This is a genomic window from Planctomycetota bacterium (genome assembly GCA_016125255.1).
GTDB lineage: Bacteria > Planctomycetota > Phycisphaerae > Phycisphaerales > Zrk34 > RI-421.
Genome location: WGMD01000002.1, coordinates 288,358 through 345,304, shown reverse-complemented (window position 1 = coordinate 345,304; position 56,947 = coordinate 288,358). Strand labels below are relative to the sequence as shown.

Genomic DNA, 56,947 nt, shown 5'->3' with positions numbered 1-56,947 from the left:
AATCGCCTGATACTTGGGGCTTGACGGTGAATTGGTGTAGAAGTTCGCCGGTTCGCCGGGGTAGTCGTAGGGAATCTGCACGATCGCCGAGCGGGCCGCGGCGAACGCGGCGTAGTTGACGAACACGACGCCGCCCATGAGCAGCGTCGTCTGCGCCAGCGTGAGCACGACGAACAGCAGAATCGGCAGCACCAGCGCGAATTCGATCGTGGCGGTGCCCCCGGCGTCGGAGGCGACGCTCGTGATCGAAACGCGCACCCGCCGCATCCGCACCATCGCACGGACCAGCAAAAGCGCCGCGATCAACAGCAGCGATGCCACGAGGCCACAGGTGATGAACAGCGGGCTCGAAAAAACCTGCTGCCAGAAGTCGGACGTGGTGGGTGTCATGTCGTTGCCCTCTTGCCGGCCCCGAGAAATCCGACGCCGCCCGACGCTGCCCGCAGATCAGAGCCCGCGCCAAGGCGTATGCACGTTGAGCAGAATCTCCGAGGCCGCCAGTATCGACCCCAGCGCGATCGCCACGGCGAAGGGAATCCGCGGGCTGTCATCGGGCAGTTGCGGTTTGACCTTGGCGGCGGTCATCAGGGCGGCTCCGAAGATTCGGCTCAGCGTGCGCTTGATGAGTCCCCGGCGGATCATGACGAAGATCGCCATGAGCGCGCCGAAGAGGAAGGCGTAGAACGTGGTCGAGACGATGACCTGCCAACTGGCGGTGATCGCGCCGACCGCGGCCATCAGTTTCACATCCCCGCCGCCCATGCCCCCGCAGGCGTAGATCAGGGCGAAAGGGATCAGCCCGGCGCCCAGACCGGCCAGGGACGCGCCCAAGCCGGTTAAAGCACCGGGGCCACCGCCTTGGATCGCGCCAAAGACGGTGGCCCAGATCAGCCCCGCCAGGATCGCCGGCAGAGTGAGGTAGTTGGGGGTCAGTTGTGTGCGAATGTCGATGACCGCTGCGGGCAGGACCACTGCGCACAAGAGCCCCATCGCGACCAGTTCACCCATGACGTCGGCTCGGCGAGACTGCGCTTGGCGTGATCAGAACGAGTCCTGCATGTTGTCGGCGCTGCTCTTGACGTCGTTGGCTTCGGTGCCGACCCATTCCGAGATCCAGTCCCGGGCGAAGATCAAAAGGGCCAGGAGCGGCAGCACGATCGCCGCGATGATCAAGAGCTTTTCCAAACCCTCAGCCCCGCGCTCATCGCGATAGAGCCGCCCGACGAAGTTGGTGATGCGCTTCATAAGAAGCTCCTTGGTTGTCGTCCCTGATTTCATGATCCATGCGCCCGGTTGCAGCCGGACGTAATCATCACGGAGCAGGGAACTTTTTTTACGGGAACGGTAGGGAGTTTATCAAACTCATCATCTGATAATGTCCGACCAGAAGCGTCATCGACATTCGGATGATGTAGTAGCTCGGCAGCGCGATCGCCGCTAGAAGCAACGCCCACTCAAGCGTCGTCGCCCCGACCTGATCAGCGATCAGTCCCGGCGGGCAAGTCGGCGCATTGGCCTCGGGGTGTTGATTCATATCTTTATTCTACCGAACGTTACGGGACTATTCAAATATCGGCCGAGTCAGGTCCGTCATTAAATCTTCTTCGGCCGGCCTCAGATGCCCGGCCAAATAGGAACGCGTGCCGGTCCACCGCAATTGCAGTTCGCGACCCGCCTTTGGGTCTTCGACGCGTTCGAGCTTGAAAAGATCGCGCAACTGGTATTCCCCTTTGCTGCTGATCGTGTCAATCTCGCTGATCTGCGTCAACATACGCCTACCGCCCACGTGTCGCGTTTGTTGCACCACCACGTCAATCGCCGAGGCCACCTGCGAACGCAAAGCATGCAACGGCAGCTCCACTTTGCTCATAAGTGCCATTGTTTCCAGTCGGTTAAGCGCGTCGTAGGGGTTGTTGGCGTGCAGGGTGCCCATCGACCCGCCGTGGCCGGAGGTCATGGCCTGGATCATGTCCAGGGCCTCGCCCCCGCGGACTTCGCCGATGATGATCCGGTCGGGGCGGAGTCGCAGACTCGAACGGAACAATTCGCGGATGCCCACATGGCCCCGTCCGTATCGATCCGCCGGCTTGGTCTCCATGCTGATGACGTGCGGCTGCTGAAGCTGAAGCTCAGCCGAGTCCTCGATGACCACGATCCGCTGGCCCTCGGGGATGAAGCTGCTCATGGCATTGAGCAGACTCGTCTTGCCCGAGCTGGTCCCGCCCGCCACCAGCACGTTCGCCTCCGCCCGCACGACCAGCTTCAGGTACTGCTTGGCCTGCTCCGTGAGCGAGCCGATCTCCACGAGCCAGTCCATGTCGAGCATCGACTTGGAGAATTTGCGGATGGTCATCGCCATGCCGAAGCGCGAGCAGGGCTGCTTGGCCACGTGCACGCGCGACCCGTCCGGCAACCGCGCATCGATCAGCGACGCTTCATCGTTGTAGCTTCGCCCGGTGAACTGAAGGATGTTGTTGACCGCCGCCTCGTACGCTTCCTCATCCGCGAACTTCGCCCCCGTCAGCACCAGCTTCCCGTCCCGCTCGATGTAGATTTCATCCGAGCGATTGATCATCACTTCCGCCACGCCCACATCCTCAAGATAGTCGCGGATCGGCGCCAGGTAGTGCTGCACGGTGGCTTCGAAGATGTCGTTTCGACCCATGCGAGGATTCTAGCAACTTTTGGCGATCGAGCGCATCTGACTCCCCTCCCTTCGAGGGAGGGGCGGGGGGAGGGTGAGGCGTATCGGGTCGAATGATGTTGTGCGCGGTATTGAGCGCATCCTTCACGATGATGCGCTGGTCTAGTCATTTTCAATGCGGTTGCGAACTTGGGCGGATGTGATTCACCCCCACCCTGCCCTCCCCCTCGAAGGGGGAGGGTTTAAGAACCCATCACCTGACACACCCGCCGCTTGCCCACTTGCAGCACGACGGTTTGCGTCGGCACGGTGACGTGCGCCTTGGGGTCGGCGATTTTTTGGCCGGCGAATGAGACAGCCCCGCCTTGAATCAGTCGTCGGGCATCCGAGTTGCTCGACGCGAAACCGACCTGCACCATCAGCGCCGCCAGCGCCTGATCGCCCGCCGGGACTTTGTGTGTCTCCATGTCCGTGGGCAACTGGTTCTCGGCGAACCGCCGCTTGAACTCCGCCGCGGCGCGGTCAGCCGCATCAACATCATGAAACTGCCCGACGATGAGCCGCGCCAGCTTGTCTTTCGCATCGCGCGGATGCGTCTCCAGCACCTGCGCGATCTCGTCGACCGGCAGCGCGGTCAGCAGCTCGAAATAATTGCGCATGAGCGCATCGGGGATGCTCATGATCTTGCCGTACATGTTGTCCGGGTCATCGTTGACGGCAACGTAATTGCCCTTGGACTTGGACATCTTCTCGTGACCGTCGAGGCCGACAAGGATGGGCAAAGTCAGCACGACCTGTTTGTCCATGCCGTGCTTGGCCATCAGCTCCCGGCCCATCAGATTGTTGAACGTCTGATCCGTCCCGCCCAGTTCGACGTCCGCTTCGAGCACGACCGAGTCGTACGCCTGCATGAGCGGGTACATGAACTCACTGAGCATGATCTCCGCTTCCTTGGCCATGCGCAGCTTGAAGTTTTCGCGATGAAGCATCTGCTGCACGGTGACGTAGCCGGTCAACCGCAGCACATCCGCGAAACTCAGTTGGGCCAGCCATTCGCTGTTGTGAACGACGCGCAGCTTCTCGGGGTCGGTGTCGAGAATCTTCCCGGCCTGCGCGAGATAGGTCCGTGCGTTGGCGGCGATGGCGCTTTCGTCGAGGACGGGTCGGGTCGTGTCGCGCCCGGTCGGGTCGCCGATGCGGGCGGTGTAGTCGCCGATGAGCAGGACGGCGATGTGGCCCAGGTCCTGAAACTGCCGCATTTTTCGCAGGACGACCGTGTGTCCCAGATGAATGTCCGGGGCCGTCGGGTCCATGCCCAGCTTGATCCGCAGCCGCCGCCCGCACGCAAGTTTGTTGCGCAATTCCGGCTCCGAATAAATCCGGTCCGCCCCACGCTTGAGCAGCGCCATCTGCGCATCGAGGTTCATCGTCGTCGTCATGGGCCCATCATATCACAGCCCCTCCCCGTCGTCCGCCGCTTGACCCGCGCCTAGCATTCCCCCATGTCAAAAATCCATCTCCGCAACGTGCCGACCCGACTGAGCATCCTCCTTGTCGCCGGCTTCATCTCCTTTGCCATCTTCGCCTGCGCCACTCAGTCCGTCGCCGACGGCAGCGCCGCCGGGAAGTCCCATACGCTGCGCCTCGCCCTGGCCGCGCACAACATGGAGAACTTCTTCGACATCTACGACGACGCCTACACGCCCGATGAAAAGGCCTGGCCCAAACGCCGCGCGCAGATCGATGAGCTTTCCGAAACCGACCGATCCATCAACGCCGACTTCTACAGCTTCGAGGAAATCGAAAACGTCGGCATCCTCGCGCGCTACCGCGACTGGACCTTCAAAGAGGGGGGCTACGACTACGTGTGGACCAACTACATGGTGAGCGCCCGCGGCATCAACGTCGGGTTCATCAGCCGCGTTCCCATCGGTCCGATCTGCGTCCGCAAGTTCGACCGCCTCAGGGCCCCCGGCGACGACCGCGTCTGGCAATACGCCCGCGACCTGGTCAGCGTGACGCTCGAACCGGCGTCGGATCTGCGCATCGAAGCGTTTCTCGTGCATCTCAAATCCAAGCACGACGGCGAGAACGACCCCAAGTCCAATCACTGGCGGCTCGCGGAGGCGATGGGCATTCACAAGATCATCGCCGACAAACTGCACGCCGACCCGGATGCGATGATCGCCGTCATGGGCGACTTCAACGACACGCCCGACAGCGCCACGATTCAGGCGCTGCTCGAAGGATCGCTGTTGATCGACCCGCACGCGTCGATTCCCGCCGATCAGCGCATCAGCTATCTGAAGAATCCCTATCGCTCGAACATCGACTACATTCTCTGCTCGCCGGCGCTGGCCAAGTGCGTCGTCGCCGGGTCGGCGAAGCTGGTGGAGCGCGGCGAGAAGACCGGCTCCGACCACGCCGCCGTCACCGTCCAGTTCGACCTGCCCACCGCCGATGAAAACCCCAAAGCGAACTGGCCCAGCCCGCATCCCGTCGAAGAGATTCACACAATGATGAAGGAACCGGAGGCGGCGGGGTCGAAGTAGCACGAGACGAGGTCGGTTGCATGCATTTCAAAGTCATCCCGCCGATCACGGATGTGCAGACAATCGCCGTCGGCGCGGCGATCAGGGAGATCGAGCGGCTCCGCAAAACGTATGGCTCGGCTCGATGGCGAAAGTGCAAGGGCAATGCAAGGGTGCAATTCGCCGATGGTATAATTGTCAAGGCGGAGCTTCATTGGTATGAGGCCCACGGCATCGGTCGCAAGGAAATCAAGATCAAACGACTGATCGAGGATGCATGATGGCAAAAGCACGACCCAGAAAGCGATACGTCGTCTGCATCGACAATGGCGAATATCCGGCGTCGCTTGAAAGGCGGAAAATCTATCCGGTGCTCGATGACGCGGCGGCGAAGCGGCGCGGGCTGTTGCGCGTCGTGGATGAATCGGGCGAGGATTATCTGTATCCGTCTAAATTCTTTGCGCGCGTGGCGCTTTATCAGCGGGCGCGCAAGGCGCTGGCCAAATAGCCCGACGGCGTGAGCAATGCGGTCAACTTGCTCTCGCCCCCGACTTCGCTACCATATTCCCCATGACGCTTCCTCTGACGCTTGCGACCGGCCTTGAGCAGTACGCCCCGATTGGGATTCTGCTGTTGATCGCCATTGCGTTCGCGTTGGTGAACCTGATCGGGTCGACGATTTTAGGTCCCTCGCGGACCGGGCCGGTCAAGGAGTCGGTGTACGAGACGGGCATGAACCCGATCGGCACCGCCCGCAAGCGCTTCAACATCCGTTTCTACATTCTGGCGATGACGTTCCTGGTGTTCGACGTGGAAATCGTGTTCCTGTATCCGTGGGCTCAGGTGTTCGCGAACCTGGATATGCACACGTTCCTCGCCCCGCAGTTCCTGTTCCGCATGCTGTTCTTCATCGCCACGAGCATCGTCGCATTTCTGTACGCATGGCGCAAGGGCGTCTTCGCGTTCGATTGAGCGACTTCATGCATTAACGAGCCGCGACCGTCAGGGAGCGGTCAAGGACTCGCATTTCATGTGGGCTGGACCGCTCCCTGACGGTCGCGGCTCGTTAAAACCTCTCAGACCGCGACTTTTTCCAGGAGCAGCTCCGCGATCTGCACTGCGTTGAGGGCGGCACCTTTGCGGATCTGGTCGCCGGAGACGAACAGGTCGAGCCCGTAGCCCTCGGGCTGGGACCAGTCGCGTCGGATGCGGCCCACGAACACATCGTCCTGATGCGAGGCCGTGAGCGGCTCGGGGTGCTTGTTGGCCTCGCGATCGTCGATGACCGTCACGCCCGGCGCGGCGGCGAGAATCTCGCGGGCCTGCTGTTCGGTGAGCGGGCTTTCAAACTGAAGGTTGATTGATTCGCAGTGCGCCCGGAGCACCGGGACGCGGACGCAGGTGGCGGTGATGCCGATCGACGTTTCGCCGAAGATCTTGTGCGTCTCCTTGAGCATCTTGGTCTCTTCTTCGTTGTACCCGGTGGCCGGGTCGATCTTCGAGTTGTGCGAGAAGAGGTTCCAGATGTACTGTCGCTTGAAGATGTCGCTGGTGATCGACTCGCCGCGCGACCACTGATGCGCCTGATTCTCCAGTTCCGCCATCGCCGCCGCTCCGGCGCCCGAAGCCGCCTGATACGTCGAGATGACGATGCGCTTGACGCCCGCCGCCTGATGCAGCGGCCAGACGGGGACGTTCATGATGATCGTCGAGCAATTCGGGTTCGCGATGATGCCCTTGTGCCTGTCGATCGCGTCGGGGTTCACCTCCGGCACGACGAGCGGGACATTGGGGTCCATGCGGAACGCGGAGGAATTATCGACGACGACGCAGCCCTTGGCGGCGGCGATCGGGGCGAACTTCTTGCTGATGGACCCGCCCGCCGAGAAGAGCGCCATGTCGACGCCGTCGAACGAGCTTTCGGTCAGCTCCTCGATGGTGTAGGTCTTGCCCTTGAAGGTGAGCGTTTTGCCGGCGGAGCGGGCGCTGGCGAGCATCTTGATGGACGCGAAGGGGAACTGGCGCTGTTCGAGGATGGTCAGGAATTCCTGGCCGACCGCGCCGGTGACGCCGGCGATGGCGAGATGGGGGGGATTGCGCATGGGTCGCGTGGCTCCGTGGAGACAACCTCCACATTCAATGAGGTAACTGGATCGCGAGCTTGTATGGTATGCATCAAGCGCGACGACGGGCTTGATCAGTCTTTCTCGTCTTCGAAGAAGTTGGGGATGGTGTCATCCTCATCTTCGGTATGCAGCATGGACAGGGCGTCCTCGGGGTCATCGGAAGGCCCGGAGTCCATCGCCGCCAGCGCTTCGAGGGCGGCGATCGGATCGTCGTCCTCGACTTCCTCGATCTCGACGGTCGGATGGACCTCGTCTTCGATCGGCTCGTCGAGCACTTCCGCCGCGATATCCTCGGCGGGGATTTCCACGCCGAACTGCGAACCCGACGCCGCCTTGGACACGGGCTCCTCGTCCGCCGCCGCGGCCTCGACCTCGGCCGCGCCTTCGGGCAGGACCGTCTTGACGGGCTCGGCGATGTCGGCGGGCTGGCCGTCGACGACGACCGTGAAATGCACCGGCCCGATCACGAGCGTATCGCCCGCCCCGAGCTTCGCTTCCTGCACGCGTTCGGAATTATGGTACGTGCCGTTGGAGGAGCCCAGATCGCGCACGACCAGTTCGTCCTCGGTCACCTCGACCTGACAATGCTCGCGCGATACGATCCCAAGCGGAATCCGCAGATCACAGGTGTGTTTGCGGCCGATCACGATCACGGGCTTGTTGAGCGGGAAATCGCGACGCTCCCCGTCGGCTTTGAACATCACCAAAGATGCTTGCATGGACAGTACCTTACCCTTGAAAACGACAGTCCAGAACCCGGTTCATCATAACGAATCGACCGGCGTGCTTCAAGGTATCGGCACGTCGGCGGCGCTCGTCAAGTTCGTGATGCCCCGAAAGATCGCGGGATTGTATGTACACGTGCCGTTCTGTTTCCACAAGTGCCATTATTGCGATTTCTACTCCATCGTCGATGACGCCGACCGGCAGGCCCGCTTCGTCGACCGCATGCTCCAAGAAGCCGCCGCACTGGCTCGCGACATCGCCGTCCGACCGGTGACGATCTTCGTCGGCGGGGGCACGCCCACGCTGCTCCGCCCCGACCTCTGGCAGCGCCTTCTGGCCGGGTTCCAGGAAACATTTGACCTGTCGGGGATCAAGGAGTTCACGGTCGAAGCCAACCCCGAAACCGTCACGCCGGAGCTGTTGGACGTGCTGGTGAGCGGGGGGGTGAACCGCATGAGCATCGGGTGTCAGTCCTTTAATATGGCCCATTTGAAAACCCTCGAACGCTGGCACGACCCGGCGAACGTCGAGCGGGCGATGTCGCTGGCCCGGGCGGCGGGGATCGACAATCTGAACCTGGACCTGATCTTCGCCATCCCCGGGCAGACGCTCGGCGAATGGCGCGAGGATTTGGCGCGCGCGATCGCACTGGGGCCGCGGCATCTTTCGTGCTATTCGCTGATGTACGAGCCGAATACGCCGTTGACGAAGAAGTTGGAACTGGGGCGGCTTACGCGCATGGACGAGGAACTGGAAGCGGCGATGTACGAAGCGACGATCGACGATCTGGCTGCGGCGGGGTTCGAGCAGTATGAGATTTCCAACTGGGCGAAGTTGGCGGGGGCGGAGGTTTCGGCCTCTCAAATACCTCTCCCTCCGGGAGAGGTCGGCCCGGAGGGCCGGGTGAGGGTGCGTCCAATCACCGACTGCACACGTAACGAAACGCGCCCGGCTTCGGGGCCGCCCTCACCCCAACCCTCTCCCGGAGGGAGAGGGGGGTTTGCAGAACGCGCGAGTTGGCGGTGTTTGCACAACATGGCGTACTGGCTCAACGAGAACTGGCTGGCGCTGGGGCCGAGTGCTTCGGGGCATTTGAATGGGGTGCGATGGAAGAATGCGCCGCATTTGGGGCGGTATCTGGCCGACAGCGCGGGCGGCGGCGTGCCGATTCAGGACGTCGAGCGGCTCGATGATGATGCGTCGCGCGGGGAACAGCTCATGTTGCGCCTTCGCCTCATCGACGGCGTCGAACGAAGCTGGCTCGCCCCGATGCTAACCCGCCAGCGGCTCGAAACCATCGACCGGCAAATCGCGGCGGGGATGCTCGTCTGGTCCAACGATCGCCTTCGCCTGACAAGGGCCGGGCTACTCTTGGCGGATCATGTCATTGCGGATTTGATCTGACGAGGTTCACCAGGGGGGACACCGGGTTTGATATGACCAATGACAAATGCCTAATGCCTAATGACCAATGCATTTGTCATTAGGCATTAGGCATTTGTCAATTGTCATTGAAGGCAAAAAGCCACTACGCCTTGTTCCGTGCCTCCGTGGTGAACTTTCTTTCGGCGATTATGATGAGTGATCATGTCGACGCACCGTTGTCCATTTTGCGGTCACGAGTATGACAAGCCGTTTGTGCTTTGTGTGCATTGCGGGATGAACATGGCGACGGGGCGGATCGAAGACAAGCCGGTGGTGGAGGAGGACGACGAGCCGGAGGCGGTGAGTTTCGGGCGGCGGGCCCTGGCGTGGACGGCGGAGTATTTGCCGGGGTTGTTTCGGCCGGTGGTGCTGATTTGTGCGCTGCTGCTGGGCGCGGTCGGGCTGGCGATCACGCTGATGGGCATCATCATGACGTTCGCCTTTTTCATGCTCCTGGAAGGCGGCATGGTGCTGATCGTCGGCACGCTGGCGTACGCGCAGGCGGTGGCATGGGTGCTGTGGGGCGAGATGGGTTTTCTGCCGAGTCTGCTGACGGATTTTGACGAGATGCGATGGACCCTCTGGCTCGTCGGGCTGATGACGCCGGGCGTGGGGTTCATCATTTATGCGAAGTATTTTTATGTGGCGGGTTAAGCGGTCAGCAAGGACATTCCGCACTCCACACTCCCAACTCCACACTTCGATCATTCCGCGTTTTCGTTCGCCTGCGTTTCGAGTCTTCGGTGCGTGTCAGCGGAGCGGAAGCGCAGTTCGGGGCTTTTGAGCGTCACGTAATGATTGGGGGGGACGGACTTGGTGAGGAAGACGGACCCGCCGATGACGGACCCGCGGCCGATGATCGTCGCGCCGCCGAGCACGATGGCGTTGGCATAGATGATGACGTCATCTTCGATGGTCGGATGGCGCTTGGTGCCGCGGATGAGTCGGCCGTTGGCATCGCGTTCGACGGACAGGGCGCCGAGCGTGACGCCTTGATAGAGTTTGACGCGGTTGCCGATGAGCGTGGTTTCACCGACGACGACGCCGGTGCCGTGGTCGATGAAGAAGGAGTGCCCGATGGTCGCGCCGGGGTGGATATCGACGCCGGTTTCGTTGTGGACATACTCCGAGAGAATGCGCGGCAGAACGGGCACGCCCAGTCGATGCAGTTCATGGGCGACGCGATGCGTGAACACGGCATCGAGCCCGGGATAGCAGAAGATGGTTTCATCCGTATTGCGCGCCGCCGGGTCCCCGTCGTACGCCGCCTGCACGTCCAGCGCGAGCAGCGCCCGCAGATGCGGCACGCGGGCGAGGAACGCATCGGTGATCCGCCGTGCCTCGGCCTCCGCCTGCTCGTGCTCCGTGCACCGGGCGCGGTCCGGGGCGTCGAGGTTCCGGGCGTAGCACACCGCCTGTTCGATCTGACTTTCCAGCCGCTCGCGAATCTCCGCCAGCAGGGCGGCGACATGGTCGGTGATGTTGGCCTCCGTCAGCCGCCGATCGCAGAAGTAACCGGGGAAGAACAGGTCGCGGAGCTTTTCGAGCAGTTCGATCGCCCTCGCCCGGCTCGGCAGCGGGCCGGCGTCGATGTGGTGCATCCGCTCATCCGAGCGATAGCTCGCAAGAATCGCCTGGCTCAAGTCCTCCAGCGACGGTCGCGACGGCTTGGCGGGGTCGTCCCTCATGCGATCATCCTATCCGCCCCGGCGCATAAAAAAACCCCGATTCGGCGAATCGGGGCTTCGTCCAAGTGGAGGTGAGGGGGCTCGAACCCCTGACCTCATCCATGCCATGGATGCGCTCTCCCAACTGAGCTACACCCCCTTGGTCATCAGGCCGTCATTTTAGACGCTCCAGCCCGCCGGTCAAACCGCCGCAACGCGCCGGCGGGAATGACCAATGACCAAGCACCAATGACCAAGGGAATGTTCAAAGCACGAATGTCAAAGTAGAAGGCCGCAGGCCGTTCGTTCCTTGGTCATTGGGATTTGGTCATTGGTCATTTTTCTCCATTTTTCCTGTTAACTTTCATCGGCTCGCGTTACTTCCTACTGGAGATCTCCCGTGTCCGAACCGGCGACCGCACAATTCGTCCGCACGCTCACCGCGCACCAGGCCCGGCTCTACGCCTACATTCTCTCCCTCGTCGGCGATTCCCACGCCGCCAACGACATCCTTCAGGAAACCAACGTGGTCCTCTGGGAAAAGGCGGCTCAGGCGATGGCCGCCGACGACTTTGCCGCATGGGCCTTCCGCGTCGCGCATTTTCAGTTGCTCGCCTGGCGGCAGAAGCAGGGGCGCGATCGGCTCGTGTTCAATGAAGCCGTCCTCAACGCCCTGTCCGATCGCGCCGCCGCGCTCGCGCAGCAGACCGACGCCCGGCAGGACGCCCTGACGCAGTGCCTGGCCGATCTGCCCGCCAATGCCGCGCGGTTGATTCATGAGCGCTACGTGCTCGGCCGCTCCGTCTCGCAAATCGCCGACGCCATCCACCGCTCCGTCGCCGCGACCCACCAATGGCTCTACCGCCTCCGCCGCGAACTGCTCGCCTGCATCGAAAGCAAAATCAACCGCGAGGAGGCCCCATGACCCCCTCGCCCCTCGCCCCCAACGACCCGCCGCTGGAAGCGCTCCTCCAAGGCGCGCTCGAGAACACGCTCGACCCCGCCGCACACGCCGCCCTCTCCGACCGCCTCCTCCGCGACGAGCCCTTCCGTGATGCCTACCTCCGCATGATGCAGCTTCACGCCATGCTCCAATGGCGCACCGCCGCCGAAGCGCCGATCATCGCCCGCGCCCGCGCGATGGGTTTCACCCTGCACCGCGACTCCCTCACGCCGACGCGCATCGGCGCTTCGCCGCGAAGCGTCTGGTACCTTGCCGCCGCACTCTTCGCCCTCGCCGCCGCGCTGTTCTTCGTCTTCCTGCCTTCCACTCCTAACTCCGAACTCCCCACTCCCCGCTCCAACGCTCCCGCGTCTTTCGCCATCCTCTCCGACGTCTCAGCCGACGCCCAGTTCGCCGGCGCCGACGCAGAGCGGTCCCTTGGTGAAGAACTCACCGCCCCGATCCGCCTCGCCACCGGCCGCGCTCAGATCATGTTCAAGTCCGCCGCCGTCGTCGATCTGACCGGCCCGTGCGAATTCACCATGACCGGGCCCAACCGCGGCAAGCTCACCGCCGGCCGGCTCGCCGCCTACGTCCGACCCGAAGCGCGCGGGTTCACCGTCGACCTCCCCGATGGCGCTCGCATCGTCGACCTCGGCACCGCCTTCGATGTGACGATCCACGACGCCGACGGCTATGACATTCAAGTCACCGCCGGCCGCGTGCTGCTCGAACGCCGCGGTGCCGAGTCGATCCAACTCGACGCCGGTCGACACATTCGCCTCTCCCACAGCACGATCATCGAACTCAACGGCGCAATCGACCTGCCCCTCGTCAATGGCGATTTCGAATCCGACCCAGCCCCCGCCGAGGGCGCGACCGGATGGACCATTCGCTCCACCGCGGTGAACTCCCGATTCTGGACCATGCGCGGCGCCGGTCTCGGCAAAGTCGATCCCGTCGCCGGTCAGGGCCCCTCCAAAAACTTCCTCACCGCCAATCGACTCGCCCTCCAACCCCATGCCCCCGCCGACCCCAGCCCCGTCACCACCACCGCTTCGCAGCGACTCGACCTCTCCCCCTACGCCGCCGACATCGATGCCGCCGGCGCGACCGTCGCCGTGACCTTCTGGTACGCCAGCCCCGCCGTCGAAGACGACGCCTTCGTCAGCGTCGAATTCTTCGACAGCGCCGGCGCCTCCCTCGGCTCGACCACCACGCCCCAACTGCCCAAAACCGATCCGAACCGATGGGTCGCCGGATCCGTGGCCGATGCAAAGCTCGCCGTCCCCCCGCACACGCGCAGTCTGGCGATCGCGCTTATCGCCAAACGCACCAAATTCTCCGAAACCAACATCAGCTTCGACAACGTCCGTGCCGTCCTGCACAGCCCCGCGCCCGATGCCGTCCCCGCGACCCATCCCGACGCCCGCCAGGACCAATCGTCCCATGCGTCCGATCCCACTCACTCAACGAAGGAGAATCCCAAGTGAAACATCCCCTCATGTTCGCCGCCGCGCTGGCCCTGGCCCTGACGCTCCAACCGGGCGCCAAGGCCGCCACCGTCAACCTCACCATCGTCAACAGCGGCTTCGAAGCCAACACCGCCCCCGTCGCCGCCGCGACCGGCTGGACATTGACCGCCGGCGGATACTTCACCACCGCAGGAACCGGGCTCAACCCCATCGACCCCACCTCCGGCCAAGGCGGCTCCGCACAGTTCCTCACCGCCGATCGACTCGCCGTCGGCGCCGGCTCCAGCCCCTCCTCCGTCTCCGCCTTTCAGGACATCAACGTCTCCGCCTACGCCGCCTCCATCGACGCCAACCTCGTCACCACCAACATCGGCTTCTGGTACAACGGCAACGACCCCAACGACGATGCCAAGCTCACCATTTCCTTCTTCAACGCCGCCAACGGACTCATCAGCTCCACCACGACCGCGCGGCTGGCGACCACCCCCGCCAACACATGGGTATCCGGCACCGTCGCCGGCGGACTCCTTGCCGTCCCCGCCAATACGCGCACCCTCCGCATCGCCCTCCTTGCCATACGTGGCACCGGCACCGTCACCAACATCAACTGGGACAACATCACCGCTTCGCTCAGCGGCATCCCCGCCGTCGTCGTTCCGACCCCCGCCGCGATGCCCGCCGGGCTCGCGCTCCTGACCCTGCTGTCCCTCCGCCGTCGCAAATGAAAACCCAACAACCATTCCATCATGCGCATTTGGCGGCGGGGCTTGTTTACCGTGAGCCCGTCGAACCGGCCCCGCGCGTCCGCACAAGGCGGGGTGACTTCAGTCACCCCGCTCCCCCCCCGGCCCGCCGCGCCTTTACCCTCGTCGAACTCCTCGTCGTCGTCGCCATCCTGACGACCCTCGTCGCGCTCCTCCTCCCTTCGCTCTCCCGCGCCAGAGGCCTGTCGCAGGTTGTCGCGTGCAGCTCCAACATGCGGCAGGTCGCTCTCGCCGCACTCGCCTACCGTTCCGACAACACCATGGTCGAATTCTTCTGGCGCTTCGCCAACGGCTCCGCCGACTATCCCCAGGAATCCGTCAGCACCGGCGGCCGGCCCGGCAATCCCGCCCGGGCCCTGCACACACGCAACGGCGTCAAACAGGGCTACCTCGACACCGGAAAAGTCTTCTTCTGCCCCTCGGTCGATCTGAGCTACGAGACCAACTACGACCCCGACTCCAACATGGACTTCACGACCTTCTGGGGATCCTACTCCTGGCACTACCGCCCCGTCCGCGCGGGACAGGACCCCAACCCTTCCCTCAACTCCGTCACCGGCTCCGACATCACCTTCCAGAACCCCACGCAAACCAAAAACGTCGTCATGGTCGATACGACCACCGCGATCTACGGCCTGCAACCCCTCTTCATCTGGGGCCCACGCTTCGAACACTACAACGTCCTCTTCGACGATTCGTCCGTCCGACTCATGGCCAACACCGCCCAGGAATTCGGCGAGTTCATGTGGGGCTCCGTCGGACGCCCACGCTGATTCGGGAGCGGCTTCATCAATCAAATCGCCTCTCCAACGAGCCGCGACCGTGAGGGAGCGGTCCAGGAACTGGATGCGCTATGGGCTCGACCGCTTGCTGACGCGCGCGGCTCGTAGAAATGCGGGGCTCCACGTCAACGATATCCGCTCTGACGCCCCCGCGTTCAATACACGAATCCGAAATACCCGAACACCAACCCCAGCGCCAAAAGCACCACCGGCCCGATCTTCATCATCGCCTTCGACGCCACCACGTTCGCATACCGCTGCATCGACCGCGGGAACGCGATCAGCACGATGCCCTTGAGCGTCGCCAGCCAGCCGACGATCGTCACCAGCCCGACCCAGTCCGCGACCCAGACGTTGTGCTTATTGACGATCACCATGCCGAACACCAGCGACACGAACCCGCCGAGATAGATCAGCGACGGATGCGCGAACAGATCGTCCTTGATGAGCCGGAAATACGCCCGGTTCATGAACAAACCCACCGCCGCCGCCAGATACATGACGCAAAGAATCCGCGCAATAAGCACCGCGAAAAACATGACAACCTCCAAACTCCCTCTCCCTCCGGGAGAGGGCCGGGGTGAGGGTGGCCCCGAATGAAGGCGCGCTCCGTTGCGGACGCGGTCTGCGATTGGGCGCACCCTCACCCGGCCCATCGGGCCGACCTCTCCCGGAGGGAGAGGTGGAACGCATCCTCACCAAATACTACGCCCCCGGCCCGCGTCGTGTTCCCATCATGTACCTGACAAACGACCCCAACCCGCTGAATTTGTACGACGCATCGACATAATGCTCAATCACATAAAACGCAAAATAATACGCCCGGCAAAACCCCCACACGCAAAGCACCAGCAGCCCCGCCAGCCGCACATCCGCAAACAACACGAGCGCCGTCGCCCCCGCCAACACCCCCAGCCCGACGAACAGAAAAAACTTCACCCACAACACGCGCGGATTGGTGATATCGCCCATGTCCAATTGTAGGGCCGATGCGAATGCCTTCGCGTAGGGTGGGTCAAGCGCAGCGGACCCACCACGCAAGCCGAACCGAGCCGCGAACGACTTGTATCTTCAATCTCGTCAAGGCGATTCCCGCAATCCCTACATCTGATGAGCGGTCTCTGATCATCGCACGATTTCATGTCTGGCGTGATGGGTCCGCTGCGCTTGACCCATCCTACTTCGCTGTGGCACCCCGCCATTGTCACCGATCAAATTCAGCCGGTCCAGCGGATTGTCCGGGTGGGAAGAGGCGCGTCATGACCGTCCAGTATCGACACGCTTTGTCGCCATTGAGCGCGTTGAGCCGGACAACTTCCGCTTGAGCTTGGTCGTGCAGCGCTTGTTTGATGGTGAAAGCATCCTCCGGCGATCCGACCTGATCGTCATACCGAACCACAGCCCACACGTTTTCGCGTTCGTTGTGCCGCTTGGTCATGTCAGAAGAAACTCCGCACTGGAGGCGACAAGTCGAGATGATCTGTTACGGAAAATCCGGACGAGCATCGACGCGTGCATCGGTGTCGAGCCGGGCATGGTCGTCGGCGGTCAGGGTGTCGAAGAAGGTCCATTGCCATGTGCAACTGTAGGCGGCGGCGCTGACGATGCGATCGTTCATGGCGGTGATGGCGACGCCCGTGAAGTTTGTGCGGGGTTGGTATTCCAATTGGGCGAATGGGCCGAAGCGGTCGATGCGGATGGGATGCGTCGCGGCGATGACTTCGTCGAGACTTTGACCGGCGACGATGCGACCGGCATGCAAATCACGCCAGACCGCAGGGCATTCCCGGCCCATCGCTCGGTACACCCGGTAGTCATGCCAACTCCAGATCCGCAAATGCCACGCGGCGACGAGCCCGGCGATGCAGATAAGTCCGGCAGCCGTTGCGAACCATCTGACCCAACGCTTTTTGAGGAATGGCATCATGGTTGTCGCCTCGGACGCCGGCGGGTCGGGCCGCAGAGTCGAACAATCGTAGCGCGTCGGTCGCATTTTATCATTCTCCGACATTCTCACATTCTCAAGAATGTGAGAATGTCATGGTAACGCGCGGCTGGTGTTGGCGATTGGGTGATATTTCCCAGTTTGCGCACAGGTGATGCGCCGAGCGCGCACGGGGGAGGCAAATTTGCCTCCGGCGCGCGCGTGCGTTTGCGTAAGTCCTTATTTGATCGCGCACGGGGCGCGCAGGGGGCTCCGCGCCGGTGCGCACCGGTCCGCCCGGTGCGCGCTGAAGGACGGAAATGAGCGAAAAAATCGCTGATTTTGGCGCGGGAACGGCGGTGCGTGGGGAGGCCGAAAAAACGCGGGGTCGGCGCGCCGGTGCGAATGGGCAATGGGCCACGGATGGAGAGATGGCCTCCGGTGCACGATTCACGTGCATGATGGTGGCGGCGCGGGATTATTCCAGGTAGGTGTATCCGCTGAGGCCCTGTTCGTAGGCGCCGAGGAGGATGCGGCTTTCGGCGACGGACATCTGGTTGGTGCGGACGCAGCGTTCGCAGTCGCGGCGGATGGCCTGATACAGGTCGCGGGGGTCGTACTGGAGGTAGGTGAGCACTTCGCGGACGGTGTCGCCCTCGACGATTTCGTCGATGTTCCAGTCGCCGGACTCGTCGAGGCGGATGTGGACGACGTTGGTGTCGCCGAAGAGATTATGCAGGTCGCCGAGCGTTTCCTGGTAGGCGCCGACGAGGAAGGCGGCGAGGTAGTAGGGCTCGCCGTCCTTGATTTCGTGCAGCGGCAGCGTGTTGCGGACATCGCGGACGTCGACGAAGCGGTCGATCTTGCCGTCCGAGTCACAGGTGATGTCGGCGAGCGTGGCCTTGCGGCGGGGTTGCTCGGTGAGGCGATGAATGGGCAGGATCGGGAAGATCTGATCGATGGCCCACGAGTCGGGCAGACTCTGAAAGATGGACAAGTTGACGAAATACGTGTCCGAAAGCTTCTGCTCCAGTTCGATGAGTTCCTCGGGGACAGGGTCGAGCAGCGAGGCGAGGTCACGGACTTTGAGGCAGGTGGACCAGAAGAGGCGATCGACGAGGCCGCGGTTTTCGAGGGAGAGATTGCCGACGTTGAAAAGGGTCAGCGCCTCCTCGCGGGCCTGCTGGGCGTCGTGGAAACATTCCAGGAGATTCGCCGGGCCGAGGCGATCGAAAGCGTCCGCCAGATCGCGCAGGACGCGCGGCGGGCGTTTGCCCAGACTCTTGACGTTGAAATCCTCCGGCACCGCATGCTGGTCGAGGCGGTTGGAGCCCAGCACGTTGAACACCAGCACGCTGTGATGGCTCACCATGGCCCGACCGGCTTCCGTGACGATCGTCGGATGCGGGACCTCGGCTTCGTCGCACACGCTCTGCACGCGATAGACGACGTTCGAGGCGTACTCGTCGAGCGTGTAGTTCGTCGAAAAGTCCCAGTTGGTTTGCGAACCGTCGTAGTCGACGCCGAGGCCGCCGCCGACGTCGATGTATTTGAGGCCGGCCCCGAGCTTGGCGAGTTCGACGTAGACGCGGGTCAGTTCGTTGACGCCGGCGTTGACGACGGCGATGTCCGAAAGCTGCGAGCCCATGTGACAGTGAATGAGCTGAAGGCAATCGAGGCGATTGGCTTCGCGCAGGCGTTCGACGACCTTGAGGACGCTGGGGATGGACAGTCCGAATTTGGCTTTTTCGCCGGAGGATTTGTGCCATCGGCCCGAGCCGCGCATCGAGAGATTGACGCGGACGCCGATGCCGGCGCGGACGCCGTAGGACTCGGACTGCTGAATGATCAGCTCCAGTTCGCTCATGTTTTCGATGACGGTCACGATGCGCCGGCCGAGCTTGGCGGCGAGCATGATGTGACGGATGTAGCGCTCTTCCTTGAACCCGTTGCAGATGATCAGTCGCTCGGGTTCGTCGACGGTCATGCCCATGACGGCGAGGAGTTCGGGCTTGGACCCGGCTTCGAGGCCGAAGTTGTACTCGCGCCCGCAGTCGCGGATTTTCTGCACGAGGTAGTGCTGCTGATTGACCTTGATGGGGTAGACGGCGCGGTACTCGCCCTTGTATTCGCAGTCTTTGATGGCTTTGAGGAAGGCGCCGTGCATGTCATGCACGCGCTGGGCGAGCAGATCGGTGAAGCCGAGGATGACGGGCGAACCGATGCCGCGTTCTTCGAGGCCGGTGACGACTTCGTGGAGGTCGACCTTGGCCTTGGGGTCGCGCGTGGGCATGACGACGACGTGGCCGGCCTGGTTGATGCCGAAGAATCCCTTGCCCCATCCATTGAGCTGATAGAGGTCGGCGGCGTCGGCGACGGTCCAGTTGGAGTCGGCGGGCGCGGGGGAATCATCGGCGAGGGGCGCGGGGCCTTGTGCCGGGACGATGTCTTGGACGGTGGAGGGGTTTTGGTCTTTCATGGCGCGCAAAGTGTAGTCCCCCATCACGGCTCTGTCACGGGGCAAGGGACCGCCGCGGCGATTTTTAACAACGCTGATCGTCGCCGGATATCGTCCGTGCATCGGTGGGGCGGACCAATGAACGGTCAGTACGCGGCCGCCAAGGCTTGGAGCATCTGGAGGTAGAGAGGGTAGTTGTTCATCTGGGTGCCGAGGTTGGCGTTGACGAAATCGTCGCGGCGGGCGCCTGCGGAGCCGTCGAAGCGGGCGACATTGAAGAGGCCGAGTTTGGCGTGGTTCATGTCGTCGGCGCCGGTGGGATCGGAAAGGACATCGGTCATGAAGATGGCGGTGGGGCCGGCGGCGCGGAAGAGGTTGGGGTATTTGCGGTCGAAGTTTTTAGCGGGATCGACAATGGGATTGAAGTTGTAGGGGACGCGCATGCGCGGGCCCAGCGGCCAGGGTTCGTAGTCGGCGGCGGGGAAGAGGATGGTGTCGGGGCAGTAGAAAAGACGATGGTTGTTGTCGGCGACGTAGTTGCCGGCGTAGAGATTGCCCAGGTTCTGCCATGGATGAGCGGCGAGGCCGGACGAATCGCTGCGGAAATATCGGGTGTGCCATGTCTGAGGGATGAGGTTGCTCATCGTCGAGCCCTGAATGACATTGGGCGGAAGGGTCCCCTTGTAATCGGTGGCGTACATGTTGCAGGCCATGAAAAGCTGATGCTCGTTGGAGGCGCAGACGACGCTGCGTGCGGTGGCGCGGGCCTTGTCGAGGGAAGGCAGGAGGATGGCGATGAGCAGAGCGATGATGGCGACGACGACGAGCAATTCGATGAGCGTAAAGGCGCGTCGTGACATGGCGGAGGCTCCTGGTTGAAAGCGATCAGGCGGCATTTACCGGCCGATCGCGCGATGTGCGGGATCTTGGGAGGATGTTCCCGAATCGTCGGTCAGCGCCGGCGGCGAAGCGTCATCATGCTCATCAGCGCCAGGCCGGCGGGCAGCGCGGCGGGGGTGGGGACGGCGGCGACGGCGACGGCTTCGAGGGCGAAGGCGTAATCGCGGGTGGGCGAGCCGTTGGCGCCGGCGGGGGTGTCGTTATAGAAGCGGCCGCCGGCGTAGGGGCCATGGGAGCTAACGGTCTTGCTGCGCCAGGTGAAGACTTCCACGCCGTCGGGCGAGAGGAAGGTCATGCCGTAGCCGGCGGTGCCGGAGGTGGCGGCGAGGGTGATCTCATCGGCGCCGGTGAGGTCGAGGGTGAGGGTCTGGAAGGTGGCGCGGTCGTAGGTGACGGTCGGGATGTTGAAGGTCTGGTCGAGGAGAAAGCCGTTGGTGACGGCGTTGTTGTAGTCGGTGAGGATGCTGGCTGCGTTGGTGTCGGCGACGCTGAAGATCTGGATGCGTGCGAGGGCGCCGGTGACGCCGCCGTCGAAGAGGAGGTCGATCTTATCGATGGTGATGTCGGAGGCGAGTTGGAAGGTTTGGGGCATGTTGCGCGTGCCGGTGATGGTGCGTTCGGCATCGGTGCCCACGACGTTGGGGTCGAAAGTCTTAAAAGCGGGCGCGGCGGGGAAGGCGCCGGCGGCACCGATGGAGGGGGTGATGCCTGCGAAGGTCGGGAGGCTCAGGAGGGCGGTGATCGCGGTGGCGGCGAGGATGCGGGCGGCGTTGAGAGAAGTGATGCGAGTCATGTCATTGCTCCTTTTGATGGTCATGGGTTGCTGAAAACAGATCGGTTGACAATGTGTTCACGTCAGGGCGTGCGCCCGGCGTCATAGAGCTTTTTGATTTCGCCTGCGGTCATGGGCCGGCGGGCGATGATCACGTCATCGATGCGGCCGTCGAGTCCGCGATGGAGCGAATGCTGGGAGCGATAGTCGCGGGCGTTCCAGTTGCCGATGCGGATCAGGCCGAGGTGGACGGGTTTGGCGTCGCGTGCGGGATGGGTCTCAAAAAGCTGACCGTCACGGTAAATGTCCACGATGCCGGCGCGGGCGTCGATGACGACCGCGACCTGGACCCAGCAATTGAGATGGGACGCATCGAAGAAGGGCTTGGCGGTCGGTGCGGACTGGAAGGACAGATTGCCGTGCCGGTCGACTTGCAGATGGGTCATCACGGTGCCGTCGGTGAAATCGCTCATGATCAGGCCGGAGGAGCTGTTGTCCAGTTGCCGGATGTTGACCCAGAGCATGAGCGTCAGGTCGGTGTAGTCGATGTTGGGATCAAGCTGGACGTAGCTGTCATCCGAGCCGTCGAACTGCAGGGCGTCGTCGGCGGGCGATCGACCGGGAACGCGCTTGGCGCCATGGATCACGCCTTGAATCGACGGGCGCGTGGGGACGAGATTGAGCAGGGTGTCGCCGGCGATATTGAGCTGATTGAAATCGTAATAGACGACCAGGGCGGGGTCGCGGACGAGCGACTGCACGATGGGCGAAATGTCCGGACGGCCAAGGACGGGCAATCGGAGGTCGCCGGGGGACAAGGTCAAAAGGCGGGTGCCGGCGACGGCGATGGCCTGCTCGGCGGTCATGGTTCGCACGACGCCGTCGGCGCCGACGAACTGCACGCGACCCTCAAGGACCTGCACGACGCACTGATCATCGCCATCGACGCGAGCGGCGAAGCGCGTGCCCAGATCGATGATTTTCGATCCGCCGGGAAGGTCGACCGTGAATCCGTGCGCTTCGGTCGGAACATACGCTTCGAGCTGCCCGTGATGAAGCGTGCCCCGGTTGGGCCCGGTCATCTGGAATTCGCACGGGCCGGTCAGATCGACGACAGCGAAGGATTTGAACATGAGTTGGGCGCGGCCGACGGTGAGTTGGATCGGGCCGGTGAGGTCGGAGCCGAGGGGGAGGGAGCCGTCGGCGAACGTCGCGTCATTTGAGAGGTCGCTGAGGATGGCGAAAGACGCCGGGGTGGCGGAGTGGGGCGTGGGGAGTTCGGAGTGGGGAGTGGAAGGCAGGAAGACGTATGTCAGCGCTGCGGCGAGGAGCAGGAGCGCGGCGAGGTACCAGACGCTTCGCGGCGAAGCGCCGCTTCCATCGACAGGGCTCCGGGCAAGCAGCGTCGGCGTGACCTTGATGCGGGAGTCTTCCGTCGCGCGCCACGCTGACGCTGAGCCCGCTCGGGGGCGAAGCGTCTGGTCGATGGAAGCCCGACCGTGACGCCATGCGAGCATCGCTTCGAGCGTCGCGGCGTGAAGGTATTGATCGAGCGCCGCATCATCCTCGGTGAGGCGCTCCTTGAGCATCGCGCATCCCGCGTCGTCAAGCTGGTCGGCCAGATAATCGGCCAGAAGCTGATCGAAATCGGCGGCTCGGCGGGCGGCGTCCGTCATGAGCGGGCCTCCGGATCAAGACGCTCTTCGATGCACTGCCCCAGCACGGTGCGGATGCGGTGCAGCAGGACGGACATCGCGCCGGCGGTGCGGCCCGTCGCCTGCGCGATCTGCTGAACGCTCATGCCACGGGCATAACGCTGCTCGACAAGCTCCCGCTGATGCTCCGGCAGGCGGCGCAGACAATCGGCCAGCGCCTGCTGACGATCGGGCAGTTCCTCGGCGATCAGGCCCCACCGGGCGCTGATGCGATCGAGCATCGCGTCGCCGAACACGAGCCGATCGCGCCGGCCGCGCTGCCGGGCGGCGAGAATCTGCATGCGCGCGATCGCAAAGGCCCACGGCACGAACGGGCGGTCCAGGTCAAATTCCGCCGCCCTTTTCCAGAGAATCAGATTCGTCTCCCCAAACACCTCGCGCGCCAGCTCCGCATCCCCCACCACCGAGTAGATGAAGGCATACAGCCGCGACTGATGATCGGTCAGCAGTTTGACGAAAGCGTCGAGATGGGAAGGCGCATCGCTCATCGGGGCGGAAAGTCTCCGATGAGCATTTAGCGGCATGGGCGGGAATATTACAAGCCACGGAAAATATTTTTGCGGGGGCGTCAGAGTCGGTCGAACGTCCGCCACGTGCGGCCCTGCTCGGTGAAGTCGGTGGACCAGGACAGGTCGTTCCAGATTTCGTCGGTCTTGCCGATCCATGTGGCCGAGCCGTCGAATCGGCTCATGACCCAGCCGGTCTGGTGATGTTCGACGGTGCGTTCGAAGTCGCCGGGGGCTCCGCTGTGGACCCAGACGAAAAAGTCGCTGAAGAAGGCCCGTTGCGTGCGGAGTGAGGGGAGGGTGAAGATTTCGCCGGCCTTTTCCTCGCGCTGGCCATAGCTGATGAGGTATTCGTCGCCGAGGCCGGTATGGACGGGGAAGTCGTGGTCGACTTTGAAGAACGTGTCGGATGGGCAGTACATGGGTTTGGGGTCTTTGAGGAAACCGGCGTCGTAGACGAGTTTGAGGCCGTGGATTCCGCCGGCCCAGTTCTGAATGTGATACTGATTGAACGCGTAGTAGCGCGGCTCGATGACCTGCCGGTTGGACATGGCGTATTCGATCGACACCTGCACGAGCTGCCGCTGATTGGAGGCGCAGACGGCGCGCTTGGCGGCTTCGCGCGCCTGGGTCAGCGACGGCAGGAGAATCGCGATAAGCACAGCGATGATCGCGACGACGACGAGGAGTTCGATCAGGGTGAAACCATGTCGCGTAAAGGTCGGAGCGGGGTGACTGAAGTCACCCCGCCTGGTGTGTCCGAAATGGATGGAGGAGTTTTTCATTTGCGGCGGCGCATCGTCAGGAGCGCGATCAGGGTGAGCCCGGCGGGCAGAGCGGCGGGGGTGGGGACGGCGGCGGCGTTGAGGGCGTCGATTTCGACGAGGCGCGGTCCGCCGTTGGCCCCGCCGTTGGTGGTGCGCGTCAGTTCGAGGCGGAAGTCTGTGCCCATCTGCGTGCCCGCGCTGAAGAGGCGGCTGAACGCGCCGGTGAAGCCGTTGGCGTCGAACGTGTCGACCAGCACGTTGTTGACGAAGAAGCGGACAAGCTGCGTCGAGCGCGGGGCTCCCTGTACGCCGCCGTCGCCTTCGAGACTGACGACGTATCCGTCAAGCTGGACGGGCGAGAGGGTGCGCCAGGCGACGAAGTCGACCGTTTCGCCGGCGTTGCCGAAGACGTTGTCGCCATTGTCGACGGTTCCGCCGTCGGCGAACAGGAGCGTGGCCCCTTCGACGTTGCCGTTGTTGTTGCCGAAGGCGTCTTCGATGGTGTCAGCGCCGACGCGGGGGGAGCTGGAGAAGTTGTACGCAAGGCCGGGCGCCTGATCGCCTTCGCCGATGTTGTTGGTCGTGGCGTTGAAGATGGTGGTGTTAATGACGGCGGCGGAGGTGTCGGTGGTCAGGGCGTCGATTTCGTTGATGCGGGCGCCCTGATCATTGAAGTGCGTGACGGAGAGCTGGAAGGCGTTGCCGACCTGCGGGATGGCGAAGAGCCGATCGATGGCGCCGTCCTGATGATCGCGATCATAGAGGTCGTCGGCTTCGCCTTGCACGGAGAATTGCGCGAGTTCGACGCCGCGACTGAAGTTTCCGCCGCCGACGTTGTCGGGGTTGGCCAGGAGTCGGTAGCCATCGAGGATGATGACGCTGGTCGTGGACCAGGAGATGGAGTCGACGGATTCGCCGCCGTCGCCGAGGACGAGGTTGCCGTTGTCGGCGGTTCGGCCGTTGTCGAAGATGAAGGTATTGGACTCGATGCCGCCGTCGTTGTTGCCGAAGGCGTCTTCGACGGTGTCGCCGGGGATGGAGCTTGTGGCGGAGAAGGCGGTGCCGAGTCCGGCGGGGTCGTCGCCGCCGGTGTTGGTGTTGGCGTTAAAGAGAATCGGGTCGACGGTCGACGCCGAGGCGACGCCGGCGCTGAGGAGTATCGTCGCTGCGAACATCATGATCTTCCGCACGCTGTTGAGAATTTGGCCGCACATGCACGTTCTCCTGAAAGTTCCGCCGGTCGTCGGGACCGGCAAAGGGTTCCATCTCCGATCACCGGGGCGACGCTTCGCCGCCGTGTGTCTCGCGTTCCACGCGCGCATTGACCGCGTCGATCTCACCGAGACGCGGCCCGCTGTTGGCGGGTAGATTCGTCATGCGCGTCAGCTCCAGCCGGAACGTCCGCCCGCGGACAGGCCCATTGGCCAAGACGCGCAGCACCACGCCCGACTGCCCATGCACGTCGTACGTATCGACGACCTGGCCGTCCACGCTCAATCGCAGCATCCCCGCCGAACGCGGGCCCCCCGGCTTCGTGTCGTCGCCGCGCAGCTCGACGCGGTATCCGCCCAGTTCGATCCGCCGGGCGGTGTCCCATTCGATGTAGTCCACCGTCTCGCCGCCGTCGCCGAGCGTGGCATTGCCATTGTCGATGACGCCGCCGTCGGCGAAGAGCACGTAGCCCGGCTCGAGGGAATTATGCACCGCGCCGAAGGCGTCCTGAAGCGAGGTCGTGCCGGCCACGGTGTCGCTGGCGCGGATGTTTTCGACGAGCCCCGGCGGATCGTCGCCGCGCGACGGGTCGTTTGTCGCCGCGTTGAACAGCGTCGGATCGATGATCACCTCATGCGGGTCCGCCGCCGGCGCGATCAGCGGCATCGTCAAAATCGCGCCGCGATCCACCAAGGCGTCCTGCCCCGCGGCCAGTTCCAGATGCGTCAGCACCGACTTGTCGATCGCTTCGAGGCGCACCCGGCCCGAGAGCACCTGCACATGGCACACGCCCAGCCGATCGACGCGCGTGACGAACTCCGTGCCCAGGTCCGTGACCGTGACGCCCCGCGGCGCCAGGACGCGGAAGCCGATCGCCTGCACCGGGACCGTCGCGTGCAACGTCCCGCTGACCAGTTCCGCTTCGTTGGGCCCGCTCATCTTCAGTTCGCACGGCCCCGTCAGATCGACCACCGCGCCCGAGCGGAACATCAACTGCGCCCGACCGGCGGTGAGAGCAAATCGTCCCGGTGAAACATCCTCCCCCAGCGCGATATCCGCATCCTCGAACTGCGCATCGGGCGAAAGATCCGAAACCAGCGCCACCACTGCCGGCCCGGCGGGCGCCGATGCGATCGGCGGCGTCGGCCGCGCCATGGGATACAGCGCGAAAATGCCCGCCGCCAGCATGATCATCGCCGCCGCCCCATACCACAAGCCGCGCGACCGCATGATCCGATCGCCGCTCGTTTCGCGTGTCGGCACCGTCGGCGGCTGTTTCGCAAAAGCAAGCGCCGGCGCGCCGGCGAACTCTTCGGCGATGAATGCGTCCAGCGCCACAAGCCGCACAAACCGCTGGCGCAACTCGGCGCTGTCGCGCAGCAGGGCGGCCAGCTCGTCCCGCGCCGCTGCGTCCATCACGCCGTCGCACAGCCGCATCATCAGCAGCGCCAGCGGATCGGAATGGTCAGCCGCGTGCATCATGCCTCGGTTCGCTCCAGTGTCTGTTCCACGCAGGCCAGCAGGGCTGCGCGGATGCGGTAGAGCGTCTGTCGAATGGACCCGACCGGTCGGCCCATCTGACGCGCGATCGCCTCGGGCGAGCCGTCCGCGGCGTAGCGCGCCGCCAGCAGGTCACGCTGCGCTGCGGGCAGCTTCGCGAGGCAGCCGCGCAAGGCCTCCGCCCGGTCATCGTGCGATTCGGCCTCCCGGCCCGCCGCGTCGGCCAAGTCGTTCATCAACGCCTCGTCAAACACCAGCCGATCGCGCCGCTGTTTTTGCCGCCACGCCAGCGCCTGAAACCGCGCCGCCGTCAGAGCCCATGCCATAAACTCCGTCCCCGGCGTGAACTCCGCGGCCTTGCGCCACAGCACCATGTTCGTCTCTTGAAGCACATCCTCCGCACCCGCACGCTCGGGCACCAGCGCCCGAATGTACGCCCGCATCCGCGTCTGATGCGTCAGCAGCAATTGCACCACTTGTTCCATCCGATCCGACGACATGCGGCCTCCTCTATGAAGCCCATAACACAAACCGCCGGCGCATCAACACAAATCTGAAAATGTTTCAGCGCCGGCCCGCCGCCCCCGCCATCGCGGCGAGCCGATGAGCATCGACCGACCGCAAATCCGCCTCGCCCATGCGCCATCCCCATTGTCCGAACGGCTCGCCGGGGATGTTCATCCGCGCCCGCGAACCGAGTCCCAGCACGTCCTGCATCGGCACGATGACGCGCCTTGCCGCCGATCGGTACAGCGCGGCGATCAGGTTCCAGTGAAGCTCCGCATAGGTCCCGCCCGCATAGCGCATGATCTTTCGTTTCCGGGGGCGCGATTGGCGCGCGATGAAACCGCGAAGCGTGTCGTTGTCGTGCGTGCCGGTGTACGCCACGCAATGTTCCGGCAGATGCTCCGGCAGGTGATGCGCATCGTCGAAGGCGAACTGGAGAATCCGCATGCCCGCGATGTGAAACTGATCGCGCAGCTTCGCACATGCCGGCGGAATGTCACCCAGGTCCTCGGCGATGAACGGCAGGTCGCCGATCGTCTGATGCAGATGCGACAGAAGCGCCTTGCCCGGGACCGGCGACCAGAACCCGTCGCTCGCCCGCACCGCTTCCGCCGGGATGGCCCATGCCCGGCAAAACCCCGGAAAATGATCGATGCGCACCGCGTCGAAATACCGAAGTGCGTGCGTCACGCGCCCCGTCCACCATGCGAACTTCGTCGCCCGGTGCTTCGACCATGCATACAGCGGATGTCCCCATCGCTGACCGTCCGCGCAGAAATAGTCCGGCGGCATCCCGCTGTCGAACCGGCACCGGCCCTTCGCATCGAGTCGGAACAATGCGCGATGCGCCCAGACGTCGGTGCTGTCGTGGTCGACATAGATGGGGATGTCGCCGATGAGTTGGATGCCGTTGCGATGAGCGTGCGCCCGCAGGGTCCGCCACTGTTGCACGAACTGGTATTGCGTGAAACAGATGAAGGTCAGTGCGTCATGCAACTCGCGCCTCGCCTCGCGCATCGCTGCCGCATCGCGCAGGGCGAGCTTGTGCGGCCAGAGCGTCCAATGTCGATGCCCCATCGCCGCCTTGATCGCCGCGAACAGGGCGTAGTCGTCGAGCCAGTGATGCTCCTCATGACAGAACGCGGCGAAGTCATCGCCGCGCGGATCGAAGCGGGCGAAGGCGCGGCGAAGCAGGGTGTGACGGTGTTTGATGACGCGCGGGTAATCGACCCGCCGGGCGTATCGCTGACCCATCGGCCGAACTTCGTCGGCCCGCAGCAGCCCCGCGCGGACGAGGTCGGCGAATTCGATGAGCAGGGGGCTGGCGGCGAAGGCCGAGTCGGAACTGTAGGGCACGCCGGTCCCGCCGACGGGTCCGATCGGCAGCATCTGCCACCATCGCTGCCCCGCCGCCGCGAGGTAGTCGATGAATTGATGCGCCATCGCCCCAATGTCCCCGCAACCGTGCAGCCCCGGCAGACTCGTCGGATGCAGCAGCAGACCGGCGGAACGGTCGGGAGCGACATGGTTTTCGGACGCGGCGGGCCTCATCGCTCTGATGATACCGGCTCGGCGGGGGGCGGCTATAATATGAACCGTCGCGAAAGCGAACCGATCGGGTCGATTGGACGATAGAAACCTTGACGATGCACGACACGAATTCACGCCCATTCCGCAACGTCATCGGCCCCACGCTCGTGGTGGGCCTCGTGGCGGCGCTGCCGCTGCTGGCCGCTCCGGCGGCGCAGGCGGCGACGACGGGCAATCGCGCCGCCGTCGTCACCAGCTCGCAGGACAAGGCCAGCGCCATCGTCCGATGCGTCAGCGAAGCGGCGCGGCACCTGGTGTCCGCCAACGTCTCGTTCGTTCATGAAGACACGCGGGGCTTCGATGTCGCTCCGATCGTGTCGTTCCAGTCCCCGGCCGCGCCTTCGGATCGCCCCGTGCCGCATGTGTTCACTCGGCCGGCGCTGATCGATCTGCCTCCGCCCCTGCGCTGATTCGTCCCTCAGCGTTTTCGTACCTCGGCGGAGCATTCGCTCCACAACTTGCAGCTATCCGTGTCGCCGCGCCGCGTGCGGCATCTGATTCAGGAATCGACCCATGGCCCTCATCACCCCCGTCACCACCGTCCTTCGCAAAGTGTTCGGCTCCCGCAACGACCGCATGGTCAAGTCGTACCGCCGCCGCGTCGAGTTCATCAACGCGCTGGAGCCGCAGATTCGCCCGCTCACCGACGAGCAGCTTCGCGACAAAGCCGCCGAGCTGCGCCGCCGCATCGCCGACGGCACGCCCGCCGCGGAGGTCATGTACGAGGCCTTCGCCGTGATGCGCGAATCGCTCGACCGCAACGTCGGCATCCGCAACATCTTCAACCCCGAGCACAAGTCCAAGTTCGACGTCGCGAAGCTGCCGTCGCATCTTCAGAGCGTCTACCGCAAGCTCGAAGAGCAGATCGCCGCGACGGCGCCCGGCAAGATCATCGGGCAGGTCGACGACGTCCCGCCGTTCCTTCAGGTGGACATTCCCGTCGAGTTGTACGAGGCGGTGCGCGAGCTGTACCCCGAGAGCCGGCCGTTCTTCCGCTGCCGTCCGTTCGATGTGCAGCTCATCGGCGGCATGGTGCTCTACGAAGGCAAGATCGCGGAAATGAAGACCGGCGAAGGCAAGACGATTGTCGCGCCGCTGGCGTGTTTCATGGCCGTCACCGAAGGGCTTCAGTGCCATGTCGTGACCGTCAACGACTACCTCGTGCAGCGCGACCGCGACTGGGTCTTCCCCGCGTTCTACCGGCTGGGCATCACCATCGGCGCGATCCATCCGTACCACGTCCTGCCCGAACATCTCAAAAAACAGATGTACGAATGCGACATCGTGTACGGCACCAACAGCGAATTCGGCTTCGACTACCTGCGCGATAACATGAAGCTCTCGCTCCGCGAGCAGGTCCAGCGCAAGCGCGACTTCTGCATCGTGGACGAAATCGACTCGATCCTCATCGACGAAGCCCGCACGCCGCTGATCATCTCCGGCCCGGCGCACGACGGGGCGCCGCAGTATGTCAAGGCCAACGAGGTCGCCGAGCGGCTCACCGCGCTGCAGCGCTCCGCCAACACGCAGACCACCTCGCGCATCCGCGCGGAGGGCTTCGTCAAGTCGTGCGTCCAGCCCGGCGTCCCCGCATCGCAGATCGAAAAGATCATCCACAAGTTCAAGGACCTGGGCCCCGACTACCTCGACGAGAAGGAAGCCGGCTACATCGGGCACACGCAGTATTACGTCGTCAAGCGCGAGCAGAAGCAGGCGAACATGACGCCGCTGGGCGTCGAGGAAGCGCAGAAGATCGTCGGCACGCGCTTCTACGTCGTCGGCAACGACATGGCGTGGGACCATCTGATCAATCAGGCGATCCGCGCGCACGCCATCTATGAAAAGGACCGCGAGTACGTCGTGCAGAACGGCGAGGTGATCATCGTCGACGAATTCACCGGCCGCCTCATGATCGGACGGCAGTGGTCCGACGGCCTGCACCAGGCGGTCGAAGCCAAGGAGTCCAGGCACGGCGTCAAGATCAAGCAGGAAACCCAGACGCTCGCCACCATCACCATCCAGAACTTCTTCAAGCTCTACAAGCGACTGGCCGGCATGACGGGCACGGCCGTCACCGAGTCGACGGAGTTCATGGAGATTTATGATCTGGACTGCGTGTGCATTCCGACGAACGTGCCGGTCGTGCGCGAGGATCGCGACGACCTGATTTATCTGACCGAAGGCGCGAAGTGGAAGGCGATCATCGAGGAAATCCGCGAGAAGGCCGAAGCCGGTCGCCCGGTGCTGGTGGGCACGACGAGCGTCGAGAAGTCGCAGATGCTTTCGGAATTGCTCACGAAGAAGTACGGGCTGGATCATGAAGTGCTCAACGCCAAGCAGCACGAGCGCGAGGCGCACATCGTCGAGAAGGCCGGTCAGCGTCACGTCGACAATCGCGGGCGGACGATCGGCAACGTGACGATCGCGACGAACATGGCCGGTCGCGGCACGGACATCAAATTGGCGAAGGAAGTGCGCGAAGCGGGGGGGCTGCACATTGTCGGCACGGAGCGGCACGAAGCCCGCCGCATCGATAATCAGCTTCGCGGCCGCGCCGGACGACAGGGCGACCCGGGCAGCTCGCGTTTCTTCATCTCGATGGAAGACGACCTGATGAAGATGTTCGCCGGCAAGAGCACGATGAAGGCGCTGTCGATGCTCGGCATGCAGGAGGATGACGCCATCGAGCATCGCTGGATCACCAAGTCCGTCGAGCGCGCCCAGCGCAAGGTCGAAGAGCGCAACTACGAAATCCGCAAGAATCTGCTCGAATACGACGAGGTCATGGAGTACCAGCGCAACACGTTCTACGCGACGCGCCAGGCGGTGCTCGAAGACCGGCGCATCCGGGCGCTGGTGCTCGAATACCTGTCCGAGTCGATCGACGATGCGGTCGCGAGTTACTACGCCCCCGACTATGTGCCGACGCAGGTCAGCGAAGCGGTGCGCGCGATTCTGAATGTGAGCATCAACCCGGCGAAACTGCGCGGCGAGAACATCGAAGACGTGCGCGGCCAGATTCTTTCGGACGCCAAGGCGGACGCGCGGCAGGACATCGAAATCAGCGTCGGCGAATTCATGAGCGACGACATCGACCCGGCCGACTGGGATCTGAAGGGGCTGAGCCAATGGGCGATGAGCCGCTTCAGCGTGGACCTGAAGATCAACAAGCTGCGCGAGTCGAACCCGAAGGAGGTCATGGACCACATGACCGAAGTCGCGCACGAGCTGATCGATCGCAAGCCGATGGATGCGCTTTCCAAGTTCTACGAATCGGACTACGCGGCGAGCGAGCTGGCGGCGTGGGCGCGCAACAAGTTCGGGCTCGAGCTGACGGTCGACGAGATCAAGCCCGGCCCCAGCGAACGGCTCATCGATGCCCAGAAGCGCGTGGCCGGGCTCATCCGCGAGCGCGCTTTCGAGGCCTATCGCCGGCGCGAGATCGATTATCCGATCAATTTCGTGCTCGAAATGGTCTTCTCCACCGCTCAGCAGGGAGCCGAAGGCACGGCCTGGGCGGCGGACCAGCTTTCGCGCTGGGCCAATCAGCGCTTCGATCTGGGCTGGTCGCCGGAGGTCGTCACGAAGATGAACGGCGAGCAGCTTCACCGTTCACTGCGCGAGGCGGGTGAAGCATGGCGCGGGCCCAAGATCGATGCGTGGCTGGACCAGACGCTCAACGGCCGACCCGATGACGGCACGGTCCGCCGGCGCGTGGCGGAGCGATGGGGCATCGAACTTGGTGAGGAGGACTTGGCTGCGGAAGATCGCAAGGAAATGCTGCGCGAGCGCGTGCTGACGATTTTGCGGCTGGAGCTGACGCAGCTCGAGCAGTACGTGCTGCTTCAGATTCTCGATCAGAACTGGAAGGACCATCTGTACGCGATGGACCAGCTCAAGGACGCCATCGGCCTGCGCGGATTTGCGGAAAAGGATCCGAAGATCGAGTACAAGGCCGAGGGTTCGCGCATGTTCCACGCCATGCTGCGCGGCATGCGTGACAAGGTCACTGACCTGATCTTTAAGGCGAAGCTGACGGCCAACGTGCAGATGCGCAGCGTGTACCACGATCAGAAAGCCGAGCACGAATCACCGGCATCGACGGGCGTCAGCGCCGCGGCGGCGGCGAGCGGCACGGACGAGCAGCGGGCGGACCTCGAAGCCGCCCGTCGCGCCGGCAGCGGCGATCGGCAGGTCACCGAAACGATCGTCAACACCGCCCCGCAGGTCGGCCGCAATGATCCGTGCCCCTGCGGCAGCGGCAAAAAATACAAAAAGTGCTGTGGCGCGAGTCTGTGACGCCGGGCAATAATCGCAGGTAAGATGGCGTTCCGTAAAAGACCGCAAAGGTTCACGGAGGTCATCATGCGCCGAGCGATTTGTGCCGTTTTTGTACTGGTATTCACTTGTGGCGCTTTCGCCGCCGACCCGGTCGGCCCGGGGTCGCGCGTCGTCTTCATCGGCAACACGCTTTTTGACCGTGCGCAGGACTTCGGCTACTTCGAGGCGCTGCTTCAGGAACGCTATGCCGGCAATCCGCTGATCGTCCGCACTCTGGCGTGGAGCGCGGATGAAGTATCGCTGCGCCCCCGGCCGGAGAATGTGCCGAGTCTTGAAGATTATTTGACAACCGAAAAGCCCGATGTGATCTTCGCCGCGTTCGGATTCAACGAATCCTTCAACGGGCCCGCCGGCGTCGAGGGATTCAAGCGCGATTTGGCGAAGTTCATTGATGACCTGCTCACGCACAAGTACAACGGCAAGACCCCGCCGCGCATCGTGCTCGTCTCGCCCATCGGGTTTGAGAACCTTGGCGCCCCGATGCCGGACGGTCACGAATCGATCGCCAATCAGAAGCTGTATGCACAGGCGATGGCGGAAGTCGCGAAAGACAAGGGTATCGATTTCGTCGACGTGCTCGCGCCGATGCTCGCGGCGATGCAGTCGGACAAGAAGGCGGGCCCGTTGACGATCAACGGCGTGCATCTCAACGATGCGGGGTATCAGCTTTTCGCCAGGCAACTTTATGCATCCTGTTTCCATGAAGACCCGCCGACGTTCAACGAATCGCTGCGACAGGCGATTCTCGACAAGAACGAAAAGTTCTTCCATCGCTACCGCACGCTCAACGACACCTACATTTACGGCGAGCGGAAGAATCCCTACGGCGTGGTGAATTTCCCGGGGGAATTCACCAAATGGGACCAGATGATCGCCAATCGCGACGCGCGCATCGCGGCGCTGGCCAAGGGCGAAACGGTGCCCGATAAGATCGATGACTCCAACACGCTTGTCCTCCCGGCGATCACGGGCGATCGGCCGATCAATGAATGGAAGAGCCCGGCGGATGAACTTAAATCGTTCCGGATCGATCCGCGCTTCCAGGTGAATTGCTTCGCGTCGGAAGAGGACTTTCCCGAGCTGGCGTGCCCTATTCAGATGCGATGGGACGCGCGCGGGCGGCTGTGGGTGTCGTGCTCGACGAGCTATCCGCAGGCCGTGCCGGGGCAGGAGCAGGACGACAAGATCATCATCCTCGAAGACACCGACGGCGACGGCAAGGCGGACAAATGCACGACCTGGGCGGACAAGCTGCACATCCCGCTGAGTTTCGAGTTCGGTAACGGCGGCGTGTACGTGTCGGATCAGCCGCACATGATGTTTCTCAAGGACACGGACGGCGACGGCAAGGCGGACACGCGCGAGCGGATTCTGACGGGGTTCGGGACGAGCGACTCGCATCATGCATTGCACGATTTTGCATGGAGCCCGGACGGCGATCTGATTTTCCGCGAATCGATCTTTCTGTATTCGCAGATCGAAACGCCGTACGGTCCGGTGCGGGTGCACGATTCGAGCTTCTTCCGATTCCGCCCCGCGACGCAGCAGCTTGTCCCGTTCGGCGAGTATCGCAGCACGAATCCGTGGGGGATCACGTTCGACAAGTGGGGCTTTCATGTGGGCAGTCACCCGGTGTTCGCGGAGGCGGTGCATGTGCGCAATCCGCCGTACCCGCAGCTTCATGTGCCCGTCGGCAACTACATTCCGGCGTACAGCGGCACGTGCGGACAGGAGTTCATCTACTCGCGCCAGTGGCCGGAGGAATTGCAGGGCAGCTATGTGCGCGTGCGGTACAAGCCGACGCAGACGATCGAGCTTCAGGCCTGGAACGAGATGGACTCGCACTATGAGGAGAAGAAGATCGGGGAGCTGATCGCATCGAGCGATCTGGCGTTCATCCCGGTCGACGTCCGGTTCGGGCCGCGCGGGGATTTGTACATCTGCGACTGGTACAACCCGGTCAAGGGTCACGCGCAGTACTCGCTGCGCGATACTCGGCGGGACAAGAAGTCGGGGCGCATCTGGCGGGTCGTCGCCAAGGATCGCCCGCTGGTCGACGCGCCGAAGATCGCCGGGGAGCCGATCGAGAAGCTGCTGGATCTGCTCAAGACCTATGAGTACCGCACGCGCTACACGGTGCGCGCGGAACTGCGCGAGCGCGATCCGGCTCTGGTCAAAGCGGCGCTTGACAAGTGGGTCGCGCAGCTTGATGGGAGCGATCCGGAAGTGGATCACCATCGGATGGAGGCGATCTGGATGTACCGGGGAATTCGCGCGGTCAACGGTCCGCTGCTGGTGCAATTGCTCAATTGCAAGGATCATCACGCCCGCGCCGCGGCCACGGCGCAGCTCGCCTTCTGGCATGACCAAGTCGACCCCGATGCGAAACTGCTCGCCAGGTGCGCTGACGACGAGAACGGTCTGGTGCGGCTCGAAGCGGCGATGGCGGCAAGCTGGTACGGATCGAAGGACGCGATCGCGGCGGCACTGAAGATGCTCGATCATCCGATGGATAACTACACGACGCTGGCGCTGCGCGAGACGCTCGATGCGCTCAAGCCGATCTGGCAGCCCGACCCGGCGTTTCAGGCGGCCAACCATCACCTGATTCACTTCATGCTCGCCAGCGGCCCGAAGAAGGCCAACACGATCAATACGACGTTGCCCGCCGCGACCGTCCGCGCCAACGAGAAATTCGACAAGCTCAATCCGCAGGTGGTCACAATCAGGACGGTGCCCGAGAAATTGCTTTACGACACGACGGAGTTTCACATCAAAGCGGGCAAGCCCGTGAAGATCGTCTTGGTGAATCCGGACGCGACGGCCCACAACCTTGTCATCTGCGCTCCGGGCAGCGAAATGAAAGTCGGCATGGCGGGCAACGAGATGGCCAAGAACGACGAAGGGATGAAGAAGAGTTTCATTCCCGAAATGAAGGAAGTGCTCTGGTCGATGCCGCTGGTCAACCCGGGCGAGACGTTCGAGCTGCGCATCCACGCCCCGAAGGAACCGGGGTCGTATCCGTACATCTGCACGTTCCCGGGACACTGGCTGGTGATGAAGGGCGTGATGATCGTGGAGAAGTAGCGATGTTTGGGCGCGATCCGGGCCGATATAATGGAATGATGAACGAGCCGGTCGATCCGAGATTGGTGCAGTGGATGCGCGACCGCAATCACTTTGCGGAGCAGAACGCGAACGGCGTGGACTTGTCGTTGATCCGGGCCAATCTCAAGCTCACGCCATTAGAACGGCTCCAGCGCAATTACGATCAGCGTCTTGCCACACTCCGGATGCAGCGGCATGCCCAGCGAATCGGCTGACAATTCCACGGTGCGTCTGCTTCGGGTATTTGCGCGGCATGGTGTGGAGATCATGATTGTCGACGGGCAGGCGGAAGTGCTTTTCGGCAGTCCGCGCCTGACTTACGACGTCGATCTGTGTTACCGACGGACGGACGAGAATCTGAAACGTCTGGCCGGTGCGCTTCGGGAAATCGGCGTGACGCTGCGTGACGCGCCGCCTGATCTACCTTTCATGATCGACGCACGGACGCTGGCGATGGGGTCCAACTTCACATTCAACACGCCGATGGATCCATTGGACCTGCTCGGCTGGATCGAGCCCATCGGCGATTATGATGCGCTTCTGGCTCACTCAGAGACATGGCAACTGAGCGGCATGAACGTACGAACGATTGGTCTTGACGATTTGATTCGAGTCAAAGAGCACATCGCTCGGGCGAAGGATTCCGAGTCGCTTCACCAACTGCGTGCGATTCGTGAAATACGTAGACACGCCGAAGGCGGTTAGCGCGAGGCGATGACCTGGTCGAAGAAGAGCAGGGCGGGGGCGGGGTCGCCTTTGTGACCGCCGTCGTTGAGGGTGATGCGGACGGGGCCGGCGGTGCGGCGGAAGAGGATTTTGGCGCGGCGATTGGGTTCGTCTTGGCCGCGCCATTGCAGCGGCGGCGGGACCTTTCGATCGTCGCGCATCGTGGCGATCTGGTCATCGGGGATGACCGCTTCGGGGTGACCATTGAGTTTGGCGAGCAGGTTGAAGGCGCGCATGGACTGCGAGACGGGGACGGAGCCGGTGTGTCCGTCCTGAATGCCGGTGTTGATGTCGATGGGCAGGCCGCGCACGGCGGGGTTGTCGAGCAGGACGATCGGCGAGCGTTTGCGATACTCTGCATCGACGGCGGGGGAAGCGCCGGGCGCGCCGCCGGTCACGGCTTCGAGGTTTTTCCAGTAATTGTTGTGCAACTTTTGTGATTGCTCGTGCCACGCGGCGAGGTCGGCGATCGGAACCCATGCCGACGCGGCAGCGAAAGTCTTCGGCGCCCGCGCGGCCATGACGAGCGTCATGTGCCCGCCGCCGGAGGCCCCGTAGATGAAGATGCGCGTCGGGTCGATCTTCGCATGCGCCTGCACATACGCGATGCCATCGAGAATATCCTGCACCGCAAGGTCGGATGCACACGCTTCGGGTTTGACGTTGGGCCCGCGGAAGTCGGGCATGAGCATCGCCCAGTGCCGCTCGATCGCATGGGGCAACATACCCGACGTGTCATCAGACTCCTGCTTGTAATTGCCCGACCACGAGTGCAGCACGACGACGAGCGGCACGGGCTTTTCATTCGACTCGGGCGGCAGATACAGCCGGGCGAGTTGCGAGGAGTGATCGAGCGAGGAGGTGAAGCGAATCGTCGGAAAATCAGTTTCGGCCCCGAGGGCGCGGCTCGTCGTGAGGACAAGCAGGGACAGACAACATGCGATCAGAACGGGGCGGGGTTGCTTCATGATTGTTTGGATCGGCGGCGGCGCCCGGTCTTGGGTGAACGGTGCGGCTCGGCCTTCTTCTTGGGTTGGCCGATGACGATGCCTTTGTCGAAAAGCGTGGTCTGCATGGTCTGTCCGGTTTCGCTCACATGCTCGATGCGCTCCGTCGCCTTGCGGGCGTAGTCAGCGGACATCTCGGTGCCGAGCCAGCGGCGACCGAGGCGCGCGGCGACGGCGAGCGTGGTGCCCGAACCCGTGAAGGGATCGAAGACGATGTCGCCTTCGTTGGAGCTGACTTTGATGATGCGTTCGAGCAGCGATTCGGGAAGCTGGCAGGGATGCCACCCGACGCGCTCCTTGAAGGTTCCGCACAATCGGGAGAGGTACCACGTGTCGCCATCGGGGTCGAAAAACCACGGCGCATTGTCGGCCGGGGCGCCGTCGATGGCCTCCTGCGGGCGGAGGTACCAGGTATCGTCGGGGAGTTTGCCGCCGGGATTGGCGCGGGCGTCGCCGTAGGTCGTCTGCCGGGCGGAGGGGACGGCGACGATTTCGCGGTTGAAGGTGAATGGGAGCGTCGCCTTCTTGCCGATGCCGCCGCTGACTTTGAAGTTCTTTTTGTCGAAAGCCGCGGAGCCCACGCAGTAGAACAGATGCGCATGCGAACGGTTGAACTTCGCCTTGCAGTTCTGCCCGAACGTGTAATGCCAGATGATCCAGTTGCGGAACACAAGCTTGTGCGCCCGCTCCAGCTCCTTCAGATGCACGCGCGTTTCGGCGGCGTACTCGTCGCCGATGAGCACGAACATCGACCCGGTCGGCTTGAGCAGGTCCGCGCAGGCGTCGATCCAGTTCATCGTCCAGTCGATGTACTCGCGATCATCGCGGCGGTCTTCGTATTCGTCGTACTTGTAGCCGATGTTGTAGGGCGGATCGGCGAAGATCAGATCGACTGACTCCCGGGGCCAGGCGTGCATCGTCTGAATGCAATCGCCGACGGCGATGGTGTTGGTGGGAATCTTCGGGGTGGGCATCGGGGGATTGTAGTCGAAAAGGGAAGCACGCCGCGAGCGGCGCCGCTAAACAGGGCGATTCGTCACTATTTGGGTTTGAAAATTCTGAAGAGGCGCGTGAGGGGATCGTAATACTCGTCGACGACACGCTCCTTCAGGGGGATGATGGCGTTGTCGGTGATGGTGATGTGTTCGGGGCAGACCTTGGTGCAGCACTTGGTGATGTTGCAGTAGCCGATGTTGCCGTCGTCCTTGAGCTGTTCGAGGCGGTCTTCGGTGTCGAGCGGGTGCATTTCGAGGGCGGCGGAGTAGACGAAGAAGCGGGGGCCGTAGAATCCGTCGTGCTTGTGATGGTCGCGGAGAACGTGACACACGTCCTGACAAAGGAAGCACTCGATGCACTTGCGGAATTCCTGCACGCGGTCGATGTCCGCCTGCTGCATGTTCCACGAACCGTCGGCATTGTCGGGTTTGCGCGGCTTGAACTTCTTGATGCGCATCTTCACTTCGTAGTTCCACGACACGTCCGTCACCAGATCGCGAATCTGCGGAAAGGCCTTCATCGGCTCGATGCTGATCGGCGCATCAGCGGGCAGATCGCTGATGCGGGTCATGCACATGAGGCGCGGCATGCCATTGACTTCCGCGCTGCACGAGCCGCATTTGCCGGCTTTGCAGTTCCATCGGCAGGCCAGGTCCGGCGCGGACTCGGCCTGAATCTGATGCACGGCGTCGAGCACGACCATGCCCTCGCCGATCTCGGTGGTGTATTCCTTGAACTGGCTGGACTCGCCGGTCCCGCGCCAGATGCGGAAAGTGCGCTGAGCCATTATTTGAACTCCTCGATGATGTCCGCCAGTTCCTTGGGCAGCGGTTTGGTCGCCACATGTTCGACGCTCATGGAGCCGTCGGGCGCCTTGCGGCAGATCGCATTAACCTTGCCATATTCTGCGGATTTGTCGGGAAAATCGTTGCGTGTATGAGCGCCGCGGGATTCCTTGCGGAGCAGGGCCGACCGGGCCGCCGCTTCGGAAACCGTCATCAGATTGCGAAGATCCATGGCCGTGTGCCAACCGGGATTGTAATCGCGGTTGATCTCCGCTCCGGCCTTGTCGGCGCGGGCCTTGAGCTTGGCCAGTTCGTCGATCGCCTGATTGAGTTCACCTTCCTCGCGGACGATGCCGACCTTGTCCTGCATCATTGTTTGCAGATCACTTTGAATGGCGAAGGGGTTCTCGCCATTGGATCCGCGGTCGAAGGGTTCGAGCGCCCATTTTGCGGCGGCTTCGACCTGATCGTTGTTGATCGAGCCGGCGGAATGGTCCTTGGCGAATTTGGCGGCGTACTCGCCGGCGCGTTTGCCGAAGACGACGAGGTCGGAGAGCGAATTGCCGCCGAGGCGGTTGGCCCCGTGCAGACCAGCGGCGCATTCGCCGGCGGCGAAGAGCCCGGGCACGGTGGACATCTGCGTGTCGCCGTCGACGCGGATGCCGCCCATGGCGTAGTGCGTCGTCGGGCCGACTTCCATGGGCTCTTTGGTGATGTCGACGCCGGCCAGTTCCTTGAACTGGTGATACATGCTCGGGAGCTTCTTTTTGATGTGCTCTTCGGAATTGCCGATCTTTTCCTTGATCCATGCGATATCGAGGAAGACGCCGCCGTGCGGTGAGCCGCGGCCGGCTTTGACTTCCTTGACGATCTTGCGGGCGACGTGGTCACGCGTCAGCAGTTCCGGCGGGCGCTTGGCGTTCTTGTCGCCGGTCACGTAGCGCCAGCCTTCTTCGGGGTCGGTGGCGACCTGATTGGCGTAGAGCGGCGGGATGTCGTCGAACATGAAGCGTTTGCCTTCTTTGTTCTTCAAGATGCCGCCTTCGCCGCGCACGCCTTCGGTGACGAGAATCCCGCGCACGCTCGGGGGCCACACCATGCCCGTCGGGTGAAACTGAATGAACTCCATATCCAGCAGATCGGCCCCGGCGTGATAGGCCAGCGCGTGACCGTCGCCGGTGTATTCCCAGCTATTGGAGGTGATTTTGAACGCCCGTCCGAATCCGCCGGTTGCGAGGACGATCGCCTTGCACTTGAACAGGTGGAACCGCCCGTGCTCGCGCTCGTAGGCGAGTGCGCCGACGACTCGGTTGCCGTCTTTGAGCAGCTCGACGACGGTGACTTCCATGTGGACGCTGACGCCCTGATGGATGCCGTGATCCTGGAGCGTGCGGATCATTTCCAGGCCCGTGCGGTCGCCGACGTGGGCGAGACGGGGGTAGGCGTGCCCGCCGAAGTTGCGTTGGAGGATGCGGCCTTCCTTGGTGCGGTCGAACACGGTGCCCCATGCTTCCAGCTCGCGCACGCGATCGGGTGCTTCTTTGGCGTGAAGCTCCGCCATGCGCCAGTTGTTGAGGTACTGTCCGCCGCGCATCGTGTCGGCGAAGTGGACGCGCCAGTTGTCGCGCGAATCGACGTTGGCCATCGCCGCCGCCATGCCGCCTTCAGCCATGACGGTGTGCGCCTTGCCGAGGAGCGATTTGCAGATGAGCCCGACGCTGACGCCTTGGGCCGACGCCTCGATCGCGGCGCGGAGTCCCGCGCCGCCGGCGCCGATGACGATCACGTCGTATTCATGGGTCTTGTATTCAGACATCGAAGATCTCGCAAAGGACGCGCCGTTCGTTGAGCGGCGGTTATTAAAAGAGTCGAAGATCGTGCCATGTGCCCATCGCGCACATGCGGACGTAGAAGTCGGTGAAGCCCACCCAGAAAAGACTCATCCACGCAAAGAGCATGTGCTTGCGGTTGAGGCAGGACACGCAGTCATAGGCCTTTTTGCCCATCGGTGCGGTGGTCACGCGATCCTTGCGCCCGCCGATGAGGTGACGCAGGGAGTGACAGCCGAAGGTGTATCCGCCGAGGAGGATGGGGTTGATGATGAGTACGAGCGTGCCGATGCCGAAGCCGAATTTGAGCTGCCCGGCTTCGTGCGCCGCGGCGTAGGTGACGCCCTCCGGCGGGAACCACATCGCTGTCCATGCGTCGAAGGCCAGCAGGAAGATGAAGATGACCGCCAGGTAGAGGAAGTAGCGGTGAATGTTCTGAATGATGAGCGGGAATGTGCGCTCGCCCCAGTAGCTCTTGCGCGGCTCGCCGACGGCGCAACTGATCGGGTCGGCCCAGAAGGCCTTATAGTACGCGCCGCGGTAGTAGTAGCAGGTGAAACGGAAACCGCCCGGGGCCCAGAGGATCAGAAACGCCGGCGTGAGCGGGAGGCCGATCTTCAGGAACTCGGGCCAGGCGCCGAACCATGCGTGCCCCGTCGGCACAAGCTGGCCAGCCCCCTCCCAAAGCAGCGGCGAGTACATCGGCGACAGGTACGGCCCGAAGGCGTAGTTGACGCCTTGAAAGGCGGCCCATGTCGAGTAGACGATGAACGCCATCAGACCCAGAAACGTCAGCAGCGACGGGAGCCACCAGGCCCCTTTGCGCATCGTCTGGCCGAAGCTGCGCTGCTGCGGGAGGGAGATCGGTGTGCGGGACATTTGCGAACACTCCGCCAAGTGGGAAAAGGTCTTTACTGTAGACAAGGTACATGCTTTTTGCCAGTTGGAAAAGACCGGCGGCGCAACGAAAGGGCCCGCGCCATGGCGGCACGGGCCCGTGAGATTGACAAGTCGATCAAGCGGTCAAGCGGTTACAGGGCGATCGGGGTTTCCGAGGCCTTGTCCAGCGTCACGCCGCAGTAGCCATTGACGCCCATCTCCGGCAGGTCCAGTCCGTCGGCCTCGACATGGGCCGGGACGCGATGCCCGCAGATCGCCTCGATGACCCAGAAGACGACGAACGTCGCGATGCCCAGGTAGATGGTGCACGAGACGAGCCCGACGATCTCGGCCATGAGCTGACTGCCATCGCCGTAGAACAGTCCCTTGACCGTTCCCGCCACGCCGTTCCATCCATCGCCGTAAGTCCCGTCGGAGAAGAGGCCCAGCGCGATGCAGCCCCATGCGCCGCAGGCGCCATGCACGCTGACCGCGCCGACGGGGTCGTCGATCTTGAGCGTACGCTCAAAGAAGAAGACGGACTCGACGACGAGGATGCCGGCGACGATGCCGATGATGCATGCGCTCATGGAATTGACGAAGGCGCACGGGGCGGTGATGGCGACGAGACCGGCGAGCATGCCGTTGCAGGACATGGTCGGATCGGGCTTGGAGCCGCGCACGAACCAGACCCAGAGGGTCGCCATCATCGCGCCGGTCGCGCCGGCGAGCATGGTGTTGACGGCGACGACGGCGATACGCAGGTCGGTGCCGGCGAGGGTCGAGCCGGGGTTGAACCCGAACCAACCGAAGGCGAGGATGAACGTGCCGATGACCGCCATGGGCACGTTGTGCGCCGGCAGCACGTTGACGGTTCCGTCCTTGTTGTACTTACCGAGGCGCGGCCCGACCCACCACGCCGCGATCAGCGCGATGACGCCGCCCTGAAAGTGAACCACCGACGAACCGGCGAAATCGACCATGCCGTGTCCGAGTCCGAACACCGAGCCCATCTGCGCTAACCATCCCCCGCCCCAGACCCAGCAGCCGTACACCGGATAAAGCACCGTGCCGATCGCCACGCCGTAGAGCATGAACGCCGAGAACTTCCATCGCTCGGCCGCGCCGCCGGTCGGGATCGTCGCCGTCGTGTCCATGAACACCATCTGGAACAGGAACAGCGTGAACACGCTCACGTCGTACACCGACGGCCCCAGGCAAAAGCCCTTCCATCCGAGAATGTTCAGGTCCGAGCCGAAGAGGTGAATCGTGACGGCGTGATCGAGCGTGCCGATGCCGCCGCCGAGGGCGCCCAGACTGCCGACGCCGCCGAACATGAAGGCGAACCCGCACACATAGAACCCGAGCATGCCCAATGGGTAAATCATCAGGTTCATCGCCATCGTGTGCGCGACGTTCTTGGCGCGGCACAGGCCCGACTCGACCATGGCGAAACCGGCCTGCATGAACATGACGAGGAAGCCGGTGATGAGCGTCCAGACGATGTTGATCGAGATGACGTTCTTGCCGACGCGGTCGCCGATCTCCTCGAGCGTCGGATGCCCGGCGGTCTTGGCGGCGACGTTGGAGATGTCGCCGATGTTCGCACCGGTCGGATCGGGAACGACCGCCGCCGGAGCCGCGGGCGGCGCTTCGGTCGCCGCCGGTGCGGGCGTCGGCGCCGCCGGTTCGTCGGCGTAGGCGACAACGCCAAGGCCCATGATGACAAGCAGACAACCTACCCACGCAAATCGCGCGCGCATAGACAGCTCCTTCACGAGTGAAATAGGATGGACCAGAGTGCGCACCCTCATCAGGGCCCGCTGCGATCTCTACTCACAAAGATCGTGCCACTCACTGACGCGCGCCTAACATGAGGATGGTCATGCCGTTGACGTCAATGTCACGAATCGCGCGCGATCGCGCGTTTTGTGAGCAGCGCATCCGGCGGAGGCACAAGTTGTCTAGTTACTAGGCAAAGCGAGTTCGTTTGCATGGATTATTTATCGAAATTGCCGAATTTTGGTGCATGAAACGAGATTGATGCGACGTTCTGGTAACATCCGCCGAGTCTATTGATGGAGTCCGATCAGTGATAAAACGATCGATTGTCGGTCTGCTGGTGGTGCTGTTGGTCGGTTCATTATTGTTGGGGCCGCGCGCGGCGATGGCGGACGATGCGGGGCGGACGCCCAACGTGATCGTCATCTTCATCGACGACATGGGTTACGCCGACATCGGACCCTTCGGCTGCAAGGACTATCCGACGCCGAACATCGACCGCATGGCCAAAGAGGGCCGTGTGTTCACGGATTTCCAGGTCGCTCAGGCCGTGTGCTCGGCGAGCCGCGCGGCTCTGATGACCGGCTGTTACTCCAACCGCGTCTCGATCCTCGGCGCCCTCGGGCCGCAGGTCAACTACGGCATCAGCGATGAGGAAGTCACCATCGCCCAGATCTGCAAGCAGAAGAACTACGCCACCGCCGCCTTCGGCAAGTGGCACCTCGGGCATCACCCCAAGTTCCTGCCGGTCAATCATGGGTTCGATGAGTACTTCGGTCTGCCGTACTCCAACGACATGTGGCCCTTCGACTATGACCACAATCGGGTGACCAAGGGGTTCAAATCGAATTACCCGACGCTGCCGCTCATTGAGAACGATCACGTTGCCGATCCGGACATCACGCCGGAGAAACAACCGATGCTCACGACTTGGTACACCGAGCATGCGGTGAGCTTCATCGATCGCAACAAGGACAAGCCGTTCTTTTTGTATCTGCCGCACTCGATGGTGCACGTGCCGCTGTTCGTGTCGGACAAGTTCAAGGGCAAGAGCGGGGCGGGGCTCTTCGGCGACGTGATGATGGAAGTCGACTGGTCGGTCGGGCAGGTGCTCGATGCGGTGCGGCGCAACGGGCTGGAGAAGAACACGCTGGTCATCTTCACCGCCGACAACGGCCCGTGGCTCAACTTCGGCAATCACGCGGGCAAAACCGGCGGACTGCGCGAAGGCAAGGGCACGATGTTCGAAGGCGGCTCGCGCAACGCGACGATCATGTGGCAGCCCGGCACCGTCCCTGCCGGAACCAAGTGCGACACGATGGCCATGACCATCGACATCCTCCCCACCGTCGCGCATCTCATCGGCGCCAAACTCCCCGATCACAAAATCGACGGCCTGAACATCTGGCCCCTCATCACCGGCGAATCCGACAAGAGCCCGCATGAGGCGTATTTCATGTACTACGGCCAGAAACTCGAAGCCGTCCGCACTGAACGCTGGAAACTGCACCTGCCGCACGACTATCGCCATTACATCATGGACAAGGTCGGGCACGATGGTCACCCGGGTCCGTACGGCAGCGGTCACATCGACTTCGCGCTCTACGACATGGATAACGACGTCAATGAGACGACCGACGTCAAGGATCAGCATCCCGATGTGGTCGCACATCTGAAGGAATTGGCCGACGAGATGCGCAAGGATCTCGGCGACGCCGGCAAGCCGGGGCCGGGCATCCGCAAACATGGCGTGCTCGAACCCGGTGACAAAAAACTCGAATGGTGAAGCCGCTTGCGGCTTAGCAGGACATCTCTCATGAAATGCTGTCTCTTCGCCCTGGCGCTGGGCGCTCTGTCATTCATCACGACGAACTTCGTCAATGCCGCAGACAAGCCCAACATTGTCTACATCTACGGCGACGATGTGGGCTACGGCGACCTGAGCTGTCAGGGCGCGACGAAGGTCAAGACGCCGAATCTCGATAAGCTTGCGGCGGCGGGGCTTCGCTTCGTCGACGCGCACGCCGCTGCGGCGACCTGCACGCCGTCGCGCTATGCGCTGCTGACGGGGCAATATGCCTGGCGCGAGAAGGGGACGCACATTCTGCCCGGCGACGCCCCGGCGATCATTCGGCCCGGCCGCGTCACGCTGCCTTCGACGCTCAAGCAGGCCGGCTACGCCACCGCCGCCGTCGGCAAGTGGCATCTGGGCCTGGGCAATCCGGGCATGGACTGGAACGGCAAGATCGCGCCGGGCCCGCTCGAGATCGGCTTCGACTACTGCTTCCTCATCCCGGCGACCGGCGACCGCGTGCCCTGCGTCTTCGTCGAAGATCACAGCGTCGTCGGCCTCGACCCCAAGGACCCGATCACCGTCAGCTATCAGCACAAGGTCGGCGACGATCCGACGGGCAAAGACCACCCCGAGATGCTCAAGTACAAGTACAGCCATGGTCACGATGCCACGATCGTCAATGGCATCAGCCGCATCGGCTTCATGACGGGCGGTAACAGCGCCCGATGGGTCGACGAGAAGTTTCCCGAGACGCTGACCAGCAAAGCCATCGCGTTCATGGAAAAGCACAAAAACGAGCCGTTTTTCCTGTATTTCGCCACCCAGGACATTCACGTCCCGCGCATGCCCAACAAGCAGTTCGCCGGCTCAAGCGAATGCGGCATCCGCGGCGACGTGATCCAGCAGCTCGACTGGCAGGCGGGGCGGATCATGGACGCCATCGACCGGCTCGGCCTCACCGACAACACGATCGTGATCTTCTCGTCCGACAACGGCCCGGTCATCGACGATGGCTACGCCGATGGGGCGGTCAAGGATTTGAACGGTCACGAAGCAGCCGGTCCGCTGCGCGGCGGCAAGTACGACATTCACGAAGGCGGCACGCGCGTGCCGTTCATTCTCCGCTGGCCCGCCAAGGTCAAGCCAGGCGTCAGCGAGGCGATGATCTGCCAGATCGATCTGCTGGCGTCCTTCGCCGCGATGAATGAAGTGACGCTGCCCAAGGACGCCGCCCCCGACAGCTTCGACATCCGCCCCGCGCTTTTCGGTGAGGACAAGACCGGGCGCGACACGCTCGTCGAACAGGCGGGCAACCTCGCGCTTCGCCGCGGGACATGGAAGTTCATCGAGGCCGGCCGCAAGGGCAAGGCCAAGGGCGAGCTTTACGATCTGGGCAACGATCTGGCGGAGAAGAAGAACGTCATCGACGAGCACCCCGAAGTCGCCAGCGACCTGTCCGCCCGCCTTGACCAGATCAAAGCCGCGGGCCATACCCGTCCCGGCGCCGAGTGATTGGTTTCACTTCTCCCCCCGGGGAGAGGTCGGCCCGCGCAGCGGGCCGGGTGAAGGTGCGTTCAAATACTGACCGGTTTCGATTTGGAGCGCGCTCGAAGTTGCAGCCACCCCTTACCCCGGCCCTCTCCCGGCGGGAGAGGGAGTGGGAAGTTCACCCCGCGCTGCGGTTGATGCGATTTTCGGCCCGGCGCTGCTTGAAGAAATCGCGCAACAGACCGCGGCATTGCGGGGCCAGCACGCCGCAAATGACTTCAGGGCGATGGTTGAGCCGGCGGTCGTCGCAGATTTGGTACAGCGATTCGACGGCCCCGGCCTTGGGGTCGCTCGCGCCGTAGATGAGCCGGCCGACGCGGGCGTTGACGATCGCGCCGGCGCACATCGTGCATGGCTCGAGCGTGACGGCGAGGGAGCATTCGTTAAGCCGCCATTCGCCCAGCACGCGGGCCGCCTGACGCAGCGCGAGAATCTCGGCGTGGGCCGTCGGGTCGGTATGGGATTCACGCAGATTGTGCGCCTCGGCGAGAATCTCCTCGCCCCGGTAGATCACCGCGCCGACGGGCACTTCGTCGACGACGACGGCGTCCTTGGCCAGTTCGATCGCGCGCTGCATCATGCGCTCGTCCAGCGGCGTGGCGTGAATGCGCGTCTTGGTCGGCGTGGGGGTCAGAACCTGCATCGCCATCCTCCAGAGGCGGCCAACGAAACTGCGCGGCCGATCACAGCAGGGATCGACGCGTTCGCTCTTCATCGGCTTGCGGCTCATTTGGGAACACCCCTCAAGCACATTCGCATTATCGGCCGGCCCCGCGACGGTTATCAGCCCTCATCCGCATCGTCAGCGCCTTCGACCGCCGCGCGCTTCTGCGTGTACTTGACCAGCACCAGCCCGAACTCGTAGAGCAGATACATCGGCACCGCGAGACCGACCTGCGAAAGCACATCCGGCGGGGTAAGCACGGCCGCGATGATCAGAATGACCACGATCAGATACGGCCGCGCCGCCGACATCTGCTGATGCGTCAGGATCCCGATGTACCCCAGCCCGAGCATGATCAAGGGCGTCTGGAACGCCAACGCGAACGCCAGCGCTAAGAGCATCACGAAAGTGACATACGTCTCAAGCTGAATCAGCGGGGTCATGAACTTGTTGGTGCGCAGGTTCGCTTCATAGATGCGATCCCCGCCATAGATGCGCAGCACGTTCTCGGGCAGTTTGACCCACGCCTGTCCGATCTCCGGGTGGTCCGGGTTCGCGAGCACGATGGGGATATGCATCTGGGCGAGCTTGTCGGGCGTGACCATCGTCTCGTCGCTGGGGGGGAGGGTGAACTTTTCGACAGCGTTGGGTTCGAGACTTGGCAAGTCGAAACCCAGCGAGAAGTTGATGAGGAAATAGAGCATGAACGGCAGGAGGATGAAATACATGAACGAGACGCCGGTCAGCGTCAGCGCGGTCGAGCCGGGCACGAGGTAGTAGACGAACCGGCGCTCGCGGGGGTAGAGGCCCGGGGCGATGAATTTCCAGAGGTGGTAGAAGAACCAGGGGATGCCGATGATGAACCCGCAGATGAAGCTGACGCGGATGTAGACGGAAAAGGCGCTGGTGACGGAGGGGTTGATGACTTGGGCGGGGAGGCCCTGGGCCTGAAGGGCGATGAGCAGGGGGCGGCAGAGGAAGGAGACGACCTGCTTGCCGAACATGAGCATGATGGCGCTGGCGACGAGTGGGCCGACGATCCCGATGATGATGCGATAGCGCAGCTCCTCGAGATGGTCGCCCAGACTCATGCGTACGTCATCGGGGTGCGTTTGCGCCATGGCGGTAATGATAGCGGGATAGGACGGCTTGTGTAGAGACGGGGAATGGGGCGGGCGGAGCATGAAAAAACCCCGCAGCGGAGAGCGCGGGGTTGTTCAAAGCATCATGCGACAGGGGCTTAGCGCCGGCTTGTCGCGGCGGAGCGGCCGTGCTTGGCGCTGGCTCGAGCGGGCTTGGCCTTGGAGGACTTGGGATCCTCGCCGTCGCGGACCTTGGCGACCTGAAGGCGCTGGACATGCTCGGAGGCGTACCAGATGCCCTTGCTGTACGGTCGGTGCGCGGCCCGGATGCAGACGAAGCCCATGCCTTCTTCCTGCTTGATCGCGCAGACCTTGCCCTTGAAATCGCCGGTAATCGGGGCGACCGTGTCTCCCTTGCCGATAGTTAAACCGTTGACATCGCAAACCATATAGCAAAATCTCCAGGTTGTTCTGTATCGGTGTCACAAAAAGCGGTTGCGACACGTGATGAGCTTTTGATTATAGGCAGCCCGGGGGACGATGGCCAGTTTTTGGGCTTGATAACCGCTTGCCGAGCCATCATTGTCTATCATCGCATAGATCAGGAGTTCGCCGTGCCCACGGGAGACAAGCAACACCGCCGCAAGCGCCGCCGGGCCGCCGTGCGGCATGCGCTCTTCACCCGCGCCCCGATCCGCCTGTCGCGCGGCCTGTTGAGCCGGGTCAAACCCGGACGCGACTTCGCACTCAACGAGCGCGTCATCCAACTGCCCGATCTGACGGATGAACTGTGCGGCCTGCGGATCGCCCATCTGTCCGACCCACACGTCGGGGAACTGGTCACGCCCGCTCACCTGCCCCCGATTGTCCAGGCCGCCAACGGGCTCCGCGCCGACCTTATCGCCGTGACCGGCGATTTCATCGACTTTTCCAACGACTATCTGCCCGCCGTGATCGAGGCGATGCGCCAACTGACCGCGCCGTTGGGCGTATGGTTCGTGCTCGGCAACCACGACTACCTCGACGACGGCGACGCGGTCAAGGCGGCGTTCCGACAGGCCGAACTGAACCTGCTCATCAACGAAGCCGTGACGGTCCCACATAATGAAAAGACCATCGCCGTCGGCGGCATCGACTGGTCGGAGAAGCCGACGACGCTCGCGCGGGATGTGCGCAAGACCGCCCGGCAGATGAACGGCGCCGACCTGTCCATTCTGCTCGCCCATCATCCCCACGCCTTCGACGCCGCCCAGCGCCGCGGCATCGACCTGACCCTCTCGGGTCACACGCACGGCGGACAGGTCCTCTTCTCCGACCGACGCGGCCGAAAGGGCTCGATCGGCCCCGCCACCGTCGGCTTCCGCTACGTCCGCGGACTCTACGCCCGAGGCGACAGCCGCCTCTTCGTCTCCAGCGGCGTCGGCTCCTGGTTCCCCTTCCGCTTCAAATGCCCCGCCGAAATCACGCTCCTCGAATTGCAGTCGGCTCTCTGAAAAGTTGTCGGTCATGCCGTGCGAACCGCCGAATTTCCGCCGCGTAGAAAAAGCATGGCACGTCACCGGGGATTCACGCTGACGGATTTGGTTGCGGTGTTGGCGGTGGCGGCGGTGATGTTCGCATTGTTGTCGCCGTTTCATCCCGTCTTACGTTCGGTTTCCCGGCGCGAAATCTGCCAGTTGCATCTGTCGAGTTTGTACAAGGCGATGTACACCTACTCGATCACTGACGAGAAGCAGCGGTTTCCGATGGTCGGGTCGGAGGCGATTCCGCCGCGCGCGATCGGGTTCAGGGAAGGCGATCGACGCACCGGCAAGGGTGCGACGCTCGACGGCAACGCCACCGCGTCGCTATGGCTGTTGATTCGTAACGGCTCGACCGCGACGAAGGAAATGGTCTGTCCGTCTACGATGGACATGCCCGACGAAATGATGGACCGTTTCGACAACACGCACGACTTTCTCGCCCGTAAGAATCTTTCGTTCTCGATGATGAACATGTATCACGTCGCGACGGGTTGGCAGTGGTCGGCGGATGTGAAGCCGGATTGGGTGCTGATGGCGGACAATAACGCCAATGACCACCCTGACCGACACCGCTCGGACTTCAATGATCGCGGCGACGCGGATCGAATGGCCCAGCTCGAAAACAGCCCCAATCACAGGGGAGAAGGGCAGAATTTTCTTTTCGGCGATGGGCATGTCAGCTTTGAAATGGATCCGTTCGTCGGCCCGGATCATGACAATGTGTTCGCATTGACCGTTGGCGGACTGGATGCGCCGCCGGACCTTTCCGATGATGCGGGCGACGCGGCGCGCGATCGCAAGATCGCCAAATCGGATGTCATGCTGATCCCGCTCAGCGGTAACGGCGGCGGGGCGGGAAGTCTGTCGGGTCACGTCATGGACGTTCAGTTCGTTCCTTACAAGCCCGACGAGCCGGATCATCAACTTGACTGGTTCGTGGCGAGTGCGCTGGGGATCGGATGCCTGATCTGGGTCGTACGTCGCCAGCGAGCTGCATCACCATCGTCAACCGCTGCTGCGGATGGACCCACGCCTCCCACATCGGAGCATCACTCATGACACATCACCGGGGATTCACGCTGGTCGATCTGGTGGTGTTGTTCGTCGTTCTGACGCTGCTGTTTGCGATTTTTGCGCCGATGGGTTGCGGTGCCCGCGAGGTGGCCAATCGCACGGTGTGCAGCACGAATCTTTCGGGGATTTACAAGGCGGCGTACACCTATTCGATTACCGATCGCGGGGAGCACTTTCCGATCGCCGGTTCAGGCGCGGCGGGGTCGCGCGTCGTCGGGTTTCGAGAAGGCGATCGCGCGACGGGCAAGGGGGCGATGCTCGAAGGGAACGCCACCGCGTCGTTGTGGATGCTCGTGCGCAACGGGGCGACCAGCGAAACGCAGTTTGTCTGCAATTCGAGCGACGACCAAGCCGACATCTTCACGCAGCCCCTGAAAAACACGCAAGACTTTTCCGAGCGTCGGAATCTGTCGTATTCGATGATGAACATGTACCACAAGGCGACGGGGGCGCAGTGGTCAGCGGATGTGAAGCCGGATTGGGTGCTGCTCGCGGACAACAACGCCAGCGATCACGCTGATCGCCATCGCGTCGACTATGCGGATCGCAACCATCAGGATCGCATGGCCGAAGTCGAAAACAGCCCGAACCACGGCGGAGAAGGGCAGAACATTCTCTTCGGTGATGGTCACGCGTCTTTCGAGCAGCACCCGTTTGTCGGCAAGCACAACGACAACGTCTTCGCCATGACTTTCGCCGGGCGCGATGCGCCGCCGGAACTGGGCAACGACGCCGGCGACGCGGCGACGGACCGAAATGTCACAGCCGTCGATTCCGTGCTCCTGCCCGTCAGCGGCAACGGCGGCGGGGCCGGCAGTCTTTCGGGCCTGCCCATGGACGTGATCTATCGCGACCGCACAAAAGAGCAATTCGACCGCGCCGCCAGCGCCTACATCGGCACCTTTATTCTCGCCGGCTGCATCGTCTGGATCTACAACCGTTGGCCAAAGGCGGGGAGACTTAAGTCTCGCCGCCTCCGTGAGCCGGCTTCTTCGGCGTGAACAGCGAACGAATCAGAATCATGACAATCCCCACCAGCAGATAGGCGTCGGCGGCGTTGAAGAGCCATGGGTAGATGTCGCTGGTGTGGGAGTTGGGCCAGCGCCAGCCGAAGGGGAGCATCACGCCGGGCAGGAGCCAGAACATGTCGCGCACGGCGGCGTACATCAGCCGGTCGTAAAGATTGCCCAGCGCCCCGGCGAGGATGAGGGCCAGGGCGATGTGGACGAAGGATTGGTCGGCGGTGGTAGTCGAGAAGAAGTAGCCGACGACGCCGAGGGCGATGAAGGTCGCGAGGATGAAGAACCATCGCTGGCCCTGCGCCATGCCGAAGACGGCTCCCTGATTGAGCGTGAGTTTGATCGCCAGCACCCCCGGCACGATCGCGGCGGATTTATCGGGGATGCCTTCGCGGCCGGCGAGGACGGCGGGGATGTCCACGCCATCGGGCGGGAAAACTTCAAACGCCCAGTGCTTGATGCCCAGATCGATCGCCAATGCGGCGACGCAGACGAGGACGAAGAGCGCGACGGCGCCGGGGTGCAGGTGCGCGGGTTTGAGGGGGGCGGGGTCGTGGGCCTGATCGGACATGGGCAAGACCCCGGTTTGCGGATTCAACCGAAGCGCCGGCCGCGCTCCATCTCGCGTGCGGCCTCAATGCAGTACTTGGCCCACGGCTTGGCGGTCAGGCGGGCCTTGTTGATCCGCTTGCCCGTCGCCACGCACACGCCGAACGTCCCGTCGGCGATGCGCGACAGGGCGTCGTTGATCTCCTGAATCATCTGCCGTTCGGATTCGACGAGGCCCAGCGTCAGTTCCTTCTCATAATTGTCGGACCCGACATCCGCCATGTGCAGGGGCATATTCGATAGGTTCGACGCGTCGGCCCGCAGCGCTTCGGTGGACATCGTGGTCATGTCGCCGAGGATTTCCGCCCGGCGCATCAGAAGCAGGTCACGGTAATACTGAAGCTCCTTCTTGCTCATCGGGCTCTTAAGCGGGACATCGGGGTCGCGTTCGACGATGGTGGTTTTCTTGGCCGGCGACGAAACGCCGTTGAATTTGGCGGCTTTGATCTTCGGCGTCGACTTGGGGGCGGGGGCTTTCTTGGTCGACTTCTTGGCGGTCTTCTTGGTCACTTTCTTCGTGACCTTCTTTTTTGTGGTCGCCTTCTTGGTCGATTTGGCTGTCTTGGCGGAAGTCTTTTTAGCCACGTCAGTCGCTCCCAAGCACAATTACAGGGTAGAATCGAGGCATCAGGGCTCTGACGCCACGGGGACAGATGGGCAAGTGTAGTGGGGGTGAGGGGTCGCGTCAATGACGGGAAATGTCTTATCGGTGCGTTGTTTTGGCGGGTCGGGCCGATAGAGTCATGGAGCCGCGACAGACCGGGTTCATCGAGCAAGCGGCGGCGGACAAGAAAGGTGTATCAGGATGCTTGCAATGCGTGTGCATGTCGGAATCGGTTGGGTCGCGGGAATGCTTTTGATGGCGTCGGCGTCGGTGCATGCGGCCGACGCCCCCGCGGCGGAACGGACGCTGATGGCTCATCGCCTCGGGCAACTGGCCCGGATCGCGCTGAGCGGGCAAGCCCAACCGGGGGCGGCCCAGATCGCCGTCGCGCGGACGCTGCTCGATCAGGCGGTCAGGCTCGACCCCGCCGACGTCGAAACCGCCCGGCTCAACCTCGAAGCCGCCGGACTCGTCTCCGGCGCCGATGCGACCAAGGCGGCCCTCGCGGCGTACCTCCGCACCGATCCGAACAACGACGCAGCGCAGCTTCAACTGGTCCGGCTCATGATTCAGGGCGCTCAGACCGCCGAGCAGCGCCGCACGCTCTGCGACAATCTCCTGACCGGCCCCGGGGCGGCCCAGCTCTCGCGCCCGCTGCGCTCGCGCATCGCCCTCGCCGCCGCCCTGCTCGACGCCGAGCAGGGCAAAACCAAGTCGCAGGTCGACATGCTCAAAACCGCATTGTCGCTCGATGAAACCAACAAGTCCGCCTGCCTTGCGGTGCTCACCTACCTCCGCGACCGCGGGGCCGGTCACATCGAACAGGCGCAGGCCCTGCTCACGCTGCTGGCGGCGGACCCGACCGATGCGGGCGTGCAGGCGCAGCTCGGGGCGATGCTCCTGGAATGCGGGTCGCCCGCGCTGGCGGCCGGTTGGTTCCAGTCCGCCTCCGTGCTTTATCAGCTTGGCGCTCCGCCGCAGGGGGCGCAGCTTATCGACTTCGTCAGTCAATGGGCGATGGCGCTCTGGGGCGCGGGCGAACCGGAGAAGGCGGTCCAGCTCATCGAGACATTCGTCGGACGCGACAAGGACCCCAGCGCCGCCATGCCCGTCGCGCTGGCGAGCATTCTCGTGGCGATTCACCAGTCGCGCGACGAGAAGGACGCCGCCGACGAGGACTTCGGCAAGCTGCTCGCCACCCTTGTCAAAATCGCCGGCAATGACCGCAGCGATGTCGTGGCGATGTCCGACGTCGTCTGGGCGCATCTGCTTTTTAACAAGGGCTCCGATCAGATTGCGCAGATGATGCAGCGGCTGTCCGAAAAGGCGGACGTCAAGAGCGTCACGTACCGCCGGCTCGCCGCATGGCAACTATTGCGGACGGGCAAGCGCGAGGAGGCGATCAAGGCGCTGGACGAACTGGCGCCGACGGACCTCGCCTCGGCGCTGGGGCGCACGTATCTGGAGAGCGACGACGTCGATGCGGCGACGCGCCTGGCGCATCTCAATGCGGTGTACGCCCGCTCGCCCGGCAGTCTCATCGGCCAGATCGCCGCTTCGAAGATTCGCCATCTGGGCGGTCGGCCCCAAGTCGATGACGAGGCGCAGTCCATCGCGCGACTCGCGCAGCAGGTCCCCGACACGTTCCGCAATCTTGCCGACCCCGCCGGCCGGCTCGTGCGCCTTCAGCTTGAAACGACTGAGGCACGCTACAGCTACGCCCAGCCGATCGAAGTGAATGTGACCGTGACGAACAGTGCGCCGATTCCGCTGAGCTTGGGGCGCGGAGCGTCGATCAACGGGTCCGTCTTTCTGATTCCGCTGGTGACGATCAACAACGGTCTGCCGCGCTATCTGCCGCCGCAGGTCATCGATCTCAATCGCCGGCTCCGACTCGATCCCGGTCAGTCGCTCACCGTGCGTTCGCGCGTGGACGTGACGGAACTGGGCGAAGTGCTCAGCGATCCGGCCGCCTCGATCACGATGCGCTTCACCGCCGTGCTCAACCCGATGATGACCGGCGAGGGCAAGTACGCGCCCGGCGTGCTGGGCGCGGCGGCGGCGTCGCGCCTGTCGCTGCGGCCGGCGGCGGACCTGTCCGATGCGGCGATCGACGAACTGCTCGCCAGCCCGTCGCTCCCGCAGGCGGCGCTGCTCATGCGAGCCGCCTCCGCGCTGCCCAAGGAGCGCGCCGCCGAGGCGACGAAGATCATGCAGTCCCTCTCGACGATGTTCGAGACCGCCGACCCGGTCCGCCGCGCCTGGCTCATCAGCTACATCGCCCCCAACGAAGCGGGGCGGTCGCTTTTCAAGTCGATGATCGACCTGGCCGCCAAGTCGGACGATCCGCTGGTGCTCGAGGCGATGCTCGTGTCGCAGGTGGACACCGTGGAGGATCCGCTGCTGGGCGCCGCGTGGTCGGATCCGGCGGTCAAGCAGTTCGCCTCGGACATTCGTCAGTTACTCGTCGATCGGGCGGATCTCATCAAGAAGGCGGCCCAAGCCGCCGCGGCAGCCAAACCCGATGCGTCCGCCGCACCGGCGGTCGCTCCCGCCGCCGGTCCCGTCAAACCGGCCGTCGGTCCGGTGACGACGCCGACCGGCGCCGACGCCGCCCCCGCCGCGCCGCGTTAAACGTGGCC

Annotated in this window: 53 protein-coding genes, 1 tRNA gene and 1 pseudogene (1 of these 55 cut by a window edge); 20 read left to right on the top strand and 35 right to left on the bottom strand. The window is 63.3% G+C overall.

Annotation, left to right across the window (positions count from 1 at the left end):
• From GC162_02580 to GC162_02555, 6 genes are all read right to left on the bottom strand, one after another.
• Positions 1-390, bottom strand: the 5' portion of a protein-coding gene (locus GC162_02580) for a hypothetical protein (protein MBI1367519.1). The gene continues 462 nt to the left of window position 1, outside the view; only the first 390 of its 852 coding nucleotides appear in the window; it begins with the start codon at positions 388-390; its stop codon lies beyond the left edge, outside the window.
• Between the two features lie 57 nt (positions 391-447).
• The gene (locus tag GC162_02575) at positions 448-1,008 is read right to left on the bottom strand and encodes a prepilin peptidase (protein ID MBI1367518.1); all 561 of its coding nucleotides are present in this window, start codon (positions 1,006-1,008) and stop codon (positions 448-450) included.
• A gap of 33 nt (positions 1,009-1,041) precedes the next feature.
• On the bottom strand, positions 1,042-1,245 hold the full coding sequence (locus GC162_02570; GenBank protein MBI1367517.1) for a hypothetical protein: 204 nt from the start codon (positions 1,243-1,245) through the stop codon (positions 1,042-1,044).
• An 88-nt stretch (positions 1,246-1,333) separates the two neighbouring features.
• A complete protein-coding gene (locus GC162_02565) occupies positions 1,334-1,534 on the bottom strand; it encodes a hypothetical protein (GenBank protein MBI1367516.1) in 201 nt (66 codons plus the stop codon).
• A gap of 27 nt (positions 1,535-1,561) precedes the next feature.
• The gene (locus GC162_02560) at positions 1,562-2,665 is read right to left on the bottom strand and encodes a CpaF family protein (protein MBI1367515.1); all 1,104 of its coding nucleotides are present in this window, start codon (positions 2,663-2,665) and stop codon (positions 1,562-1,564) included.
• A gap of 221 nt (positions 2,666-2,886) precedes the next feature.
• Positions 2,887-4,071, bottom strand: coding sequence for a tyrosine--tRNA ligase (locus tag GC162_02555; protein MBI1367514.1), 1,185 nt, complete (start codon positions 4,069-4,071; stop codon positions 2,887-2,889).
• A gap of 75 nt (positions 4,072-4,146) precedes the next feature.
• Here GC162_02555 and GC162_02550 point away from each other — a divergent pair, with 75 nt between their 5' ends.
• The 4 genes from GC162_02550 (at position 4,147) to GC162_02535 (ending at position 6,147) form a co-directional block, all read left to right on the top strand.
• Positions 4,147-5,196, top strand: coding sequence for a hypothetical protein (locus GC162_02550; GenBank protein ID MBI1367513.1), 1,050 nt, complete (start codon positions 4,147-4,149; stop codon positions 5,194-5,196).
• A 20-nt stretch (positions 5,197-5,216) separates the two neighbouring features.
• On the top strand, positions 5,217-5,456 hold the full coding sequence (locus GC162_02545; protein MBI1367512.1) for a hypothetical protein: 240 nt from the start codon (positions 5,217-5,219) through the stop codon (positions 5,454-5,456).
• Positions 5,456-5,683, top strand: coding sequence for a hypothetical protein (locus tag GC162_02540; protein ID MBI1367511.1), 228 nt, complete (start codon positions 5,456-5,458; stop codon positions 5,681-5,683). Before GC162_02545 ends, GC162_02540 begins: the two co-directional genes overlap by 1 nt.
• Positions 5,684-5,745: 62 nt before the next feature.
• Complete coding sequence (locus GC162_02535) at positions 5,746-6,147, top strand: NADH-quinone oxidoreductase subunit A (protein ID MBI1367510.1); 402 nt, start codon at positions 5,746-5,748, stop codon at positions 6,145-6,147.
• A gap of 104 nt (positions 6,148-6,251) precedes the next feature.
• Here GC162_02535 and GC162_02530 read toward each other — a convergent pair whose 3' ends face one another.
• Both GC162_02530 and GC162_02525 read right to left on the bottom strand, forming a co-directional pair.
• Positions 6,252-7,277: an aspartate-semialdehyde dehydrogenase gene (locus tag GC162_02530; GenBank protein MBI1367509.1), complete on the bottom strand. Its 1,026-nt coding sequence runs from the start codon at positions 7,275-7,277 to the stop codon at positions 6,252-6,254.
• Positions 7,278-7,372: 95 nt separating this feature from the next.
• Entirely contained in the window at positions 7,373-8,020 is a 648-nt protein-coding gene (locus GC162_02525; protein ID MBI1367508.1) for an FHA domain-containing protein, read from the bottom strand.
• Between GC162_02525 and hemW the strand changes: the two genes are divergently transcribed.
• Together hemW and GC162_02515 are read left to right on the top strand one after the other, a co-directional pair.
• Positions 8,019-9,431 (top strand): radical SAM family heme chaperone HemW, encoded by a 1,413-nt coding sequence (gene hemW, locus GC162_02520; protein ID MBI1367507.1) that lies wholly within the window; start codon positions 8,019-8,021, stop codon positions 9,429-9,431. The two genes, GC162_02525 and hemW, sit on opposite strands and share 2 nt — an antisense overlap.
• 183 nt (positions 9,432-9,614) lie before the next feature.
• Positions 9,615-10,106: a hypothetical protein gene (locus tag GC162_02515; protein MBI1367506.1), complete on the top strand. Its 492-nt coding sequence runs from the start codon at positions 9,615-9,617 to the stop codon at positions 10,104-10,106.
• A gap of 50 nt (positions 10,107-10,156) precedes the next feature.
• On the opposite strand, the gene GC162_02510 is transcribed toward GC162_02515, so the two are convergent.
• Both GC162_02510 and GC162_02505 read right to left on the bottom strand, forming a co-directional pair.
• Positions 10,157-11,140 (bottom strand): serine acetyltransferase, encoded by a 984-nt coding sequence (locus GC162_02510; GenBank protein MBI1367505.1) that lies wholly within the window; start codon positions 11,138-11,140, stop codon positions 10,157-10,159.
• Positions 11,141-11,206: 66 nt separating this feature from the next.
• Positions 11,207-11,279, bottom strand: a tRNA-Ala gene (locus GC162_02505).
• 240 nt (positions 11,280-11,519) lie between these two features.
• Here GC162_02505 and GC162_02500 point away from each other — a divergent pair.
• From GC162_02500 to GC162_02490, 3 genes are all read left to right on the top strand, one after another.
• Entirely contained in the window at positions 11,520-12,044 is a 525-nt protein-coding gene (locus GC162_02500; GenBank protein ID MBI1367504.1) for a sigma-70 family RNA polymerase sigma factor, read from the top strand.
• Positions 12,041-13,555 carry a hypothetical protein gene (locus tag GC162_02495; protein ID MBI1367503.1) on the top strand — a complete coding sequence of 505 codons (1,515 nt, stop codon included), beginning with the start codon at positions 12,041-12,043 and terminating at the stop codon, positions 13,553-13,555. The genes GC162_02500 and GC162_02495 overlap by 4 nt, the downstream gene beginning before the upstream one ends.
• A 478-nt stretch (positions 13,556-14,033) precedes the next feature.
• Positions 14,034-15,074 (top strand): prepilin-type N-terminal cleavage/methylation domain-containing protein, encoded by a 1,041-nt coding sequence (locus GC162_02490; GenBank protein MBI1367502.1) that lies wholly within the window; start codon positions 14,034-14,036, stop codon positions 15,072-15,074.
• Between the two features lie 164 nt (positions 15,075-15,238).
• On the opposite strand, the gene GC162_02485 is transcribed toward GC162_02490, so the two are convergent.
• From GC162_02485 to malQ, 14 genes and pseudogenes are all read right to left on the bottom strand, one after another.
• On the bottom strand, positions 15,239-15,622 hold the full coding sequence (locus tag GC162_02485) for a hypothetical protein (GenBank protein MBI1367501.1): 384 nt from the start codon (positions 15,620-15,622) through the stop codon (positions 15,239-15,241).
• Between the two features lie 166 nt (positions 15,623-15,788).
• The gene (locus GC162_02480; protein ID MBI1367500.1) at positions 15,789-16,055 is read right to left on the bottom strand and encodes a hypothetical protein; all 267 of its coding nucleotides are present in this window, start codon (positions 16,053-16,055) and stop codon (positions 15,789-15,791) included.
• Positions 16,056-16,287: 232 nt separating this feature from the next.
• Positions 16,288-16,521 carry a hypothetical protein gene (locus tag GC162_02475; protein ID MBI1367499.1) on the bottom strand — a complete coding sequence of 78 codons (234 nt, stop codon included), beginning with the start codon at positions 16,519-16,521 and terminating at the stop codon, positions 16,288-16,290.
• A 45-nt stretch (positions 16,522-16,566) separates the two neighbouring features.
• Positions 16,567-17,010, bottom strand: a complete 444-nt coding sequence (locus tag GC162_02470; GenBank protein ID MBI1367498.1) for a hypothetical protein — start codon at positions 17,008-17,010, stop codon at positions 16,567-16,569.
• Positions 17,011-17,485: 475 nt separating this feature from the next.
• Positions 17,486-19,486 (bottom strand): biosynthetic arginine decarboxylase, encoded by a 2,001-nt coding sequence (gene speA / locus GC162_02465; protein ID MBI1367497.1) that lies wholly within the window; start codon positions 19,484-19,486, stop codon positions 17,486-17,488.
• 758 nt (positions 19,487-20,244) lie between these two features.
• Positions 20,245-20,325: pseudogene (locus tag GC162_02460) on the bottom strand (prepilin-type N-terminal cleavage/methylation domain-containing protein).
• A gap of 92 nt (positions 20,326-20,417) precedes the next feature.
• Positions 20,418-21,158 (bottom strand): hypothetical protein, encoded by a 741-nt coding sequence (locus tag GC162_02455; GenBank protein MBI1367496.1) that lies wholly within the window; start codon positions 21,156-21,158, stop codon positions 20,418-20,420.
• Positions 21,159-21,220: 62 nt separating this feature from the next.
• Positions 21,221-22,813, bottom strand: coding sequence for a hypothetical protein (locus tag GC162_02450; protein ID MBI1367495.1), 1,593 nt, complete (start codon positions 22,811-22,813; stop codon positions 21,221-21,223).
• Positions 22,810-23,517, bottom strand: a complete 708-nt coding sequence (locus tag GC162_02445) for a sigma-70 family RNA polymerase sigma factor (protein ID MBI1367494.1) — start codon at positions 23,515-23,517, stop codon at positions 22,810-22,812. Before GC162_02445 ends, GC162_02450 begins: the two co-directional genes overlap by 4 nt.
• Entirely contained in the window at positions 23,421-24,143 is a 723-nt protein-coding gene (locus tag GC162_02440; GenBank protein ID MBI1367493.1) for a prepilin-type N-terminal cleavage/methylation domain-containing protein, read from the bottom strand. The genes GC162_02445 and GC162_02440 overlap by 97 nt, the downstream gene beginning before the upstream one ends.
• Complete coding sequence (locus GC162_02435; GenBank protein MBI1367492.1) at positions 24,140-25,339, bottom strand: hypothetical protein; 1,200 nt, start codon at positions 25,337-25,339, stop codon at positions 24,140-24,142. Before GC162_02435 ends, GC162_02440 begins: the two co-directional genes overlap by 4 nt.
• Positions 25,340-25,397: 58 nt before the next feature.
• Complete coding sequence (locus GC162_02430) at positions 25,398-26,819, bottom strand: hypothetical protein (GenBank protein ID MBI1367491.1); 1,422 nt, start codon at positions 26,817-26,819, stop codon at positions 25,398-25,400.
• Entirely contained in the window at positions 26,816-27,337 is a 522-nt protein-coding gene (locus GC162_02425) for a sigma-70 family RNA polymerase sigma factor (protein ID MBI1367490.1), read from the bottom strand. Before GC162_02425 ends, GC162_02430 begins: the two co-directional genes overlap by 4 nt.
• Before the next feature lie 64 nt (positions 27,338-27,401).
• Positions 27,402-29,015: a 4-alpha-glucanotransferase gene (malQ, locus tag GC162_02420; protein MBI1367489.1), complete on the bottom strand. Its 1,614-nt coding sequence runs from the start codon at positions 29,013-29,015 to the stop codon at positions 27,402-27,404.
• Here malQ and GC162_02415 point away from each other — a divergent pair.
• From GC162_02415 to GC162_02395, 5 genes are all read left to right on the top strand, one after another.
• Positions 28,991-29,344 (top strand): hypothetical protein, encoded by a 354-nt coding sequence (locus tag GC162_02415; protein ID MBI1367488.1) that lies wholly within the window; start codon positions 28,991-28,993, stop codon positions 29,342-29,344. The two genes, malQ and GC162_02415, sit on opposite strands and share 25 nt — an antisense overlap.
• Before the next feature lie 103 nt (positions 29,345-29,447).
• On the top strand, positions 29,448-33,233 hold the full coding sequence (locus tag GC162_02410) for a hypothetical protein (protein ID MBI1367487.1): 3,786 nt from the start codon (positions 29,448-29,450) through the stop codon (positions 33,231-33,233).
• A gap of 24 nt (positions 33,234-33,257) precedes the next feature.
• Entirely contained in the window at positions 33,258-36,362 is a 3,105-nt protein-coding gene (locus GC162_02405; protein MBI1367486.1) for a hypothetical protein, read from the top strand.
• 38 nt (positions 36,363-36,400) lie between these two features.
• The gene (locus tag GC162_02400; protein ID MBI1367485.1) at positions 36,401-36,598 is read left to right on the top strand and encodes a hypothetical protein; all 198 of its coding nucleotides are present in this window, start codon (positions 36,401-36,403) and stop codon (positions 36,596-36,598) included.
• A gap of 10 nt (positions 36,599-36,608) precedes the next feature.
• Complete coding sequence (locus tag GC162_02395; GenBank protein MBI1367484.1) at positions 36,609-37,088, top strand: hypothetical protein; 480 nt, start codon at positions 36,609-36,611, stop codon at positions 37,086-37,088.
• Here GC162_02395 and GC162_02390 read toward each other — a convergent pair.
• The 6 genes from GC162_02390 to amt form a co-directional block, all read right to left on the bottom strand.
• Complete coding sequence (locus GC162_02390; protein MBI1367483.1) at positions 37,085-38,077, bottom strand: prolyl oligopeptidase family serine peptidase; 993 nt, start codon at positions 38,075-38,077, stop codon at positions 37,085-37,087. The two genes, GC162_02395 and GC162_02390, sit on opposite strands and share 4 nt — an antisense overlap.
• Complete coding sequence (locus tag GC162_02385; GenBank protein MBI1367482.1) at positions 38,074-39,090, bottom strand: site-specific DNA-methyltransferase; 1,017 nt, start codon at positions 39,088-39,090, stop codon at positions 38,074-38,076. The genes GC162_02390 and GC162_02385 overlap by 4 nt, the downstream gene beginning before the upstream one ends.
• A gap of 65 nt (positions 39,091-39,155) precedes the next feature.
• Positions 39,156-39,899 (bottom strand): succinate dehydrogenase/fumarate reductase iron-sulfur subunit, encoded by a 744-nt coding sequence (locus GC162_02380; protein MBI1367481.1) that lies wholly within the window; start codon positions 39,897-39,899, stop codon positions 39,156-39,158.
• Positions 39,899-41,713 carry a fumarate reductase/succinate dehydrogenase flavoprotein subunit gene (locus GC162_02375; protein MBI1367480.1) on the bottom strand — a complete coding sequence of 605 codons (1,815 nt, stop codon included), beginning with the start codon at positions 41,711-41,713 and terminating at the stop codon, positions 39,899-39,901. Before GC162_02375 ends, GC162_02380 begins: the two co-directional genes overlap by 1 nt.
• Positions 41,714-41,756: 43 nt before the next feature.
• A complete protein-coding gene (locus tag GC162_02370; protein MBI1367479.1) occupies positions 41,757-42,605 on the bottom strand; it encodes a succinate dehydrogenase in 849 nt (282 codons plus the stop codon).
• Between the two features lie 152 nt (positions 42,606-42,757).
• Positions 42,758-44,326, bottom strand: coding sequence for an ammonium transporter (gene amt, locus GC162_02365; GenBank protein MBI1367478.1), 1,569 nt, complete (start codon positions 44,324-44,326; stop codon positions 42,758-42,760).
• A 446-nt stretch (positions 44,327-44,772) separates the two neighbouring features.
• On the opposite strand from amt, the gene GC162_02360 reads away from it, so the two are divergent.
• Complete coding sequence (locus GC162_02360; GenBank protein MBI1367477.1) at positions 44,773-46,173, top strand: sulfatase-like hydrolase/transferase; 1,401 nt, start codon at positions 44,773-44,775, stop codon at positions 46,171-46,173.
• 30 nt (positions 46,174-46,203) lie between these two features.
• A complete protein-coding gene (locus tag GC162_02355) occupies positions 46,204-47,694 on the top strand; it encodes a sulfatase-like hydrolase/transferase (GenBank protein ID MBI1367476.1) in 1,491 nt (496 codons plus the stop codon).
• A 154-nt stretch (positions 47,695-47,848) separates the two neighbouring features.
• On the opposite strand, the gene GC162_02350 is transcribed toward GC162_02355, so the two are convergent.
• The 3 genes from GC162_02350 to GC162_02340 form a co-directional block, all read right to left on the bottom strand.
• A complete protein-coding gene (locus tag GC162_02350; GenBank protein ID MBI1367475.1) occupies positions 47,849-48,310 on the bottom strand; it encodes a hypothetical protein in 462 nt (153 codons plus the stop codon).
• A 203-nt stretch (positions 48,311-48,513) separates the two neighbouring features.
• Positions 48,514-49,578, bottom strand: a complete 1,065-nt coding sequence (locus GC162_02345; protein MBI1367474.1) for a hypothetical protein — start codon at positions 49,576-49,578, stop codon at positions 48,514-48,516.
• Between the two features lie 56 nt (positions 49,579-49,634).
• A complete protein-coding gene (locus GC162_02340; GenBank protein ID MBI1367473.1) occupies positions 49,635-49,925 on the bottom strand; it encodes a hypothetical protein in 291 nt (96 codons plus the stop codon).
• On the opposite strand from GC162_02340, the gene GC162_02335 reads away from it, so the two are divergent.
• Genes GC162_02335 through GC162_02325 form a run of 3 tightly spaced genes read left to right on the top strand, consistent with a single transcriptional unit; the run spans position 49,914 to position 53,074 of the window.
• The gene (locus tag GC162_02335; GenBank protein MBI1367472.1) at positions 49,914-50,969 is read left to right on the top strand and encodes a hypothetical protein; all 1,056 of its coding nucleotides are present in this window, start codon (positions 49,914-49,916) and stop codon (positions 50,967-50,969) included. The two genes, GC162_02340 and GC162_02335, sit on opposite strands and share 12 nt — an antisense overlap.
• Positions 50,970-51,023: 54 nt before the next feature.
• The gene (locus GC162_02330; protein MBI1367471.1) at positions 51,024-52,058 is read left to right on the top strand and encodes a hypothetical protein; all 1,035 of its coding nucleotides are present in this window, start codon (positions 51,024-51,026) and stop codon (positions 52,056-52,058) included.
• Positions 52,055-53,074: a hypothetical protein gene (locus GC162_02325; protein ID MBI1367470.1), complete on the top strand. Its 1,020-nt coding sequence runs from the start codon at positions 52,055-52,057 to the stop codon at positions 53,072-53,074. The genes GC162_02330 and GC162_02325 overlap by 4 nt, the downstream gene beginning before the upstream one ends.
• Here the strand turns inward: GC162_02325 and GC162_02320 are convergent.
• Entirely contained in the window at positions 53,034-53,663 is a 630-nt protein-coding gene (locus GC162_02320) for a hypothetical protein (protein MBI1367469.1), read from the bottom strand. The two genes, GC162_02325 and GC162_02320, sit on opposite strands and share 41 nt — an antisense overlap.
• Before the next feature lie 23 nt (positions 53,664-53,686).
• A complete protein-coding gene (locus GC162_02315) occupies positions 53,687-54,286 on the bottom strand; it encodes a hypothetical protein (GenBank protein ID MBI1367468.1) in 600 nt (199 codons plus the stop codon).
• Positions 54,287-54,515: 229 nt separating this feature from the next.
• Between GC162_02315 and GC162_02310 the strand changes: the two genes are divergently transcribed.
• On the top strand, positions 54,516-56,939 hold the full coding sequence (locus GC162_02310; GenBank protein ID MBI1367467.1) for a hypothetical protein: 2,424 nt from the start codon (positions 54,516-54,518) through the stop codon (positions 56,937-56,939).
• Positions 56,940-56,947 lie beyond the last annotated feature (8 nt).

What these genes read in the sequence shown, in the direction of transcription:
- GC162_02320 (MBI1367469.1), bottom strand. Translation starts at nt 53,663, where the DNA reads ATGTCCGATCAGGCCCACGACCCCGCCCCCCTCAAACCCGCGCACCTG.
- GC162_02575 (MBI1367518.1), bottom strand. Translation starts at nt 1,008, where the DNA reads ATGGGTGAACTGGTCGCGATGGGGCTCTTGTGCGCAGTGGTCCTGCCC.
- GC162_02480 (MBI1367500.1), bottom strand. Translation starts at nt 16,055, where the DNA reads ATGGGCGATATCACCAATCCGCGCGTGTTGTGGGTGAAGTTTTTTCTG.
- GC162_02355 (MBI1367476.1), top strand. Translation starts at nt 46,204, where the DNA reads ATGAAATGCTGTCTCTTCGCCCTGGCGCTGGGCGCTCTGTCATTCATC.
- GC162_02560 (MBI1367515.1), bottom strand. Translation starts at nt 2,665, where the DNA reads ATGGGTCGAAACGACATCTTCGAAGCCACCGTGCAGCACTACCTGGCG.
- GC162_02495 (MBI1367503.1), top strand. Translation starts at nt 12,041, where the DNA reads ATGACCCCCTCGCCCCTCGCCCCCAACGACCCGCCGCTGGAAGCGCTC.
- GC162_02565 (MBI1367516.1), bottom strand. Translation starts at nt 1,534, where the DNA reads ATGAATCAACACCCCGAGGCCAATGCGCCGACTTGCCCGCCGGGACTG.
- GC162_02425 (MBI1367490.1), bottom strand. Translation starts at nt 27,337, where the DNA reads ATGTCGTCGGATCGGATGGAACAAGTGGTGCAATTGCTGCTGACGCAT.
- amt (MBI1367478.1), bottom strand. Translation starts at nt 44,326, where the DNA reads ATGGGCCTTGGCGTTGTCGCCTACGCCGACGAACCGGCGGCGCCGACG.
- GC162_02380 (MBI1367481.1), bottom strand. Translation starts at nt 39,899, where the DNA reads ATGGCTCAGCGCACTTTCCGCATCTGGCGCGGGACCGGCGAGTCCAGC.
- GC162_02440 (MBI1367493.1), bottom strand. Translation starts at nt 24,143, where the DNA reads ATGAAAAACTCCTCCATCCATTTCGGACACACCAGGCGGGGTGACTTC.
- GC162_02330 (MBI1367471.1), top strand. Translation starts at nt 51,024, where the DNA reads ATGGCACGTCACCGGGGATTCACGCTGACGGATTTGGTTGCGGTGTTG.
- GC162_02435 (MBI1367492.1), bottom strand. Translation starts at nt 25,339, where the DNA reads ATGTGCGGCCAAATTCTCAACAGCGTGCGGAAGATCATGATGTTCGCA.
- malQ (MBI1367489.1), bottom strand. Translation starts at nt 29,015, where the DNA reads ATGGGCGTGAATTCGTGTCGTGCATCGTCAAGGTTTCTATCGTCCAAT.
- GC162_02470 (MBI1367498.1), bottom strand. Translation starts at nt 17,010, where the DNA reads ATGATGCCATTCCTCAAAAAGCGTTGGGTCAGATGGTTCGCAACGGCT.
- GC162_02555 (MBI1367514.1), bottom strand. Translation starts at nt 4,071, where the DNA reads ATGAACCTCGATGCGCAGATGGCGCTGCTCAAGCGTGGGGCGGACCGG.
- GC162_02405 (MBI1367486.1), top strand. Translation starts at nt 33,258, where the DNA reads ATGGCGTTCCGTAAAAGACCGCAAAGGTTCACGGAGGTCATCATGCGC.
- GC162_02415 (MBI1367488.1), top strand. Translation starts at nt 28,991, where the DNA reads ATGCACGACACGAATTCACGCCCATTCCGCAACGTCATCGGCCCCACG.
- GC162_02525 (MBI1367508.1), bottom strand. Translation starts at nt 8,020, where the DNA reads ATGCAAGCATCTTTGGTGATGTTCAAAGCCGACGGGGAGCGTCGCGAT.
- GC162_02430 (MBI1367491.1), bottom strand. Translation starts at nt 26,819, where the DNA reads ATGATGCACGCGGCTGACCATTCCGATCCGCTGGCGCTGCTGATGATG.
- GC162_02390 (MBI1367483.1), bottom strand. Translation starts at nt 38,077, where the DNA reads ATGAAGCAACCCCGCCCCGTTCTGATCGCATGTTGTCTGTCCCTGCTT.
- GC162_02450 (MBI1367495.1), bottom strand. Translation starts at nt 22,813, where the DNA reads ATGACGGACGCCGCCCGCCGAGCCGCCGATTTCGATCAGCTTCTGGCC.
- GC162_02490 (MBI1367502.1), top strand. Translation starts at nt 14,034, where the DNA reads ATGGGTATCCGGCACCGTCGCCGGCGGACTCCTTGCCGTCCCCGCCAA.
- GC162_02485 (MBI1367501.1), bottom strand. Translation starts at nt 15,622, where the DNA reads ATGTTTTTCGCGGTGCTTATTGCGCGGATTCTTTGCGTCATGTATCTG.
- GC162_02340 (MBI1367473.1), bottom strand. Translation starts at nt 49,925, where the DNA reads ATGGTTTGCGATGTCAACGGTTTAACTATCGGCAAGGGAGACACGGTC.
- GC162_02515 (MBI1367506.1), top strand. Translation starts at nt 9,615, where the DNA reads ATGTCGACGCACCGTTGTCCATTTTGCGGTCACGAGTATGACAAGCCG.
- GC162_02310 (MBI1367467.1), top strand. Translation starts at nt 54,516, where the DNA reads ATGCGTGTGCATGTCGGAATCGGTTGGGTCGCGGGAATGCTTTTGATG.
- GC162_02350 (MBI1367475.1), bottom strand. Translation starts at nt 48,310, where the DNA reads ATGATGCAGCGCGCGATCGAACTGGCCAAGGACGCCGTCGTCGTCGAC.
- GC162_02475 (MBI1367499.1), bottom strand. Translation starts at nt 16,521, where the DNA reads ATGACCAAGCGGCACAACGAACGCGAAAACGTGTGGGCTGTGGTTCGG.
- GC162_02510 (MBI1367505.1), bottom strand. Translation starts at nt 11,140, where the DNA reads ATGAGGGACGACCCCGCCAAGCCGTCGCGACCGTCGCTGGAGGACTTG.
- GC162_02570 (MBI1367517.1), bottom strand. Translation starts at nt 1,245, where the DNA reads ATGAAGCGCATCACCAACTTCGTCGGGCGGCTCTATCGCGATGAGCGC.
- speA (MBI1367497.1), bottom strand. Translation starts at nt 19,486, where the DNA reads ATGAAAGACCAAAACCCCTCCACCGTCCAAGACATCGTCCCGGCACAA.
- GC162_02410 (MBI1367487.1), top strand. Translation starts at nt 29,448, where the DNA reads ATGGCCCTCATCACCCCCGTCACCACCGTCCTTCGCAAAGTGTTCGGC.
- GC162_02540 (MBI1367511.1), top strand. Translation starts at nt 5,456, where the DNA reads ATGGCAAAAGCACGACCCAGAAAGCGATACGTCGTCTGCATCGACAAT.
- GC162_02535 (MBI1367510.1), top strand. Translation starts at nt 5,746, where the DNA reads ATGACGCTTCCTCTGACGCTTGCGACCGGCCTTGAGCAGTACGCCCCG.
- GC162_02455 (MBI1367496.1), bottom strand. Translation starts at nt 21,158, where the DNA reads ATGACTCGCATCACTTCTCTCAACGCCGCCCGCATCCTCGCCGCCACC.
- GC162_02385 (MBI1367482.1), bottom strand. Translation starts at nt 39,090, where the DNA reads ATGCCCACCCCGAAGATTCCCACCAACACCATCGCCGTCGGCGATTGC.
- GC162_02445 (MBI1367494.1), bottom strand. Translation starts at nt 23,517, where the DNA reads ATGGATCGGCAAGACCGACGAAATCTGGAACGACCTGTCCTGGTCCAC.
- GC162_02530 (MBI1367509.1), bottom strand. Translation starts at nt 7,277, where the DNA reads ATGCGCAATCCCCCCCATCTCGCCATCGCCGGCGTCACCGGCGCGGTC.
- GC162_02550 (MBI1367513.1), top strand. Translation starts at nt 4,147, where the DNA reads ATGTCAAAAATCCATCTCCGCAACGTGCCGACCCGACTGAGCATCCTC.
- hemW (MBI1367507.1), top strand. Translation starts at nt 8,019, where the DNA reads ATGGACAGTACCTTACCCTTGAAAACGACAGTCCAGAACCCGGTTCAT.
- GC162_02375 (MBI1367480.1), bottom strand. Translation starts at nt 41,713, where the DNA reads ATGTCTGAATACAAGACCCATGAATACGACGTGATCGTCATCGGCGCC.
- GC162_02325 (MBI1367470.1), top strand. Translation starts at nt 52,055, where the DNA reads ATGACACATCACCGGGGATTCACGCTGGTCGATCTGGTGGTGTTGTTC.
- GC162_02545 (MBI1367512.1), top strand. Translation starts at nt 5,217, where the DNA reads ATGCATTTCAAAGTCATCCCGCCGATCACGGATGTGCAGACAATCGCC.
- GC162_02400 (MBI1367485.1), top strand. Translation starts at nt 36,401, where the DNA reads ATGAACGAGCCGGTCGATCCGAGATTGGTGCAGTGGATGCGCGACCGC.
- GC162_02345 (MBI1367474.1), bottom strand. Translation starts at nt 49,578, where the DNA reads ATGCTCCGCCCGCCCCATTCCCCGTCTCTACACAAGCCGTCCTATCCC.
- GC162_02370 (MBI1367479.1), bottom strand. Translation starts at nt 42,605, where the DNA reads ATGTCCCGCACACCGATCTCCCTCCCGCAGCAGCGCAGCTTCGGCCAG.
- GC162_02360 (MBI1367477.1), top strand. Translation starts at nt 44,773, where the DNA reads ATGGCGGACGATGCGGGGCGGACGCCCAACGTGATCGTCATCTTCATC.